Origin of the sequence: Glycomyces sp. NPDC021274 (assembly GCF_040641195.1) — a bacterium.
Lineage (GTDB): Bacteria > Actinomycetota > Actinomycetes > Mycobacteriales > Micromonosporaceae > Glycomyces.
Map to the genome: position 1 here is coordinate 553,168 of NZ_JBFADC010000003.1, position 54,697 is coordinate 607,864.

At 70.3% G+C, this 54,697-nt stretch carries 56 protein-coding genes and 1 riboswitch (1 of these 57 cut by a window edge); of the genes, 34 read left to right on the forward strand and 22 right to left on the reverse strand.

The window, feature by feature from the left end:
* Window positions 1–299 precede the first annotated feature (299 nt).
* The 3 genes from AB0I03_RS10200 (at window position 300) to AB0I03_RS10210 (ending at window position 3,956) form a co-directional block, all read left to right on the forward strand.
* Entirely contained in the window at window positions 300–767 is a 468-nt protein-coding gene (locus AB0I03_RS10200; protein WP_360409559.1) for a CrcB family protein, read from the forward strand.
* Window positions 764–1,126: a CrcB family protein gene (locus AB0I03_RS10205; protein ID WP_360409562.1), complete on the forward strand. Its 363-nt coding sequence runs from the start codon at window positions 764–766 to the stop codon at window positions 1,124–1,126. The genes AB0I03_RS10200 and AB0I03_RS10205 overlap by 4 nt, the downstream gene beginning before the upstream one ends.
* A gap of 352 nt (window positions 1,127–1,478) precedes the next feature.
* Window positions 1,479–3,956, forward strand: a complete 2,478-nt coding sequence (locus tag AB0I03_RS10210; RefSeq protein ID WP_360409565.1) for a S8 family serine peptidase — start codon at window positions 1,479–1,481, stop codon at window positions 3,954–3,956.
* 55 nt (window positions 3,957–4,011) lie between these two features.
* On the opposite strand, the gene AB0I03_RS10215 is transcribed toward AB0I03_RS10210, so the two are convergent.
* The 4 genes from AB0I03_RS10215 to AB0I03_RS10230 are packed head-to-tail and all read right to left on the reverse strand — an operon-like array spanning window position 4,012 to window position 6,817.
* Complete coding sequence (locus AB0I03_RS10215) at window positions 4,012–4,758, reverse strand: hypothetical protein (protein WP_360409568.1); 747 nt, start codon at window positions 4,756–4,758, stop codon at window positions 4,012–4,014.
* On the reverse strand, window positions 4,752–5,729 hold the full coding sequence (locus AB0I03_RS10220) for a hypothetical protein (protein ID WP_360409571.1): 978 nt from the start codon (window positions 5,727–5,729) through the stop codon (window positions 4,752–4,754). Before AB0I03_RS10220 ends, AB0I03_RS10215 begins: the two co-directional genes overlap by 7 nt.
* The gene (locus AB0I03_RS10225; RefSeq protein ID WP_360409574.1) at window positions 5,726–6,463 is read right to left on the reverse strand and encodes a hypothetical protein; all 738 of its coding nucleotides are present in this window, start codon (window positions 6,461–6,463) and stop codon (window positions 5,726–5,728) included. The genes AB0I03_RS10220 and AB0I03_RS10225 overlap by 4 nt, the downstream gene beginning before the upstream one ends.
* Window positions 6,464–6,475: 12 nt before the next feature.
* Entirely contained in the window at window positions 6,476–6,817 is a 342-nt protein-coding gene (locus tag AB0I03_RS10230) for a hypothetical protein (protein WP_360409577.1), read from the reverse strand.
* A gap of 731 nt (window positions 6,818–7,548) precedes the next feature.
* Between AB0I03_RS10230 and AB0I03_RS10235 the strand changes: the two genes are divergently transcribed.
* The 6 genes from AB0I03_RS10235 (at window position 7,549) to AB0I03_RS10260 (ending at window position 11,784) form a co-directional block, all read left to right on the forward strand.
* The gene (locus AB0I03_RS10235) at window positions 7,549–7,959 is read left to right on the forward strand and encodes a hypothetical protein (protein WP_360409580.1); all 411 of its coding nucleotides are present in this window, start codon (window positions 7,549–7,551) and stop codon (window positions 7,957–7,959) included.
* The gene (locus AB0I03_RS10240; RefSeq protein WP_360409583.1) at window positions 7,959–9,647 is read left to right on the forward strand and encodes an alpha/beta hydrolase; all 1,689 of its coding nucleotides are present in this window, start codon (window positions 7,959–7,961) and stop codon (window positions 9,645–9,647) included. The genes AB0I03_RS10235 and AB0I03_RS10240 overlap by 1 nt, the downstream gene beginning before the upstream one ends.
* A gap of 80 nt (window positions 9,648–9,727) precedes the next feature.
* Window positions 9,728–10,321, forward strand: a complete 594-nt coding sequence (locus tag AB0I03_RS10245; RefSeq protein WP_360409586.1) for a hypothetical protein — start codon at window positions 9,728–9,730, stop codon at window positions 10,319–10,321.
* A gap of 7 nt (window positions 10,322–10,328) precedes the next feature.
* A complete protein-coding gene (locus tag AB0I03_RS10250) occupies window positions 10,329–10,460 on the forward strand; it encodes a hypothetical protein (protein ID WP_360409589.1) in 132 nt (43 codons plus the stop codon).
* Entirely contained in the window at window positions 10,457–11,158 is a 702-nt protein-coding gene (locus tag AB0I03_RS10255; RefSeq protein ID WP_360409592.1) for a hypothetical protein, read from the forward strand. Before AB0I03_RS10250 ends, AB0I03_RS10255 begins: the two co-directional genes overlap by 4 nt.
* Window positions 11,155–11,784 (forward strand): hypothetical protein, encoded by a 630-nt coding sequence (locus tag AB0I03_RS10260; protein WP_360409595.1) that lies wholly within the window; start codon window positions 11,155–11,157, stop codon window positions 11,782–11,784. The genes AB0I03_RS10255 and AB0I03_RS10260 overlap by 4 nt, the downstream gene beginning before the upstream one ends.
* 38 nt (window positions 11,785–11,822) lie before the next feature.
* On the opposite strand, the gene AB0I03_RS10265 is transcribed toward AB0I03_RS10260, so the two are convergent.
* A complete protein-coding gene (locus AB0I03_RS10265) occupies window positions 11,823–12,560 on the reverse strand; it encodes a hypothetical protein (protein WP_360409598.1) in 738 nt (245 codons plus the stop codon).
* Between the two features lie 70 nt (window positions 12,561–12,630).
* Window positions 12,631–13,371 (reverse strand): SDR family NAD(P)-dependent oxidoreductase, encoded by a 741-nt coding sequence (locus AB0I03_RS10270; RefSeq protein WP_360409601.1) that lies wholly within the window; start codon window positions 13,369–13,371, stop codon window positions 12,631–12,633.
* A 91-nt stretch (window positions 13,372–13,462) separates the two neighbouring features.
* Window positions 13,463–13,667: riboswitch (cobalamin riboswitch) on the forward strand.
* A gap of 40 nt (window positions 13,668–13,707) precedes the next feature.
* Between AB0I03_RS10270 and metE the strand changes: the two genes are divergently transcribed.
* From metE to rimI, 6 genes are all read left to right on the forward strand, one after another.
* Window positions 13,708–15,951 carry a 5-methyltetrahydropteroyltriglutamate--homocysteine S-methyltransferase gene (metE, locus tag AB0I03_RS10275; protein WP_360409604.1) on the forward strand — a complete coding sequence of 748 codons (2,244 nt, stop codon included), beginning with the start codon at window positions 13,708–13,710 and terminating at the stop codon, window positions 15,949–15,951.
* Window positions 15,952–16,093: 142 nt separating this feature from the next.
* Entirely contained in the window at window positions 16,094–17,281 is a 1,188-nt protein-coding gene (gene alr, locus AB0I03_RS10280) for an alanine racemase (RefSeq protein WP_360409607.1), read from the forward strand.
* Between the two features lie 110 nt (window positions 17,282–17,391).
* Window positions 17,392–18,594 carry an alpha/beta hydrolase gene (locus AB0I03_RS10285; RefSeq protein WP_360409610.1) on the forward strand — a complete coding sequence of 401 codons (1,203 nt, stop codon included), beginning with the start codon at window positions 17,392–17,394 and terminating at the stop codon, window positions 18,592–18,594.
* Between the two features lie 76 nt (window positions 18,595–18,670).
* The gene (gene tsaE / locus AB0I03_RS10290) at window positions 18,671–19,147 is read left to right on the forward strand and encodes a tRNA (adenosine(37)-N6)-threonylcarbamoyltransferase complex ATPase subunit type 1 TsaE (RefSeq protein WP_360409613.1); all 477 of its coding nucleotides are present in this window, start codon (window positions 18,671–18,673) and stop codon (window positions 19,145–19,147) included.
* Window positions 19,144–19,794, forward strand: a complete 651-nt coding sequence (tsaB, locus tag AB0I03_RS10295; RefSeq protein WP_360409616.1) for a tRNA (adenosine(37)-N6)-threonylcarbamoyltransferase complex dimerization subunit type 1 TsaB — start codon at window positions 19,144–19,146, stop codon at window positions 19,792–19,794. Before tsaE ends, tsaB begins: the two co-directional genes overlap by 4 nt.
* 27 nt (window positions 19,795–19,821) lie before the next feature.
* Entirely contained in the window at window positions 19,822–20,280 is a 459-nt protein-coding gene (gene rimI, locus AB0I03_RS10300; protein ID WP_360409619.1) for a ribosomal protein S18-alanine N-acetyltransferase, read from the forward strand.
* Window positions 20,281–20,371: 91 nt separating this feature from the next.
* Here the strand turns inward: rimI and AB0I03_RS10305 are convergent, their stop codons facing one another.
* A complete protein-coding gene (locus tag AB0I03_RS10305) occupies window positions 20,372–21,529 on the reverse strand; it encodes a transposase (RefSeq protein WP_360409622.1) in 1,158 nt (385 codons plus the stop codon).
* 165 nt (window positions 21,530–21,694) lie between these two features.
* Here AB0I03_RS10305 and tsaD point away from each other — a divergent pair, with 165 nt between their 5' ends.
* The gene (gene tsaD, locus AB0I03_RS10310; protein ID WP_360409625.1) at window positions 21,695–22,753 is read left to right on the forward strand and encodes a tRNA (adenosine(37)-N6)-threonylcarbamoyltransferase complex transferase subunit TsaD; all 1,059 of its coding nucleotides are present in this window, start codon (window positions 21,695–21,697) and stop codon (window positions 22,751–22,753) included.
* A 40-nt stretch (window positions 22,754–22,793) separates the two neighbouring features.
* Here tsaD and AB0I03_RS10315 read toward each other — a convergent pair whose 3' ends face one another.
* Complete coding sequence (locus tag AB0I03_RS10315) at window positions 22,794–23,195, reverse strand: hypothetical protein (RefSeq protein ID WP_360409628.1); 402 nt, start codon at window positions 23,193–23,195, stop codon at window positions 22,794–22,796.
* A 215-nt stretch (window positions 23,196–23,410) separates the two neighbouring features.
* Entirely contained in the window at window positions 23,411–23,824 is a 414-nt protein-coding gene (locus tag AB0I03_RS10320; RefSeq protein WP_360409631.1) for a DUF6463 family protein, read from the reverse strand.
* 59 nt (window positions 23,825–23,883) lie between these two features.
* Here AB0I03_RS10320 and AB0I03_RS10325 point away from each other — a divergent pair, with 59 nt between their 5' ends.
* Complete coding sequence (locus AB0I03_RS10325; RefSeq protein WP_360409634.1) at window positions 23,884–24,474, forward strand: TetR/AcrR family transcriptional regulator; 591 nt, start codon at window positions 23,884–23,886, stop codon at window positions 24,472–24,474.
* On the opposite strand, the gene AB0I03_RS10330 is transcribed toward AB0I03_RS10325, so the two are convergent.
* A complete protein-coding gene (locus tag AB0I03_RS10330) occupies window positions 24,467–25,603 on the reverse strand; it encodes a Cmx/CmrA family chloramphenicol efflux MFS transporter (RefSeq protein WP_360409637.1) in 1,137 nt (378 codons plus the stop codon). The two genes, AB0I03_RS10325 and AB0I03_RS10330, sit on opposite strands and share 8 nt — an antisense overlap.
* A gap of 213 nt (window positions 25,604–25,816) precedes the next feature.
* Here AB0I03_RS10330 and AB0I03_RS10335 point away from each other — a divergent pair, with 213 nt between their 5' ends.
* Window positions 25,817–26,389 carry a DUF664 domain-containing protein gene (locus AB0I03_RS10335; RefSeq protein WP_360409640.1) on the forward strand — a complete coding sequence of 191 codons (573 nt, stop codon included), beginning with the start codon at window positions 25,817–25,819 and terminating at the stop codon, window positions 26,387–26,389.
* Window positions 26,390–26,448: 59 nt separating this feature from the next.
* Here the strand turns inward: AB0I03_RS10335 and AB0I03_RS10340 are convergent, their stop codons facing one another.
* Window positions 26,449–27,630, reverse strand: coding sequence for a serine hydrolase domain-containing protein (locus tag AB0I03_RS10340; RefSeq protein ID WP_360409643.1), 1,182 nt, complete (start codon window positions 27,628–27,630; stop codon window positions 26,449–26,451).
* 220 nt (window positions 27,631–27,850) lie between these two features.
* Between AB0I03_RS10340 and AB0I03_RS10345 the strand changes: the two genes are divergently transcribed.
* The 4 genes from AB0I03_RS10345 to AB0I03_RS10360 all read left to right on the forward strand — a co-directional run bounded on the left by AB0I03_RS10345 (window position 27,851) and on the right by AB0I03_RS10360 (window position 31,972).
* Entirely contained in the window at window positions 27,851–28,807 is a 957-nt protein-coding gene (locus tag AB0I03_RS10345) for a phosphotransferase (RefSeq protein WP_360409646.1), read from the forward strand.
* Between the two features lie 68 nt (window positions 28,808–28,875).
* Window positions 28,876–30,339, forward strand: a complete 1,464-nt coding sequence (locus AB0I03_RS10350; RefSeq protein ID WP_360409649.1) for a serine hydrolase domain-containing protein — start codon at window positions 28,876–28,878, stop codon at window positions 30,337–30,339.
* Window positions 30,336–31,322, forward strand: coding sequence for a histidine kinase (locus AB0I03_RS10355; RefSeq protein ID WP_360409652.1), 987 nt, complete (start codon window positions 30,336–30,338; stop codon window positions 31,320–31,322). The genes AB0I03_RS10350 and AB0I03_RS10355 overlap by 4 nt, the downstream gene beginning before the upstream one ends.
* Entirely contained in the window at window positions 31,319–31,972 is a 654-nt protein-coding gene (locus tag AB0I03_RS10360) for a response regulator transcription factor (protein ID WP_360409978.1), read from the forward strand. The genes AB0I03_RS10355 and AB0I03_RS10360 overlap by 4 nt, the downstream gene beginning before the upstream one ends.
* 125 nt (window positions 31,973–32,097) lie before the next feature.
* Here the strand turns inward: AB0I03_RS10360 and AB0I03_RS10365 are convergent, their stop codons facing one another.
* Window positions 32,098–32,949, reverse strand: coding sequence for a phosphotransferase (locus AB0I03_RS10365; protein ID WP_360409655.1), 852 nt, complete (start codon window positions 32,947–32,949; stop codon window positions 32,098–32,100).
* A gap of 246 nt (window positions 32,950–33,195) precedes the next feature.
* Between AB0I03_RS10365 and AB0I03_RS10370 the strand changes: the two genes are divergently transcribed.
* From AB0I03_RS10370 to AB0I03_RS10380, 3 genes are all read left to right on the forward strand, one after another.
* Window positions 33,196–33,894, forward strand: coding sequence for a hypothetical protein (locus AB0I03_RS10370; RefSeq protein WP_360409658.1), 699 nt, complete (start codon window positions 33,196–33,198; stop codon window positions 33,892–33,894).
* A gap of 108 nt (window positions 33,895–34,002) precedes the next feature.
* The gene (locus AB0I03_RS10375) at window positions 34,003–34,512 is read left to right on the forward strand and encodes a hypothetical protein (RefSeq protein ID WP_360409661.1); all 510 of its coding nucleotides are present in this window, start codon (window positions 34,003–34,005) and stop codon (window positions 34,510–34,512) included.
* A gap of 38 nt (window positions 34,513–34,550) precedes the next feature.
* Window positions 34,551–35,474, forward strand: a complete 924-nt coding sequence (locus AB0I03_RS10380) for a phosphotransferase (RefSeq protein ID WP_360409664.1) — start codon at window positions 34,551–34,553, stop codon at window positions 35,472–35,474.
* On the opposite strand, the gene AB0I03_RS10385 is transcribed toward AB0I03_RS10380, so the two are convergent.
* On the reverse strand, window positions 35,471–35,572 hold the full coding sequence (locus AB0I03_RS10385; RefSeq protein ID WP_360409667.1) for a DUF1963 domain-containing protein: 102 nt from the start codon (window positions 35,570–35,572) through the stop codon (window positions 35,471–35,473). The two genes, AB0I03_RS10380 and AB0I03_RS10385, sit on opposite strands and share 4 nt — an antisense overlap.
* Before the next feature lie 102 nt (window positions 35,573–35,674).
* Here AB0I03_RS10385 and AB0I03_RS10390 point away from each other — a divergent pair, with 102 nt between their 5' ends.
* Window positions 35,675–36,706, forward strand: a complete 1,032-nt coding sequence (locus AB0I03_RS10390) for an endonuclease/exonuclease/phosphatase family protein (protein ID WP_360409670.1) — start codon at window positions 35,675–35,677, stop codon at window positions 36,704–36,706.
* A 114-nt stretch (window positions 36,707–36,820) separates the two neighbouring features.
* Entirely contained in the window at window positions 36,821–37,387 is a 567-nt protein-coding gene (locus AB0I03_RS10395; protein WP_360409673.1) for a dihydrofolate reductase family protein, read from the forward strand.
* Between the two features lie 71 nt (window positions 37,388–37,458).
* Here AB0I03_RS10395 and AB0I03_RS10400 read toward each other — a convergent pair whose 3' ends face one another.
* The 3 genes from AB0I03_RS10400 to AB0I03_RS10410 all read right to left on the reverse strand — a co-directional run bounded on the left by AB0I03_RS10400 (window position 37,459) and on the right by AB0I03_RS10410 (window position 40,240).
* Complete coding sequence (locus AB0I03_RS10400) at window positions 37,459–37,995, reverse strand: GNAT family N-acetyltransferase (protein ID WP_360409676.1); 537 nt, start codon at window positions 37,993–37,995, stop codon at window positions 37,459–37,461.
* Between the two features lie 87 nt (window positions 37,996–38,082).
* Window positions 38,083–39,057, reverse strand: a complete 975-nt coding sequence (locus AB0I03_RS10405; protein ID WP_360409679.1) for an LD-carboxypeptidase — start codon at window positions 39,055–39,057, stop codon at window positions 38,083–38,085.
* A gap of 82 nt (window positions 39,058–39,139) precedes the next feature.
* Window positions 39,140–40,240 (reverse strand): hypothetical protein, encoded by a 1,101-nt coding sequence (locus AB0I03_RS10410; protein WP_360409682.1) that lies wholly within the window; start codon window positions 40,238–40,240, stop codon window positions 39,140–39,142.
* 96 nt (window positions 40,241–40,336) lie between these two features.
* Between AB0I03_RS10410 and AB0I03_RS10415 the strand changes: the two genes are divergently transcribed.
* The 5 genes from AB0I03_RS10415 (at window position 40,337) to AB0I03_RS10435 (ending at window position 46,579) form a co-directional block, all read left to right on the forward strand.
* Window positions 40,337–40,930 (forward strand): histidine phosphatase family protein, encoded by a 594-nt coding sequence (locus AB0I03_RS10415; protein ID WP_360409684.1) that lies wholly within the window; start codon window positions 40,337–40,339, stop codon window positions 40,928–40,930.
* A gap of 153 nt (window positions 40,931–41,083) precedes the next feature.
* Entirely contained in the window at window positions 41,084–43,366 is a 2,283-nt protein-coding gene (locus tag AB0I03_RS10420) for a glycoside hydrolase domain-containing protein (RefSeq protein WP_360409687.1), read from the forward strand.
* 44 nt (window positions 43,367–43,410) lie between these two features.
* Window positions 43,411–44,736 (forward strand): glycosyltransferase, encoded by a 1,326-nt coding sequence (locus tag AB0I03_RS10425; protein ID WP_360409981.1) that lies wholly within the window; start codon window positions 43,411–43,413, stop codon window positions 44,734–44,736.
* A 500-nt stretch (window positions 44,737–45,236) separates the two neighbouring features.
* Entirely contained in the window at window positions 45,237–45,779 is a 543-nt protein-coding gene (locus tag AB0I03_RS10430; RefSeq protein ID WP_360409690.1) for a SigE family RNA polymerase sigma factor, read from the forward strand.
* The gene (locus AB0I03_RS10435) at window positions 45,776–46,579 is read left to right on the forward strand and encodes a hypothetical protein (RefSeq protein WP_360409693.1); all 804 of its coding nucleotides are present in this window, start codon (window positions 45,776–45,778) and stop codon (window positions 46,577–46,579) included. The genes AB0I03_RS10430 and AB0I03_RS10435 overlap by 4 nt, the downstream gene beginning before the upstream one ends.
* Before the next feature lie 254 nt (window positions 46,580–46,833).
* Here the strand turns inward: AB0I03_RS10435 and AB0I03_RS10440 are convergent, their stop codons facing one another.
* Window positions 46,834–47,562, reverse strand: a complete 729-nt coding sequence (locus AB0I03_RS10440) for a PIG-L deacetylase family protein (RefSeq protein WP_360409696.1) — start codon at window positions 47,560–47,562, stop codon at window positions 46,834–46,836.
* 18 nt (window positions 47,563–47,580) lie between these two features.
* Window positions 47,581–48,051: a rhodanese-like domain-containing protein gene (locus AB0I03_RS10445; RefSeq protein ID WP_360409699.1), complete on the reverse strand. Its 471-nt coding sequence runs from the start codon at window positions 48,049–48,051 to the stop codon at window positions 47,581–47,583.
* Window positions 48,052–48,300: 249 nt separating this feature from the next.
* Between AB0I03_RS10445 and AB0I03_RS10450 the strand changes: the two genes are divergently transcribed.
* On the forward strand, window positions 48,301–49,137 hold the full coding sequence (locus AB0I03_RS10450) for an aldo/keto reductase (protein ID WP_360409702.1): 837 nt from the start codon (window positions 48,301–48,303) through the stop codon (window positions 49,135–49,137).
* Window positions 49,138–49,308: 171 nt separating this feature from the next.
* Here AB0I03_RS10450 and AB0I03_RS10455 read toward each other — a convergent pair whose 3' ends face one another.
* Window positions 49,309–50,190: a sigma-70 family RNA polymerase sigma factor gene (locus tag AB0I03_RS10455; RefSeq protein ID WP_360409705.1), complete on the reverse strand. Its 882-nt coding sequence runs from the start codon at window positions 50,188–50,190 to the stop codon at window positions 49,309–49,311.
* A gap of 170 nt (window positions 50,191–50,360) precedes the next feature.
* On the opposite strand from AB0I03_RS10455, the gene AB0I03_RS10460 reads away from it, so the two are divergent.
* Entirely contained in the window at window positions 50,361–50,831 is a 471-nt protein-coding gene (locus AB0I03_RS10460; protein WP_360409708.1) for a carboxymuconolactone decarboxylase family protein, read from the forward strand.
* A 114-nt stretch (window positions 50,832–50,945) separates the two neighbouring features.
* Here the strand turns inward: AB0I03_RS10460 and AB0I03_RS10465 are convergent, their stop codons facing one another.
* The 3 genes from AB0I03_RS10465 to AB0I03_RS10475 all read right to left on the reverse strand — a co-directional run.
* Window positions 50,946–52,196, reverse strand: coding sequence for an arginine deiminase (locus AB0I03_RS10465; RefSeq protein ID WP_360409711.1), 1,251 nt, complete (start codon window positions 52,194–52,196; stop codon window positions 50,946–50,948).
* A gap of 31 nt (window positions 52,197–52,227) precedes the next feature.
* Complete coding sequence (locus tag AB0I03_RS10470) at window positions 52,228–53,667, reverse strand: basic amino acid/polyamine antiporter (protein ID WP_360409714.1); 1,440 nt, start codon at window positions 53,665–53,667, stop codon at window positions 52,228–52,230.
* Window positions 53,668–53,783: 116 nt separating this feature from the next.
* On the reverse strand, window positions 53,784–54,697 hold the 3' portion of the coding sequence (locus AB0I03_RS10475) for a sulfotransferase (RefSeq protein ID WP_360409717.1). Its footprint extends 310 nt past the window's final position; only the last 914 of its 1,224 coding nucleotides appear in the window; its start codon lies beyond the right edge, outside the window — the gene reads right to left on this strand; the stop codon is at window positions 53,784–53,786.

Here is a 54,697-nt window from a genome sequence, read left to right on the forward strand (position 1 = left end):
CTGGGCAGACAGCAGGGCGCGGCCCGGCTGCGGGATTACTGGAGAACGCTGGGGTGGCTCGAGGCCAGCGAGAAAAGGGGGTCTTCGGCGAGCCCGCCGGTGAAGAGGTTCTGGCTACGGACAGAGCACAGTGGACACGCGGCAGAAGTCGAGGTGACGCCTGCGTGTCAGGTGCTGGTCAGTGATCGTGTAGCGCATCGTTCACAAGGCTAGCGGCACTCGCATAACGGACGCAAGGATCAGTGAGAGACCGCATACGGCCCGGCCCGCGGGAATATCGCGGCGACTAGATTCAAGCCGTGCCCGACACCAGCCAGCCGCCGCACCGCGAACCCGAGCGCCGCCCGCCCCTGCGCCACGCGCTGCGTTCCGCCTCCGTGCCCGCCCTGGCCGCGGTCGCCGTCGGCGGCGCGATCGGCGCGCTCGCCCGGTACGGCCTCACCGTCGCCTTCCCCGCCTCCCCGGGCACGTTCCCCCTGGCCACGTTCACGGCGAACACGCTCGGCGGCCTGCTCATCGGCGTCCTCATGATCACCGTCACCGAGGTCGCGCCGGGCCTGGGCCGCATCCGCCCGTTCGTCGGCGTCGGCATCCTCGGCGGCTTCACGACCTTCTCCACGTACATCCTCGACATCGGCCGCGCCGCGAACGCCGGCGCAACCGCGCTCGCCGTCGTCTACGCCTTCGCGACGATGGCCGCGGCGCTCCTCGCCGCCGCCCTCGGCATGTTCGCGACCCGCCGCCTCCTCGTCCGGCGCCGCGCATGATCCTGCTCCTCGTGGCCGCCGGCGCCGCCGTCGGCGCGCCCGCCCGCTTCCTGACCGACCTCGTCGTCGCGCACTACGCGGGCCGGTTCCTGCCCTGGGGCACGCTGGTCGTCAACGTGTTCGGGTCCGGCCTGGCCGTGTTCCTCGCCGTCGCCGTGACCGACGCCGACTGGACGGCACTGCTCGTCACCGGCTTCTGCGGCGCGCTCACCACCTATTCGACGCTCTCGTACGAGACGCTGCTGCTCGTCGAGAACGGGCGCTGGCGGCACGCGCTCTGGAACGTCGCCGCGAACCTCGCGGGCGGCCTCGCCGCCGGCCTTCTCGGCTTCGCGCTCGCGCACCTCCTCACCGCCTGACCGGTCCGATCCGGCCGACCGCCCGCTCTTCCACCAGGCCGACCGGGCCGACCGCGCCGAACTCCCGCCGACCCCGCAGGCGATGTCGGACCCCTGCGGCACCCTTGAAACCGGGGGCCCATCTATGCCCGTTTTGAAGGCTGACGCCTGACTCGTCCCTCCGATCCCGACACGCGGCTGCGGCAAATGCGCGGTTCGGACGCCGCCATGCCCCACGATCGAGGTCCTGCCATAGCTGCCGGTCGGGGTCCCGGGCATCCGGTGCGCCCTGACCGGCACGACTCGAAAGGGACCCCTGATGCCGGGCTCGCGCCGCACTGCTCTCCACCGCCTTCGGCCCACCGCGTTCCGCATGCGGACGACCGCCGTCGTCGCCGCGGCCCTCGCGCTGCCACTGCTGGCCTCCTCTTCCATTGCGGCCCAAGCAAACCCGGATGCAGGATCCCCCCGTGTCTGGCTGGTCGAACTGGCCCCCGGCGCGGGCGCGTCCGCGCTCGACGCCGCCGCGCACAACCTGGACTACACGGTCCGGCACGACTTCTCGCGCATCTGGAACGGCGTCTCCGTCGAGACCGACCCGGCCACCGCCCGCCGCCTCGAGCGCCTCGACCTGGTCGAGCAGGTCTGGTCCGACGTCCTCCTCATGGGCCCCGCCCGCGTCGGCGACGAAGCCGTCTCCGAGGAGGCGCAACCCGAACTGGCCCAGGCGATCGAGACCACGCGCGCGGCGGACGCCCACGACCGGGGCATCACCGGCGACGGCGTCAAGGTCGGCATCATCGACACCGGCATCGACTACACCCACCCCGACCTCGGCGGCTGCTTCGGCGACGATTGCCGGGTCGCGTACGGCACCGACTTCGTCGGCGACGAGTTCGACTCCGACGACCCCGCGAACGCCGAGCCCACACCGGACGACGACCCGACCGACTGCGGCGGCCACGGCACCCATGTCGCGGGCATCGTGGGCGCGAACGGGCAGGTCACCGGCGTCGCCCCCGATGTCGAGTTCGGGGCGTACAAGGTGTTCGGCTGCAACGGCTCCACCAGCTCCGAGGTAATCATGCAGGCGCTCGAAGCCGCCCTTGAAGACGGCATGGACGTCGTGAACCTCTCGCTCGGCCAGTCCTTCCAGTGGCCCGGCTACCCGACCGCCGTCGCCGCGGACAAGCTCGTCGAAGAGGGCGTCACGGTCGTCGCCTCGATGGGCAACGACGGCGAAGCGGGCGTCTACTCGGGCTCGGCGCCGAGCCTCGGCTCCGACGTGATCGCCGTGGCCTCCACCGACAACCCGAAGCAGCGCATGGACGCCGCGTACGTCCCGGACCTGGACCGCGGCATCGGCTACCGCAGCATCGACGAGACCCCCGAGCCCGAACCGGGTTCGGCCACCGACCCGCTGGTGTGGCTCGGCCGCGCCTGCCCTGAGGACGCCTCCGAGACGGACGTCGCCGGCAAGGCCGCGCTCATCGTGCGCGGCACCTGCACGTTCAAGGAGAAGTACGCGCGCGCGGTCGCCGAAGGCGCGACGAGCGTCGTCATCTACAACGACCGCTCGGGTCCCTTCGGCGGCAGCGGCATCGAGGACGGACCCGTCCCGGCGCTCGCCGTCACCGACACCGACGGCGCGGACCTGCACGACCTCGCCGCCATCGGCAAGGCCCCGGTCCTGGAGTTCACCGGAGAGACGGTCCTGGTCGACCTCCCGCGCGGCGACTTCGCGTCCTCGTTCACCGCTTACGGGCCCGCCCCGGACCTCTCGTTCAAACCGGACGTGACCGCTCCCGGCGGGGGCATCTGGTCCACGGTCCCGGTGGCCGACGGCTCCTACGCGTCCCTCTCGGGCACGTCGATGTCCTCCCCGCACGTCGCCGGCGCCGCCGCGCTCCTGCTCGACGACGACCCGCGCCTCGAACCGCGCGACGTGCGCACCCGGCTCGCCAACGCCGCCAAGCCGGTCACCTGGGGCGACAACCCCGACCTCGGCGAACTCGAAGCGGCCCACCGCCAGGGCACCGGCGTCATCGACGTGATCGACGCCCTCGACGCCGAGGCCTGCCTCTATCCCACGGGCGTCAACACCGGCGACGGCACGGGCCCGCGCACCTTTGAACTCCAGCTCACCTCGCGCGACCACGAGACCCGCACTTACGAACTCACCCACCGCTCCACGATCGCCACCACCGGCGACACGCGGGCGCCCGGCTTCGTTGCGGCCGAACCGAACGTCACGTTCGAACCGAAGACCCTCGACCTCTACCCGGGCCAGACGGCCACCGTCCAAGTGACCGTCGAACCCAGCGCAGACCTGCCCGAGGGCAGCGTCTTCGGCGGCCGCATCACCGCCCGCCCCGAGACCGGCGAATCACTGACCGCCGCGTACTCCGGCTACCAGGGCGACTACCTGGCGATCCCGGTCCTCGACCACCCCGAGTTCCCCCGCCTCGCCGCGGTCGTCGGCCAGGACACGGAGACCCACCAGTTCGACTACCGCGACATCGAGGAGGGCGAGACCTTCAGCCTCACCGAGGGCCCCGACCTCGCGGCGCTCGTCTACCTGGGCCACCAGGTATCCGCGATGGAGGTCAGCGCCGTGAACACCACCACCGGCGAAGTGCTCGACTGGGAACGCGAGCAGTTCCTCCCGCGCTCCCCCGGCCCCGACGACGCCATGGGCATCCACCTGCAAGACCTCACCGAAGCCCGCCCCGGCGCCCTCGAACCGGGCCAATGGACCCTTCACATCAAGGTCCTCAAAGCCCTAGGCGACGAGGCGAACCCGGCCCACTGGGAGCAGTGGACCTCGCCGGCCTTCACCCTCACCGAATAGCGAACCGCCTGCAGCGCACTCGGGCCGCGATCCCTTCGGATCGCGGCCCGACCGCTCACTCGGTCAATGCGAGGAGCCCGCGGTGCGCCTCCCGCAGCAGCTCCTCGGCCAGGTCGGCGGCGCCGGACGCCCGCAGCTCCCGTTCCTGCTCACTCCAGCCGCCGTCGAGTGCGACGCGCACCTCGACCTTCAGGACGGCGGTGTCCGTCCGGGCCAGTCCCCAGGCCCAGACGCCCGGGTACATGCCGCCGTCCCTGACCGACGAGACCACGACCGCGGCATCGGGCATGTCCTGCAGCCAGATGCCGTCGAGCTGCGCGTCCCCCTGGCCCGGCTGGCCCATCGCGCCCTGCTCGAACTCCTGCACGTACTCCAGATAGGTGCCGTTGAGATAGACGTCGAGCAGCTCGACCGCCTCGTCGACCGATCCCGCCGGCACCGCGGCCACATCGACCACGGCCGGGACGACGCGCGCGATCGCCGCCTCGCCGCCCGCGTCGACGAGCATCTCGGTGAGGCACCCGACCGCGTCGTACTCCAAGTGCTCCACGTAGAGATGACGGTCCTCGTTGCGCTCCACCAGGACCTCCGTCGCGGAGAGGGCGTCGGCGGCCGTGCCGGTGCCCGCCGTCTCGCACCAGTCGGCTTCGAGCACGAGCCCCGCCAACTGATCCGCGCGCTCGTCGGCGGCGGTGACGTCCTCGGGAAGCGCCTCACTCGCGTGCTCAGGGGCGGACGACTGGCATCCGGCGAGGACCACCAGTGCCACCGCCACCACCGGGAACCGCACGCGGTTCACCACCGGCCCTCCGCCAGAAGGTCGCCGGCCCGCTCCTGGTAGCGCTCCACCGCGTCCGAAAAGGCGTGGTAGTCGACTTCGTGGTCGGCGACGAACTGGTCCATGTACTCCCAGAGCACGTCGAACCGCGTCTCGTCGAGGCCGACCTCCTCATTGCAGACCGCGTCCGCGTAAGCCTGCTCGGCCTCCTCAGGGCTGATCGCGGTGGCGTAGACGAACTCGCCCGCCTCCGGATCGGCGTCCCGGAGCCGGAACTGCATCACCGCCAGCTCGGCGTCGATCGGCCGGTCGTAGACATACCCGGCGGACTCCATGCAGACACTCCACTCGACCTGCACATCGAGGACCCGCTCATCCTCCATCGCCGCGGCGACGGGGGCCACTGACGTTGCGGCGTACTCCAAGTCGAGGTAGTCCCTGAGCTCGTCATGCGAGCCGTACAGCTCCCGCACGACCTCCCCGATGCAGCCGCCCTCCGGGTACTCCCGCTCGAACAGCACCTCCTGGTCCGGTTCGGCGCCAGGGAACGTATCGGGCTGCGAGGCGGGGTCGAACAGCAGGTCGGCGTACCCCTCGCCACCGAGGTCGTCGTAGTAGGCGCTGGTCTCCTCCATGTCCCACTGCGGCGTGTTGACCAACTCCGGCTGCCGCCCGAACAGGTAGGAGCGGGAGTACCCGACCTCCTTGGCCTCCTCGACGGAGGGCCGCGGGTTGAACTCCCAGAAGCCGTTGTACTCGTCCTGCGCGGGCGGATCGGTGAAGGCGTGCTCGGTCCAGCCGAGGGACTCCATGCAGGTGCGGTACAGCCGGGCCTGGATCAGCTCGAGCTCGTAGACCTGCTCGAGGTTGTGGAGGTAGGCGGCGCGGAGCCCTTCGACGTCGACCTCCTTCGCGTCATCGGAACATCCGGCGGACAGTGCGACGCCGACAGCGGCCGCCACGGCGGCCAGGAACTTCACTCGTGGTTGCTTCATCGCCTTGCAATCAGGTCGGACTGGGCACCGGTACCGCAGTGCAGGGAGAGTGCTGACTCGTTCGGGTCGAACATGCCGCCCCCGATCTCGTCGAGCCATTCGGGAGTGGCGGCCCCTGGCGTGCAAGGGCTCCAGTCGGTCGGGGAGAGGACGGCGGTCGCGTTGAGCCAGGCCAGGTAGTCGTCCACGTAGAGCCGCTGGCAGTCGATGGCGAGCGACACCCCGGTCCCGTCGTCGAAGGTGTCGTACCCGCCGTCCTCAAGCAGGCCGAGCGCGATGGTCGGCGCTCCCCCGGCCGGGTCGAGGCGCAGGGCGTAGCCGAGGACGCGATGCCCGTACCCGGACCCGACGCTCGCCATGCAGGAGCGGACGCCGTCCAAGACCGTCCAGGCCGCCTCGGCGTCCGGCCCGGCTTCGATCGCCTCCACTTGGAGCGCGGCGCCTTCCTCGAATTGCGCGGCGGTCAGGGGCGCGTGCACGGACACGTCCTCAGCGAGTTCCACCGGGTCCGGTTCGATCACCCCGCTCATCGTCCCGGGGTAGCCCCGCACGGGCCGGTCGACGCCGTCCCCGACGTCGAACCCCGTGGTCCGCGGCCGAAGCTCGCGGACCACGAGGTCCCAGTGGTCGTCAGACGGTTCCGTTTCAGTGCACGCGGCCGTTGCGATCAGCATGAGCAGTGCCGACGCGATCGCGATCAGATGGCGTGGACGGAAGGCGGCTTTGTCTGACATTGGTTGTCGCCGTTACACGTACGAGTAACCGCTGCCGATGGGGGTCGTGTGGTAGCCCTTGGTCATGCCGCTCGAAGTGCAGGACCCGGAGTGCTGTCCGCCGTTGCTGCACTTCAGGGTCGAGCCGGTGTAGCCCGCGGCCCCGTAGCCGAACCCGCACGAACCCGAGTACGGCCCGGTCGTGATCTTCGTGGAAGTGGAGCTCCCGGCGGTGGTGCAGCCACCCTTGGACCAGGCCACCGCCCCGGCTTCGGCGGGCGCGGCCACCGCGAGGCCGAGGCCCGCGGCGACGATGAAGGACCCGACGAGTGCGGCGCCTCTTCGGGCGAATTGACGGACTTTGGGTGAGGTCATGATGACTCCTGTCTGCATCGAGATGATGCGATGAGGGATGGTGGGAGCGATCGCATTCACGAATGTAGTGTTCCGGCCACGACATGTCAACAAGCCTGAACTTAAATATCCCGATGCCTTGAGAACACAATGGACATATATTCTGTAAACCTCCATAGGTCTCTGCAGTCCACTCTCACCACTCTGCACATCACGGCTGAAGCGCGCGGTCCGGAGCGCGGCTGCGCTCCGGACCGCACGCAAAGACGCACCTCAGCAGGGCAATCGCCCCGGTCCTGCCTCACAGATCACGGCCCGGCCGCTCCCACTCACCCATCGCATTCCCGGGTGCTGCCGTCCCACACGCCTGCCACTCTGTCCACAATCACCTCACGAGCCGCTTGAGCACCGGCTCGAATCGGAGCAGGCGCCCCTCCACCCAGGCGGCGACGATGAACTGCAATCGGTTCATAACACCGCCACCTCCCCGAACGCCCGGTGCGCATCGAACGCCCGCTCCCACCGGCCGATGTAAGGCGACACACGTGCCTGCATCCCTTCAGCCGCAGCCGCACCGTGCCAGCGCATCGAGTGATCCGCGTACCCCAGGTGACCCACCAAGTCGGTACAGTGAGCGACGGTCCCAAATACCTCCTTTCCCCACGGAGAAGACAAATGACACCGCATCCCTGGTCGTGCCCGCTTCCTTGTCCGGCAACTAACGTCCGCGTCATCGAAGTGAAGCGGCTGCAATGAGCAGCGGCTTCAACCTCGACCCCGACGAAGTCGACAAGGTCGCGACCAACATCTTCGCCCTGTCCGAGGATCTTTACGGATCCATGAAGAAAGTCGTCGACAGCGCCGACGGCTTGAGCGGCGCGGTCGATACCGCCGCGTTTATCGGTGTGTCCGAGGTGATTGAGGCCGTGAGCAAGTGGAATGACGAGCTGGTCCCGAAGCACCGCTTCGAGATCGAGGAGTTCGCCGGCTATCTGGTCGTCGCTGTGCGAGACACGGTGGAACTGGACGGCTACGTGTCCTCCGCCTTCGACGCCTATGCGGCAGAGTTCCCCCGCACCGAGGGCGTCCCGGCCCCTGAGCTTCCCGCTCGCGATCCGGCCGACGCGGTGCCTTCAGCGCACGGCCCCGACATCGCGGTGTGATGCCGATGCCGATTTCATATCAAGCCCTCATCGAAGCCGACATCGATGCGCTGCAAGCGGTTGGCGAAGCCTGGCTCCAGGTCTCGAAGGACTTGGAAGAGCACCTGGCGACGCTCGACGACTACCGCACCGGCGACCTTAAAGCAGACAACTGGGACGGCGACTCAGCTGAAGCGGGCCGCACCCGAATCAAGGAGTTCGCCGCCGACCTCGACGAACGAGCCGCCCAAGCCCGCCGCGTGGCAGCCGCCGTCGAAGACGCCTGTTCCGGATTCCGCACCAGCCAGAACGGTATGACCATGCTGGCAGGGATGATCGACAAGGAGCAAGCAAGTCTCAGTGCTGACGGCACGGTCGTGCCCAACACGGCGAAGGGCACAGCCGCAGTCGATTACGCCTCTGGTATGCAGTCACAGGTCAATGCGCACCTTGAGGATGCGACTGCAGCGGACGAGGCGTTGAAGGCTGCCGTCGCACTGTATGCGGAGACGCTAAGCACCGCCGAGGAAGCCGTGCTTGACCAGCTCGCAGCCGAAGAGGTCGGGGCGCTGCAGGACCTTATCGACGACGGCGCCTCCCCCGAAGAAGTCAACGAGTGGTGGAACTCGTTGAGCGGCGAAGAGCAGATCGCAATGCTCGAAAACCACCCCGAACTGTTGGGCGGCCTCGACGGTGTCCCCACCGACACCCGTGACTACGCGAACAGGGAACTGCTCGAAGCCGAGCTTGACCGCTTCAGCCCAACGCTCGACGCGGATATCGTCGCGCTGCAGGCTGAGATCGATCAGTTCAACGACGGAGCGAAATTCCTCAACAGCTCGTACGACGCAATGACCGATGAGCTCGAACGGCTCGAAGCCGAACGCGACCGCCGCGACGGACTGAACAGCCTTCAGGACGCGATCAGAGAGCAGGCCGCTACCGGGCAGGACTTCTATCTGCTGGGCTATGACTCCGCTGGCGACGGCAAAGCGATCGTCTCCGTCGGCAACCCCGACACTGCAGACAACACCGCCGTCTACGTTCCCGGAACAGGAGCCGATTTGAGCGGTGCGAGCGGCGGTCTGCTGGACCGCGCCGAGACCATGGCCCTGGACGCCGGCGATATTCCTGGGAGCGGAGAGACGGCCGTCGTGATGTGGCTGGGCTACGACGCACCCGACAACCCCGCCCTGGACTCCCCTCGCATGTCCTACGCCGAGGATGCCTCGGCACCGCTGTCTTCGTTCATGAGCGGCCTGGAATCCACCAACGCCGATCCCGATGGCACGAATACGACGGTGGTGGGACATTCGTATGGGACGACGGTTATCGGCCAATCAGCCAGTGAACACGGCCTCGCAACCGACAACATCGTCGCCGTGGCCAGCCCCGGTATGGTCGTGGAGAATGCCAGTGAACTCGGCATCGACCCGGACAATTTCTACGCGACCGTCGCACCGGGCGACATGATCAACCCCGTTGCCGAGACCGGCGCGCTGGGGCCTGACCCGACTGATGGCGGCGTCAACTTCGACATCGGAGCGGGAACTTTCGTGGATTGGCATGGTTTTGGAGGGAACACCTTCACCAGCGACAACATGGAGGGCAATGCCAAAGAAATCCACAGCAACTACTGGGACGAAGGCAATCCTGCCAGAGAAAACTTGGCGCTCATCTTCACCGGGAACGGGGACCAGGCCTCATGAAAATTCGAAATCCTTGGCACAAAATCGTCGTCGCAGGTGTCGCCGCCTTGACTGCACTCACTATCGGAGGATGCTCGTCTATGTCGTCAGACCTTCCCGAACTTGAGTTCAATCTCGATGAGGCTTTCCTTCGGATGGACGAAGCCATCGGCGAGACCATCGCGAGGTTGCCGGATTTCCCTGGCTTCTATGAACGCCGCACCCTGCAGCTCAAGTGTGCGGAGGAAGGACGCGAGTCCTACGAGATCAGTTACACGCTCCCTGAAGCGACGATCGGCTCTGAACTGGTGACCATGGACTATTTCGAGGTCCTCAAGGAGCACTGGCCAGCGATTGGCTACGAAATCCATGCAGAAAGGAAGTACCCCGACGGAAATCCGAAGGCTCTGGAAGCCACTCGGTCTGACGGTGTCAACGTCTGGTACTCCAACATGCTCGGTCAGATCGTGATTCACGCCCAGGTTGCATGCGTCCGAGCTGAAGGCAGCCCTGTGTGCGGGCCGCCGCTCGGAGGAGTCCTGCCGGAGAACGACAACCACAAGCACTGCCAGCTGGTCACTCCAGAGGAGACGGAAAGCGCTGACGCGATCGCGCCGTTCAAGGACGGCCAGGCAATGCTGCGCCCCTTCGAGCAGCCGGGACGCGAGCCCGAGGGTTTTGATGGCCAGCTTTGAGCGGTCGATGTACGACCACATTCTCCACATCTTCACCGACGACAACCGCTCGGTCTTCCTCATGGACATCGTCCACCCCGATGACCCCGCTCTGCGAACCGAGATTGACGCCGCCACCGCGAGCGTGACCCTGCTATGAAGGCATTGCTCCGATGCATTGCGTTGGTGCCCTTGGCGTTCGTGTCCGGCGTTGCCTGCGCAACAGAGCCGGAGCTCGACGACGACTACGCGACCTACGAAGTGTCGTCGGACCCCATCCCCCTGACCCCGATTCCGGGGGCCGACATCACCGCATGGACCGAGGCGATCGAGGGGCTCGGCATCGGGGAATGGTCGAGTTCGGGAGACCTCATCATGGACGCCTATGAGCCGGCTCGGGCTGAACCGGCCGAAGATCCCCGCGTCGATGAAGACCGGTTCTCATGGACACTGCAAGGAACGGCCTCCTCCGAAACCGCAGACCTCATCTTTACGGCCAAGGCGGTCACCGATCCCGACGGCGGCGTGTTGAGCATGTACTGCGAGGTCGCTTCCGATGTCTACGCGGCGGACGCGCCTGGAGGACCGGTCTTGTTCCCGTTCAACGAGATCCGAGACCTGCTGCAGGGTTGCATGTCCGGGTCGGGAGGCAGCTCGATCGGTTCAGGTGCACTGTCGACTTGGATAGATGAGCAGATGAACGCCGCCGAAGCCGCGTACGTCACCGCTGAGGGCGGCCGCTTCCAATCCTCGAACATGGTCGACGCCGCGAACTCCCTGGTGTGGTTCGACAGCACCGACCGTCAAACGTCCGTGTCGATCTTCGTCGATCCGCGCGCCGACGCAGGGGATTCATGACCGATCAGGATGCGCCGCTCGCCCAGAGGCCGGCTCGTTGGCCCGTCTACGTGGTCGTGAGCGTATTGGTATTGGTGAGCGGATGCTGCGGCGCGTACCGCTGGTTCATCTACGACATCGAAGAACGACCGCCCATGCTCACCGCCGAATATGAATCGGACAAAGCGCTCCTCGTCGCCGAGGATCTGGCAGGCCGACTCATTTCCGATCTTCCAGTGGACGACAACGGCTTTTCGGCGTTCGACAGCCGGTCATGGGCCACCGAAACCTGCACTTCGGGTTGGGACGGGCACCTTGTCTGGAACGGCTTCGTGTCGGTTTCGGTCAGCTACGACCACGACATCAACGATGACGACCTGGCCCGGCGGGTCGAAGACGCCCAGATCATCGCGGACGAGCTTGAGAGCCTGGGCTTGGAACCGACCCAGGAGCAGCACGGGCAAGGGGTCGTCTCGGTCCGCGCTGACCGCGACGACGGCCTTTCGATCCTGTACACCTCGGACGGTGGCCTGCGCATCGCCACAGACTGCGTCGTCCAGGGCAGCGAAGCCGTCTACACGCCGCCGCACGTGAGGATCTCGCCGGCGGACGACCACCAGGACCTCGAATGGCCCCGGTCCGAGTGAGTGCCGCTGCGGTGCTTGGGGCCCAGTCCCGCGGAGGGCTAGGAGAGACTCGCTTCGCAAAGGATCACATAGTGGTCGGGATCGATGTCGCCTGAAGCCAGCAGGTTGGCGGCGAGCTGGCGGCATTGCGCCCGGAACCGGGCGTCGGGATGAGCGGCGGCGCGTTCGGCGGCAAGCCGACAGGTCAATGAGGCATCGACGACCGCGATCGGCCAGCCGTGCGTGCGCACCTGGTCGGCGAACCAGACGTTGAACTTCCTGACCGTCTCCCTGGCTTGGAGGAGGTGCCCGCAGGCACCGGTTTGGACAGGTTGGGCACAACACGGGCGACCGCTCACGGCAGCGGCGGTCAGACCGCTCAGGGCGCGGGCGACCGACCCGTACCGGGCAGGGTCGGTCTCACCTGGAAGTTGGAACGGACGCTCTTGGAACAAGATCGCGAGCTCGAGCGCGTAGGCCACCGGCCGGGCGTCCGCGCGTCGTGACCCGCGACCGCTTCTGCGGATACGAGCGGCTGAGACTGAACGGTGGGTCTCGGTGCGCAGCGTTTCCCAAGAGCCGATGAGCTCCCAGCCCCAGTCGCTCACCGGCTCGCCCATGCGGACGACGGTGCCTAGCCGAGGCGCGTCAACGGGCTCGTGGAGGAATTCACCGTCGAGCGGATCGGGGACCGCAGCGATCCCGATGGTGAAACTGGCGTCGAGGTCGGCCGGGCTGCGGTCGAAACGGTGGTCCAGTACCGCCCACGCCCAGTCGGGGATCTCCGCGCTCTGCATCGTGCGTGCCCTTCTCGCGGCGAGAACACGGCCCGGCGGTGCAACGCCCGGGCCGATTCATGTTGTGCTGCTATTGGTTGCGGCGGTGGACCTGTTGGGCTCCGGTTTGGTCGCGGGGCATGATCGTGATCTGGTCGACGTTGACGTGGGCGGGGCGGGTGGCGACCCAGGTGATGGTTTCGGCGATGTCGTCGGCGGTGAGGGGGGTCATGCCGGCGTAGACGGCGTCGGCGCGTTCCTTGTCGCCTTCGAAGCGCACCAGGCTGAACTCGGTCTCGACCATGCCCGGGTCGATCTCGCAGACGCGGACCGGTTGGCCGAGGAGCTCGAGGCGGAGGACGCGGGTGACGGCCGCTTCGGCGTGCTTGGCCGCGTTGTAGCCACCTCCGCCCGGGTACGGCTGGTGGGCGGCGATCGAGCCGATCACGACGACTTGGCCGTTGCCGGAATCGATCAGCTTCGGCAGAAGCGCCTTGGTGATCCGGATGGTGCCGAGGACGTTCACGTCGTACATCCGCTGCCACAGTTCGAGGTCTGCCGTGGCGATCGATTCGAGGCCGAGGGCCCCGCCTGCGTTGTTCACCAGCAGGTCGCAGCGTTCGACCTGCTCGGCGAAGGACGAGACCGAGGCTTCGTCAGTGACGTCGAGCACGATCGCCCGGCCCCCGCACTCCGCTGCGACCTCGGCGAGCCGGTCGGCCCGTCGGGCGCCCAGGACGACGTCGAACCCGGCCTTGGCGAGGGCTTTCGCGGCGGCGGCCCCGATGCCGCTGCTGGCTCCCGTGACTACTGCTACAGGTCTGGTGCTCATGGGGCCCGAGCCTACCCATTCGGGGCAGGAACCGCGCCACGCTCGTCCCACAGTGCGGCCTCGTTCGGAGCACAAGTCGGTGCGCGGCCGTACCATCGGTTCCGACGCTGGTTCCGGAGCGGTGCACACCGCCCCGGCTAAGAGGGAATCTGGTGCGAATCCAGGGCTGCCCCGCAGCGGTGAGAGGGAACGAAACCCGCCATGAGCACTGGGCCCCATCAGGTCTGGGAAGCGGCGGGGACTAGGAGTACAAGCGCCCTCGAGTCCGAATACCTGCCCGCGTACCGCGCGCGACCGCGCGCGGTCCCGTTGTCGCAAGTTCGAGGGAACTGACACATGAACACAACTGCCAGCGTGCCCGCGAAACCGCAGGCCACCGCACTCGGCTACCCGCGCATCGGACCGAAGCGCGAGCTCAAGCGCGCGCTCGAGGCCTACTGGTCCGGGCGGCTCGACGCCGCCGGGCTCGAGGCCGCCGCCGCCTCCGTCCGCTCCGGGATGCTCGACGACCTCGCCGTGCTCGACACGGTCCCCACCGGGACGTTCTCGCTCTACGACCACGTGCTCGACGCGATCGTGGCGGTGGACGCGCTCGCGCCGCGCCACCGTCGTGAGGGCGAGCTCGCCTCGTACTTCGCGGCCGCGCGGGGTGATGCCGCGGCCGTGCCGCTCGAGATGACCAAATGGTTCGACACGAACTACCACTACCTGGTGCCGGAGATCGGGCCCCAGACCGCGTTCACGGCCAAGCCCGAGAAGGCAGTGGCCGAATTCCTTGAAGCAAAGGGGCGCGGCCTGGACGCCCGCCCGGTGCTGCTCGGCCCGGTCTCGTTCCTGCTGCTCGCCAAGCCGAGCGAGGACGCGCCCGCCGGTTTCGCGGCGTTCGACCGGCTCGACGACCTCGTCGAGGTGTACGTCGAACTCCTTGCGGCCCTGCGCGACGCGGGGGCCGAGGTCGTCCAGCTCGATGAGCCGGCGCTCTGCGCCGACCGGTCCGAGAGCGAACTCGCGGCCGTCAGCGCCACGTACCAGCGGCTCACCTCCGACACAGCGATCGTCGTCGCGGGAGGCTACGGGCCGTTCGGGGAGGCGCTGCCGGTGCTGCTGGACGCGGGCACGGCAGGTGTCGCGCTGGACCTCGTGTGTGGCCGCAGTGACCTGGAAACTCTTGAGGCACTGGATGTTTCACGTGAAACATATTTGCTCGCGGGAGTCGTCGACGGCCGCAACATCTGGCGCACCGACCTCGCCCAGGCCGGTGCCGACATTGCACGGCTGCAACGCATCAGCGACCGCGTCGGGGTCTCCTCCTCGTCGTCGCTGCTGCACGTCCCGGTCGACCTGGACGCCGAGACCGACCTTCCGGAGGCGCTGACCGAACGTCTCGCGTTCGCACGTCAGAAGCTCCGCGAGATCACCACGCTTGCGGATCCGGCGGGTTCGCGTGCGGCGCGGCCCCAGGCTCCGAATGCCTGGCGCGATGACTCGGTGCGCGCGCGGCTCGCCGCGCTCGAACCCGATGCCGACCGGCGCGTTCCCTACAGCGAACGCCAAGCGGCCCAAGCTGAACGCCTGCCGCTCCCGCTGCTGCCGACCACGACCATAGGCTCGTTCCCGCAGACCGCCGAGCTGCGCAACGCCCGCGCCGCGCACCGCCGCGGCCTGATGATCGACGCCGATTACAAGGCCCGCATGAAGGCCGAGGTCGCCGCCGTCATCGCCGAGCAGGAGAAGCTCGGACTGGACGTGCTCGTCCACGGCGAGCCGGAACGCAACGACATGGTGCAGTACTTCGCGGAGCAGCTCACAGGCTTCGCGACCACCGCCGCGGGCTGGGTCCAGTCCTACGGTTCGCGCTGCGTCCGACCGCCGGTGCTCTACGGGGACGTCACGCGGACGGCCCCGATGACCGTCGAGTGGACCTCGTACGCCCAATCGCTCACCGAGAAGCCCGTCAAGGGCATGCTCACCGGGCCCGTGACCATCCTGGCCTGGTCGTTCGTGCGCGACGACCAGCCGTTGTCCGAGACGGCCGATCAGGTCGCGCTCGCGCTGCGCGACGAGGTGGCCGACCTCGAAGCGGCCGGGACGATGATCATTCAGGTCGACGAGCCCGCGCTGCGCGAGCTCCTGCCCGTGCGCGCGGCTTCCCGTGCGGCGTACCGGGACTGGGCGACGCGCTCGTTCCGGCTCGCCACTGCGGGCGTGCGTCCGGAGACCGCGATCCACACGCATCTCTGCTACTCGGAGTTCGGCGAGGTCATCGACGCGATCGCCGCGCTGGACGCCGATGTGACCTCGATCGAGGCGTCGCGGTCGAAGATGGAGGTCCTCGCCGACCTCGACCGCGCGAACTACCGCAGCGCGGTCGGGCCGGGCGTGTGGGACATCCACTCGCCGCGCGTGCCGGCCGCCGACGACATGGCCGAAGCGCTGCGCCTCGCGGTCGCGGCGCTCGGCCCGGAGCGGGTGTGGGCGAACCCGGACTGCGGCTTGAAGACCCGCCGCTACGAGGAGGTCCGGCCGTCGCTGGAAGGCCTCGTCGCCGCGGCCCGGACGGTGCGCGAGCAGCTCGCGTAAGGCCCTGCCTCGCCCCGGATCCTATAGGATATATCCTGCAGGATTCGGGGCGAGGCGTAGATCCTATAGGATATATAGTGCACGATTCGGGGCAGAGCGCTGCTGTCCGGGACCCCGGCGGCGGGCACGTACCCTTGCATATGTGGCGATCGACAACTTCCGCGTCCTGACCGAGCCCGAGTTCGGCACCATGTCCGGCCTCGCGAAAGCGAGTGCCGACTGGCGGCGCCTGGCGCACAACGTCGAGGCGCTGGCGGCCGTGGCCGGGGTGCCGATGATGGCGATGGTGAAGGCCGACGGGTATGGGCACGGCATGGTCCCCACCGGGCGGATCGCGATCGAAGCCGGGGCGGCGGCGCTCGGCGTCGTGACCCTCAGGGAGGCATGGCAGCTCAAGCGCCTGCCGGACCTCGCGGACACGACCGTGATGGCGTTCTTCTTCGCCCCCGATCAACCCGGCCTGGCCGAAGTGGTCGGTGCCGGGATCGAGCTCGGGGTGTCCTCGCTGGCGCAGCTCGACGCGGTCGCCGCGGCGGCCGACCGGGCCGGGGTTCCGGCGCGCGTCCACCTCAAGGGCGACACCGGGATGTCCCGCGGCGGCGTGGCCGAGCACGAGTGGGCGTTCGTCGCCGAGGCCGCGGCGAAGCACCAGGCGGCGGGTTCGCTGGTCGTCGTGGGCGCATGGAGCCATATGGCCTGCGCCGACGAGATCGGGCACCCGGCGAACGCCGAGCAGAAGGCGGCGTTCGAGCGGTTCCTCGAAACGGTGGCCGCGTCGGGCCTGGAACCCGAGGTGCGGCACCTCGCGAACTCGGCGGCGCTCATCGCCGACCCTGAGACGCGGTATGACATGGTGCGCCCCGGTATCGCCCTGTACGGCTACAACCCGGTGCCGCAGTTCGCGGTCGACCTGCGGCCGGTGATCGAGGTCCGCTCCGTCGTGATGTCGGTCAAGCGGGTCCCGGCCGGTTCGGGGATCTCCTACGGGCACACGGTGCACCTGGAGCGGGACACGAACGTGGCGCTCGTGCCGCTCGGGTACGCCGACGGCGTCCCGCGGGCCGCTTCCGGCAAGGCCGAGGTGTACCTGGCGGGCAAGCGCCGCCGGGTGCTGGGCCGGATCTGCATGGACCAGTTCATGGTCGACTGCGGCGACGACCCGGTGAAGCCCGGCGAACCGGTGGTGCTCATCGGCGCGGGCGCGCAGCATCCCGACGCGGACGACTGGTCGGCGTGGGCGGGGACGATCCCCAATGACGTGCTGACGGGAATCGGGTCGCGGGTGCCTCGGTTGTGGAACCGGGGCATTGCGCCCCGCGACGGCACCTGAGCACGGAACGCCGTGTCTGCTGCAGTGCGGCGGTGCGACCGGCGACGTGACTCGGTGTTCGGAGGGCTGATGTTCGGAGGGCTTGGTGTTCGAGGGCATTGCGAGGCCGCATGAGTGAGAAGCAGTCCCGTCGGAGGCGCGGCCTGGCGGTCGCCGGCGGCGTGACCGGCGGCGTCGCGTTCGGCGCCGCCCTGGCGTGGGGCATCCCCCGGTACTTGGCACGGCGCACGCGGGCGTCGTCGGTGGACCCGTACGCGCACGAGCCGTTTGAGCTCCCGACGCAGCGCTCGGTGTTCACCGTGGAGTCGCGCGGCGGCGTCCCGATCCACGTGGAGACGGCCGGCCCCGAGAACGCCGACCTGACGGTGGTGTTCGTGCACGGCTACATGCAGGACATGGGGACGTTCTACTTCCAGCGCAAGGCCGTCGCAGAGGCCAACCGGGGCGGCGTGTCGCTGCGGGCGGTCCTGTACGACCAGCCGGGGCACGGCCGGTCCGGCCCGCTGCCCCGTACGGAGTACAGCATCGAGGACCTGGCGGAGGTGCTGCAGGACGTGCTCGCCGCGGTGGCCCCGCGCGGGCCCCTCGTGCTGGTCGGGCATTCCATGGGCGGCATGACGATCCAGGTGTACGCGCGCCTTTATGAGGCCGACTTCCGCGAGCGCGTGAAGGGCGTGGCGTTCTTCTCCAGCAGCGCCGCGGGACTCGACACCGTGGAGACGAAGCCGATGCGCGCGCTGCGGCGGCTGCGGCGCACGGTGCTGCCGATGCTGCAGCAGGTCGCGGGCTGGACGCCGGACCTGATCGACCGGTCGCGGCTGCTCGCCGGCGACCTGGGGTGGCTGCTCACCCGCAAGGCCGCGTTCGGGCACATCGACCCGCCCGCGTCCCTGGTCACCCTGGTCGAGCGGATGAACCGGCGGACCTCGATGCAGAGCATCGTCGGTTACGCGCGCGCTATTCTCGATCACGACGAGACGGCGACGCTGCCGCTGTTCGCGGGGCTTCCGGCGCTGGTCGTGGTCGGTGACGAGGACCTGCTGACGCCGCCGGAGCATTCGCGGCGGCTGGCGGCGGCGCTCGGGGGGTCGCGATTCGCGCTCATAGCCGAGGCGGCTCATTCACCGCAGCTGGAGTACCCTGGTGAGATCTCACAACTCTTGTTGGAGATGATCGACAAAGTCGTGGCTGAGATCGGCCGGGGTTCCGCAGTGTCAGCCGCACCGGAGACGACGCCGCTCGAGCGCGATCCGGGGCGGCACCGCAGGTGGTCGCCGTTCTCCCGCCACCACGGGCCCCGTCTCGAACCGTGACGCGGCCCGAGCAGTAAGACCCGGCGCCGCGCCGACACGACGCGGCCCCACCGACACGCACTTGGAGGAGTGAAACGTGAGGCTCCAGCTCCAGACGGCCGACGACACCCACGAGTTCGGGCTGCGCTTGGCCGCGGTCCTTCGCGCGGGCGACCTCGTGATCCTCACCGGCCCCCTGGGGGCCGGCAAGACCGCCCTCACGCAGGGCGTCGGCGCCGGTCTCGGCGTTGAAGGGCGGGTCACCAGCCCCACCTTCGTGATCGCCCGCTCGCACCGCGCGGGCACTGCGGGCGTCCCGCTGGTGCACGTCGACGCGTACCGCCTGGAGACCCTCGACGAGCTCGACGACCTCGACCTCGACACTGATGTGGACGCGGCGGTCACCGTCGTCGAATGGGGCGCCGGCCTGGCCGAGCGCCTCGCCGAGTCGCACCTGGAGATCGCGATCGAACGGCGGGCCGACGAGGTCCGCGAGGTCGTGCTGCACGGCCGCGGCGGCGACTGGGCCGAGCGCCTGGCTTCGCTGGAGTCCCCCGTGGGCGCGGCCGCATGAGGGTCCTCGCACTCGACACGTCCACTGCCGCAGTGCAGGCCGCGCTCGTCGACCTCGACGACGACGAGCTGTTCCTGACCGCGTTCCGCCGCGAGGTGGACGCACGCGGGCATGTGGAGAAGCTCGCCCCGTTCATCGAAGGCTGCCTGGCCGACGCCGGGCGCACCGTCAAGGACGTCGACGCGGTCGTCTCCGGAGTCGGCCCCGGGCCGTTCACCGGCCTGCGCGTCGGCATGGTCACCGCCGCCGCGTTCGCCGACGGCGCGGGCATCCCCGTCTACGGCGTCTGCTCGCTCGACGGCATCGGCGCCAACACGAGGGGCCGCGCGCTCGCGGCCACGGACGCGCGCCGCAAGGAGATCTACTGGGCCGTCTACGAGGACGGCGTGCGCGAGGGCGAACCGCAGGTGTGCAAACCGAGCGAGCTGCCCGACACCCGCGCCGACTACGCGATCGGCGAGGGCGCGAGCAAGTACGCCGACGAGCTCCCGATGGACGCCGAGGCCACCGCGATCTACCCTGACCTGGTGAAACTCGTCGAACTCGCCGCCCCGCGCCTGCTCGCGGGCGCGCCGAGCGAGCAGCTCACCCCGCTGTACCTGCGCCGCCCGGACGCGCAGCCCGCGAGGCCCGCGCCGTCGGCCTGACCGCGCCGCGTGGTACAGCTTGATGCGATGAACGACTTGCGGATCGACCGGCTGCGCTGGTGGCACCTGCCCGCCGTCGCCGAGATGGAGACGGTGATCTTCGAGGCCGAGGCCTGGAGCGAGGGCCTGCTGTGGACCGAGCTCTCGGCCGGGAACGACTACCGCGCGGTCTTCGACGGCGAGCGGATCCTCGGCTACGCGGGCACCGCGCTCAACGGCGATGAGCTGTGGCTCAACAACATCGCCGTCGCCGCCGAGGCCCGCCGCCGGGGTGTGGCGCGGATGCTCATGGACGATCTCATCGCCAGGGGCCGGGCGCACGGGGTGAAGGCGGTGTACCTGGAGGTCGCCGTCGACAACGTCCCGGCCCAGCGCCTGTACGACGGGTACGGTTTCGTCGGGCTCGGCGTGCGCAAGAACTACTACCAGCACACCGGCACGGATGCCGCGGTGATGAGGATGGACCTGTCAAATTCTCGGCCTTGACATATCGAGCTCGTCGCCCGATCTGCTGAGGCGTTGATTGCAAGTGGAGCACGACTGGCTGTCGTGTTGATCCCCTGCGTCCGGTACGGCGTTAGACCGTACTGGGGCGTTTGACCGCGCCCCGCTGCCACGCGGCTTCGCCTCGGTGGGCGATGTTGCGGGAGCCGTTGAGGTCCGCATGGAGCACGATCCCGCAGGACCGGCACGCGAACCTTGCTTGATCCACCCTGTTCGAGCGGTGGGTGTGCCAGCACTCCGAGCACTGGCGCGAGGTGTTGCGCGGGTCGACGTAGACCAGCGGGACACCTGCCCGTCGTGCCTTGTACTCGACGAAGGCGCCGAGTTGGGCGAAGGCCCAGGAGGAGAGTCGCGCCCGCTGGTCTTTCTTGGCCGTAACCCTCTGCCGGATGCCCTTGAGGTCTTCCAGGGCGATCCCGCGCGAGGTGCGTTCAGCGGTCGCGACGATCTGCTTGGCGATGATGTGGTTGGTGTCGGCCGCGTGCCGGGATTCACGGCGGCGGATCGCCTTCAAGCGGCGCTTGGCGGCCTTCGTCTGCTTCTGCTGCAGCTTGGCCCGCAGGTCGCGCTGCCGTTTGCGGTACCGGTTCAGGCGGCGTCCGGCGAGGATCCGGCCGTCGCTGGTGGTGGCGATGTTGACGATTCCCAGGTCTACGCCGAGGAACTCTTCCGGCTCGAACGTCTCGGGCTCGTCCACCTCAACGGTGGCGATCAGGAAGAACATGCCGTCGCGCATCACCAGGTCGGATTCGCCTTTGCGGGACGCCAACAGTTGCAGCGCTTCGGGCGAGCACACGAAGGGGATGCCCTTCAGCCTGCCCGCCACGGTCCAGATGCTGATGGTTTGTGCGTCGAGGTTCCAGGTCAGGATGCGGTCATCGAAGGGCTGAGCCGCGTTCTCGCGGAAGAGGATCGGCTTGGACTCGGCTCTCGTCCGGCGCTTGGACCCTTCGGGGCCGAGGTTCCCGGCCTTGAGGTTGCCCCTGAGCGTGGCGTAGGCATCGCAGACTTTCTTGACCGTGCGCACCGCCGCCTGCGCTCCGAGATCGAAGTCGGCCTTGACCCGGTGGTAGACCGCATCCTGCAACACGTTGCGCCGCTTCAAACCCTTGGTGAAAGCCACCGCCGAAGCGGCGTTCGCGGCCCGATTGCAGGCACGCAGGGTCGCCGCCAAAGCGTCCGCGTCGTACGCGGAGCTCGGACACAACTTCACCTGCGTTACGATCTTCACGCAAACGAGCCTAGTAGGCTCGAGTGGGACAGGTCGACTCGGGGCGACCGCGGGGGATTCAGGCGAACTACCATCCGTCTGATGGCGAAGCAACGCATCCTGCCTGCTCCCCAGTTGTCCAATTTCCCCCGTCCCATGGGGCGGGGCTCCCTTGGAGAAGATCAGTTGAAGAACGAACCCGTGGTGATGGGCATCGAGACCTCGTGCGACGAGACCGGTGTCGGGATCGTGCGCGGCCACGAGCTGCTGGCGGACGCCGTGGCCTCGTCGGTCGACGAGCACGCCCGCTTCGGCGGGGTCGTGCCCGAGGTCGCCAGCCGGGCGCACCTGGAGGCGATGGTCCCCACCGTGCAGCGGGCCCTGGACGACGCCGGGCTCACCCTGAGCGACCTCGACGGCATCGCCGTCACCGCCGGTCCGGGCCTCGCCGGGGCGCTCATGGTCGGTGTGGGCGCGGCGAAGGCCTACTCGCTCGCCACGGGCGTCCCCCTCTACGGCGTCAACCACTTGAGCGCGCACATCGCGGTCGACACCCTGGAGAACGGCCCGATCCCGGAGCCGGCGATCGGCCTGCTCGTCTCGGGCGGCCACTCCTCGATCATGATGGTCGAGGACCTCGCCGGGAAGGTCACCCAGCTGGGCGCGAGCATCGACGACGCCGCCGGTGAAGCGTTCGACAAGGTCGCGCGCCTGCTCGGCCTGCCCTTCCCCGGCGGGCCCTACATCGACAAGGCCGCCAAGGAGGGCGACCGGGCGTTCGTGCGCTTCCCGCGCGGCCTCACCGCCGCGAAGGACATGGAGCGCCACCGCTACGACTTCTCCTTCTCCGGCTTGAAGACCGCCGTGGCGCGCTGGATCGAGGCCCAGCGGGCGGAGGGCAACAACGTGCCGGTGAACGATGTGGCCGCCGCGTTCCAGGAGGCGGTCTGCGACGTGCTCACCCAGAAGGCGATCCTCGCGGCGAAGGAGCACGGCGTCGACACGATCCTCCTCGGCGGCGGCGTCGCCGCGAACTCGCGCCTGCGCACCCTCGCGGTCGAACGCGCCGAAGACGCCGGCATCACGCTGCGCTACCCGCGCCCGAAGCTGTGCACCGACAACGGCGCGATGGTCGCCGCCCTCGGCTCGCACCTCGTGTCGGCCGGTGTCGCGCCGTCCGTGATCGACTTCCCCGCGAACTCCTCGATGGACGTCGAGGTCGTCAGCCTCGCCAACCGGCTCTAGCGGCCGGGCCGCAGCGGCCCGCCCCCGCACCTTCGCAGGCTCAGAGCGAGGTGATGCGGAGGATCGCGGTTCCCGCCGTGAAGTCGAGCAGCTCCACGATGAGCACGCCCGGCTCGGCCTCGGGGACCGGCGGGCGCTCGTCGCCGACGAACCCGCCGTAGCAGCCGGTCTGGACGCCGTTCTCGGTCAGGAACGCCACGCAGTAGCCGCCGGAGATCCCCGCGGAGGTGGAGCCGCCGCCGCGTTCGGTGGAGATGTCGACGCCATCCTCGATGACGGCCGTGACCTGCAACGTGAAGCCGTCGAGCTCGAGGTCGACCGGTTCGCTCACGGCCACTTCGCAACTGCCGTCGCCGCAGGCGGCGTAATCGGTGCCGTCCGCGGCGGTCGGCTGCTCGGGGGTCGGACTCGGCTCGGGCTCGGTCGCCTCGGCGGTGGTCACTGCGCCGGAGGACTCCGGAGGGGCTCGAGGGTCCCGGTCTCGCCGGCGCAGCCGGCCGCGAGCAGGAGGAGCACAGCGGGGGCGAGGAGCCGCGAGGCGGTTGAGGCGTCCATGGACCCATGCTAAGCGCGGCGGCGCGGGACCGGTCCCTTCGATCGGTCCCCATCATGCGCAAGGAGGTTCGCCGGCTCCGATCGGCGAGAAGGGGGCCGGGCTCACCGGCTCGCCTCGAGCGGGACGGCCGGGCGCTGCTCGCGGTTCGCGCGGCGGACGCCGACGAGGTAGAGAACCGACCCGGCCACGCCCAGCACCCACGGCGAGAGCAGCAGGACCGCCATGTTGACCACGGTCCAGACGAGCAGGATCCAGCCGAGGAACGCGGGCGGGACGAGGCCGCGCCGGAGCGTCCACAGGACCGTGAGGCCGAGGACGAGCAGCGGGACGCCGAAGCTGGCGAGGCTGAACCAGTACGCGGCCATTGCGGCGGTCATGTCGGCGAACCCGCCTTCGGACCGCCACAGTCCGCCGCTGAACCACGAGGCGAAGTGCTTCGCGGCGAACAACCCGAGGCTGAGGGCGGTGTGCACGCCGCCGAGGACGACGAAGAACCATCCGGCCGTTTTGATCATGACGACTCCTAATTACGGAACTAGCAGTTTCAATACTCTTGGTTCCGTATCCTAGGTCCATGCCGGAAGCGAAGCAACCCGTGGGCCGCCCCCGCGACAGCCAGATAGATCACGCCATCGCCGCCGCGACCCGGGCCCTCCTGACCGAGCGCGGGTACGCGAAGCTCACGGTGGACGCCGTCGCGTCCCGGGCCGGGATCGGCAAGGCCGCGATCTACCGGCGGTTCGCGACCAAGCAGGAGATGATCTTCGCGGCCACCGTGCACGACATGGAGGAGCAGCCGCCGCCCGACTCGGGCTCCCTGCGCGGCGACCTGCAGGCCATCGGCGAGGTCATCGCCGGGCAGCTCTCGACCGCGCCTCCCGATGTGCTGCACGGACTCCTGGCCGACATCCACGGCGACACCGCGCTCGGGGCCCGCTTCGCCGGGACGTTCATCGAACGGGAGCGGTTCGTGATCGACACCGTCCTCGCGCGCGCCCTCGAACGCGGCGAACTGAAGGCGACGCCGGACGCCGCGATCGTCCACGCCCTGCTGCTCGGCCCGATCTTCTACTGGCTGCTCATCCTCATCGGCGACCGCGGCCAACTGCCCGACCTGGTGCGGACCGCGGTCGCCGCGGTCGCCGACACGCTGACCGCTACCTGAGCACCGTGAACACGCGCCGCCCCGGCACCGCGATCAACAGCGCGGCGGCGACGAGGACCGCGGCGGCCCACAGCGGGCCCGCCGGGCCGACGCCCAGCGCGAACGCGGCGAGGACGGGACCGGCCGCGGCGCCCACGTTGAGGGCGGCGGTGGCGTAGGAGCCGGCCATCGTCGGCGCGTCCGCCGCTTCGTGGAGGACGCGGGCGATGAGGGTGCTGCCGACCGCGAACGCCAACGCGCCCTGCGTGAATGCGAGTGCGAGCAGCGCCGCGGGGTGTGCGGCCAGGAGGCCGAGGGCGCACCAGCCGAGGAGCAGGAGCGGGCCTGCGACGGCGACGACCCGGCCGGGGCGGTGGTCCGAGAGGCGACCGGCGACGGTGACGCCGGTGAACGATCCGGCACCGAAGAGCACGAGCACCACGGGGACCCACAGTGCGCCGAGCCCGGCGGTCTCGGTGACCACGGGCGCGATGTAGGTGAACGCGCCGAACGTCGCGGCGTTCACGAGCGCGCCCAGGCCCATGACGAGCAGCAGGCGGGGCCGGCGCAGTGCGGCCAGCTCGGTGCGCAGGCCGTGGGTCTCGCGGGTGTCGGGAAGCCCGCGGAGGAGACCGAGCGCGGCGGGCACGCACAGGAGCGCCACGGCCCAGAAGGTCGCGCGCCAGTCGAGCAGCGCGCCGAGGAGTGCACCGCCGGGGACGCCCGCGATCGTGGCGATCGTGGTGCCGCCCAAGAGCACGGCGAGCGCGCGGCCTTTCCGGTCGGGCGCGACGAGCGCGGCGGCCGCCGTGAGGGCGACGGCCAGGAACCCGGCGTTGGCGAGCGCCGCGACGACGCGGGTGGCGAGGAGGACCGCGAAGTGATCGGTGACCGCGCCGATGACGTGCGCGGCCAGGAACAGGCCGAGGAACGCGAGAAGCGTCGCGCGCGGAGGCCGGCGGCGGGCGAGGGCGGCGGTGAGCGGCGCGCCGACGACCATGCCGGCGGCGAACGCGGTGGTGAGCAGGCCCGCGGTGGCGACGCTGACGCCGAGGTCGGCGGCGAGGTCCGGCAGGAGGCCGGCGAGCATGAATTCGGACGTGCCCATGGCGAAGACGGCCAGGGCGAGCAGATAGACGGGCAGTGGCATCGGATGGCTCCGTGGTGTCGAGCGTTCGGTGGGGACGTCTCGTCACCGTGGCCAGCGGCCCCGGGTCATGCGAATTTCAGGGGGCTGGCGGGTGACCGGCAGCCCCTGCCGTGTCCGATTCCGGATGCACCATGTGCGCGACCCTATGCGGGCGGGCGGGGCGGGCGCAACGCATTTGGCCCGGATGTCGGGGGGCCGGTCTACGGTGGCGGCATGAGCGAGCACGACTACTGGTGGGAGCCGCCGCTGGCGGGGACCGAGGAGGCGCACCTGGTCGGGGCGTTGGACCGGCTGCGGACGACGTTCCGCTGGAAGGCCGACGACCTGGACGCGGACGGGTTGAGCGCGCGGATCGGGGCGTCGGCGCTCACGCTGGGCGGGTTGCTGAAGCACCTTGCGCGCGTTGAGGATGTGACGTTCAACTGGAAGCTGCGGGGGCGGGCGCCGGGCCCGGACTGGGACGAGAGCCTGCTCGACGACACCGACCACTGGGAGTTCACGTCGGCGGCCGAGGACTCGCCGGAGTTCCTGTACGGGTTGTGGGACGGGGCGGTGGCGCGTTCGCGCGAGCGGCTCGCGTCGATCCTGGAGGAGGGCGGTCTCGATCAGCCCGCGCATCTCGAGTGGCCGGGGCGCGGCCATCTGAGCGTGCGCCGGGTCGTGTTCGACCTGGTGGAGGAGTACGGCCGCCACACCGGCCACGCCGATCTGCTGCGGGAGGCCGTCGACGGCCGGGTGGGCGAGGACCCGCCGTCGGGCTGGCGCCCGGTGAGCGGCGGCGGCTAGAGAGCAACGGGAGTTCGGCCGCTCCGGAGGGTTCGCCTCCGGAGCGGCCGTCCCTGCGGTCAGTTCGATTCGCAGAGTGCGTGTTCGAGGAGGTCGTTCGTGCGGAGGTTCTGGGCGACGCCGGACTCGAGGGAGTCGCGCAGCTGGGTCGAGCTGAAGACCGTCGCACTGTGCTCGCCGTCGGCGGTGGTCGCGGCGCGGGTCATGGCGCCGAGGACGTCGCCGCCGGCGAGCCACAGGCCCTCGCCGCAGTCGTCGAAGCCGAGCTGGAAGATCCCGAGGCCGTAGGCGGCGCCGCCGGGCGCGATCAGGTCGTAGCCTTCGCCGGTCACCGGCACCGTCCGCTGCATCTCGCGCAGTTGGGCGTCGCCGATGAGGTCGCCGCCGATGAGGGCGCGCATGAAGCGGTCGATGTCGGCGGTGGTGGAGATCAGCCCGCCCGAGGCGTCGTGGTCGATGTACTCGGTGACGTCCACGAGGTCGCCGCCGGGCTCGAAGCGCTGGTAGAGGTTGGCGCGGGGTTCGGCCGTCTTCGCGGTGAAGCCGGCCCAGAAGGTGTCGTGCAGGTCCAGGGGGAGGACGATCCGGTCGTGGACGGCCTTGGCCCAGTGGTGGCCGGTCGCCTCCTCGATGACCATGCCGAGCAGGATGTAGTTGGGGTTGGAGTAGTGCCACTGCTCTCCGGGCTCACCGACCGGCCCGGCCGCGAGTGCGGCCTGGACGGTCTCCACCGGGTCGGCGATGACGAAGCGGGTCCGCTGGAAGTGGGCCTCGGTACCCAAGTCGGGGGCGTCGGCGTAGTCGGGCAGGCCGCTGGTGTGCTGGAGCAGCTGGCGGATCGTGATCTCGCCGCCGTCGATGCCTTCGGCCTGGACGACGCCGGGCAGCCAGTCCTCGGCGGTGTCGTCGAGGGAGAGCACGCCCTCGCCCGCGAGTTGGAGGACGACGGTGGCGACGAACGTCTTGGTGACGCTGCCGATCCGCATCAGGCCCTCGTCGTCGACCGGCGCTGCCGTCTCGATGTCGGCGACGCCGCTGGTGACGGCGCGCGTGTCGCCGTCGTCGCCGGTGACGCGGGCTTGGACGCCGGTGACGCCGAGGGCGACGATGCGGTCGGCGTCGGCTTGGAGCCGGTCCCGGCCGGGGCGCTCCTCTGCCGAGGCGTGCCAGGCGTAGGCGAACGAGGCCGCCGCGACTGCCCCCGCCGTGACGGCGGCCAGTGCGATGCGTTTGCGGTGCATGGTGTTTCCATTCGAGGTGGTGTCCGTGGCGGCCTCCTCCGAGGCCGCCCTGTACCGCCATCGTCGCGGGCGCGGCACCGCCCGCGCCTCGGTCGCGAGGCGGGATTCCGCCGCCGCCGCTCGGCTGAACGACCGACCCCACGGCGATGGCGTCCGCGACCGTTCCGCGAGCAGCACTTAACGAGTTGATCGCGGGCCGCTCCTGCGGAAGGCTGGCGGCATGAGCGACAACCCGGCCTGGCCGAACGGCGAGCTCCGGCTCGACCTGCCCGTCTTCCTGGCCCGCTTCGGCCTCGAAGCCCGCGGTGCAGCCCAGCCGTTGCCGGGCGGTGAGGACAACATCAACGCGCGGGTCGCCACGGACCGCGGCGACGTGGTCGTGCGCGAGTACGTGCGCTCCGATCCGGCGAAGGCCGGGGCCGAGCTCGCGCTCGTCGCGCACCTCGCGGGCGGCGGCTTCCCGACGCCCGCGCCGTTCACCGCCGACAACGGGGAGCCGTTCGCGCTGGTCGCGGGGAAGCCGATCGCGGTGTTCCCCTTCGCCTCCGGTGAGGTGCCACCCGCGATGACGCCCGACCTCGCCGAGCAGTCCGGGGCCCTGCTGGCCCGGATGCACACGGCCACGGCAGGTTGGGCCGATGCGCGCATCCTGGTCACCGACCGCATCGGCGTCCTCGAGACCGCGGCCTCCAGCGATGTCGCGCTCCACGGCGCCGACAAGTGGCGCAAGGAGGTCCGCGACTTCCTCGACGGGAACGCCGAGGCCCTGGCGCTCCTCGGCGAGCAGCCCGCCGGACCGCTCCACCACGACCTCCACCGCCAGAACCTCCTGGTCGAGGACGGCCGGGTCACCGCCGTGCTCGACTTCGACGAGCTCAACCGCGGGCCGCTGATCCTCGACCTCGCCAGGGTGCTGCAATACGCGTCGCTGGAGCAGCCGGACCGGCGGCTTCCCGCCGCCATCGCCGAGGCCGCCCTCGCCGGCTACCAGCGGGTCCGGCCCCTGTCCGCGACCGAACTGGCGCTCCTCCCGGTCGCCTTCGACCTGGCCGGAATCGTCGACGCGGCCGGATTCATCATGTGGGCGGCCCCGCACCTCGGGGTCGAGCACGTCGAGGAGTGCCACAGCCGGCTCGGATTCCTCGCGAACCGGGACGCGCTGCGCCACCACCCCTGACTTTCGGCAGGGGTGGTTCCGGAAATTCGGCAGCGGTCAGAGGTCTGGAAAATCCATAGCCTCGATATATGCACCCGATCGAACCGAGACACCCCGCCAGACCACTCCTCGCCAAGGCCGCCGCCGCCACCGCGATCGCCCTGGCCGCCTTCACCTTCAGCACCCCAGCCGCGTCCGCCGCGCCCGCGGCCGAGCTCACCCCCGAGGCCGTCGACGCGTACATGACCGACCTCCACGAGGCCTCCGGCGTGCCCGGCCTCTCGGTCGTCGTGACCCGAGGCGACGCGATCGTCCACGCCGCCGGGTACGGGCACGACTCGGACGGCGACGAGATCACCGCGGACAGCCCGTTCCGCGTCGCCTCGGTCTCGAAGTCCTTCACCGCCATGGCCGTCATGATCCTCGCCGAGGAGGGCGCGATCGCCCTCGACGAGCCGGTCGTAGACCAGCTCCCGGGCTTCGATATGGCCGACGAGCGGGTCGACCAGGTCACGGTCCGCCAGCTCCTGAACCAGACCTCCGGGTTCTCCGACACCACGATCGACGTCGTAGAACTCCAGGACGCGACCTCCCTTGAGGACTACGTCGCCCGCCTCGCCGACGACGCCCTCGCGAGTGACCCCGGCACCGACTGGGAGTACGCCAACCCCAACTTCAACGTCGCCGCGCGCCTCGTCGAGGTCGCGAGCGGGCAGACCTTCGCCGCGTTCATGGACGAGCGCGTGTTCACGCCGCTCGGCATGGAGCACAGCGCCACCCGGGACGAGGCGGTCGACCCCGGGCTCGGCTACAACAACCTCTTCGGCCTGTGGATGCCCCGCGGCGGCGCCGTGGACGGCATGCTCGACGACTCCGGTTCGGGCGGGATCATCACCAGCGCCGCCGACATGGGCCGGTGGCTCATCACCCAGAACGGCGAAGGCGCGCAACTCGTCTCCGAAGCGGGCCTGGCCGCGATGCACGCGCCTTCGGCGGTCCACGACTACGGGATGGGCTGGGGCGTCGAACCCGACGGCACGCTCGTGCACTCCGGGAACCTCATGACCTACAACGCGGTCGAATGGATCGACCCTGAAAGCGGCTACGGCATCGCGGTCCTCACCAACGGCGCCGGCATGGCCGACGTGACCTACACGGCGATGGAAGCCCTGGCCGCCATGGCGAACGGCGAGGAACCCGACGAGCCGAAGGGCGACGCGCTTGCACAGATCGCGCTCGCGGCGCTCACTGCCGCCGCGATCGCCCTCGGCGTCGTCGGCGTGGTCCGCTCCCGCCGCTGGGCCGGGAAGCGCCGGGGACGACCGGCCTGGCGCGTCGCGCTCCGCTGCATCCCGGTCCTGCTGCCCGCGGTGCTGTTCCTGTCCTACCCGGCCCTGGTCTCGCTCATCTCGAACGGCCGCACGGTCACCTGGCCGTCAGTCTGGTACTTCGCGCTGCCGCTCACGCTCGCACTGCTCGTCGCGGCACTTGCCGGGACGGCCACGGCGGTCGCCCGTCTGATCCGGCTCCGATCGGTAGGCTCGGCCGCATGAGGAACGGGGCGCTGCTGGCGGTCATCGCGCTGGCCGGACTGGTCGACGGCGTGGCGACGTTCGCGCTGCCGGTGTCGCGGCAGGCGCTCCTCGTCCTGGTGGCCGTCGCGGCGTACCTCCACGGCTGGCGGCTGACCGTGCGCTACGGCTGGTGGATCCTGGGGGCGGTCGCGGGGCTGGGCGGCCTGCTCGGGATCGCCACCGAACGGGACCCGTTCACGATCCTGCTCACGTTCGGCTCCTTCGTGGTGCTGCCCTGGCTGATCGGGCGCTTCCGCCGCCAGCAGGCCGATCTGATCGCCGCCGCCGCGGACCGCCTCACCCGGCTCGAACGCGAACGCGAACTCGTCGCGGGCCGCGCCCGGGCCCAGGAGCGGGCCCGGATCGCGACCGACATGCACGACTCGCTCGGCCACGAACTCGCCTTGATAGCGCTCCGCGCGGGCGGCCTGGAACTCTCCCCCGACCTCTCGGACGAGAGCCGCGAAGCGGCGGCTGCCTTGCGGCGCAACGCGGTCGACGCCACGGACCGGCTCCGGCAGACCATCGGCATCCTCCGTGACGGTCCGGCCCCGGAGTCCCCGCTCGACGAATCGATCGAAGCCCTGGTCGATCGCGCGGCCGAAGCCGGCATGCGCCTCACCCTGGAGTCCGACGCGGTCCCGCTGCCGCCGCTGGCGGCGAAGACCGTGCACCGGGTGGTCCAGGAAGCGCTGACGAACGCCGCCCGGTACGCGCCGGGCGCGGAGGTGCGGGTCGCCGTCGCAGTGACCGGCGGGATCGCCCACGTGTCGGTCCGCAACAGCGGCAGGCACGTCGCGGTCCCCTCGGGCAAGGGCAGCGGACTGGTCGGCCTGGAGCAGCGGGTCCGGCTCCTGGGCGGAACCTTCAGCGCCGGACCGGTCGAGGGCGGCTTCGCAGTGGAGGCCCGAGTGCCGCTGGACAACAACAGGATCGATGTGGCATGGCAGGGGAACCGATGATCCGCGTACTGCTCGCCGACGACGAGGCGATGATCCGGGCCGGCGTCGCGGCCATCCTCGCCACCGACCCCGGCATCGAGGTCGTGGCCGAGGCGGGCGACGGCGCCGAAGCCGTGGAACTCGCCCGCGCGCACCGGCCCGACGTGGCGCTGCTCGACATCCGCATGCCGAAGCTGGACGGCCTGGCCGCCGCCGCCGAACTCCGCAGGGTCACGCCCGAGGTCGCGGTCGTCATGCTCACCACCTTCGACGAGGACGCCTATGTCGCCCAAGCGCTCTCGCAGGGGGCGAGCGGCTTCATGCTCAAGGCCGCCGACCCGCGCGAACTCATCATCGGCGTCAAAGCGGTCGCCGACGGCGCGGCCTACCTCTCACCGAGGATCGCACAGCGGGTGATCGCGAAGCTGAACAACGGCGGCCTCGACCGGGTGGCCCCGGCGCGGGCACGCATCGACGCACTCACCCCGAGAGAACGAGACGTCCTGGCGCTCATCGGGAAAGGAGAATCCAACCACGACATCGCCAAGCAGCTGCACCTCTCCGAAGGGACGGTGAAGAACCATGTGAGCACGATCCTCACCCGCCTCGAGGCCAAGAACCGCGTTCAAGCGGCGATCACCGCCTACGAAGCAGGCCTGGTCAACGACTAGGGCCTGTCCTGTGGATCAGGGAGCGGGCGAATGGGCCGGATAACGACCGGTCTGATGCACAGGACAAGCCCTAGCCACCAGGCGCGGTCGGCGGCTCCGCGCGCCGGGTGCCGCAAGGCGACCGGTTAACCGGCCTCCGCCAAGATGTTCGCGATCATCCGGTGGCCCTGCGCTTCGTAGTCCTCGGCGCCGACCAGGTGCGCCCAGCACGCCGTGCCGATCGCGGCCCGCGCGCGCTGGCGGAACCAACGGTCGGGCTCGCGCGGGTCCGTGCCGTACCCGGACAGGAACGCCGCCTCCGAGCCGGGATGCCACACGAACTCCTGGGTGGCGAGACGCTCGAAGTCCTCGGCCGCCGGGCGCAGCTCGGCGCGGCCGAAGTCGATCACGCGCAGCAGTCCGTTGTCCTGCAGCCAGTTCCGCGTCTGCCAGTCGCCGTGCGTGGGCACCAGGACGGCCGAGGGCGCCGGCCAGGAGCGGACCAGGGCCCGCAACCGGTCGGCGGTCTCCGGTTCGACCCGGTGCGGGCCGTCGAGCCGCGCCAGCGCCTTCACGTTCATGCGCGCCTCATAGCCGGGGTCCTCGACGGCCGACTGGTCGTGGAACGCGCGCAGCAGCTCGCCCGCCTGCACGTAGAGGTCCAGATCCGCGGCAGCGGCGGTGTCCCGGACCAGGGTGCCGGGGAGGTACTCGGTGACGAGGAGTTTCGCGGCGGCATCGTCGTAGAGCATCCGTGCGGCCCTGCCGATCCGCGTCCACGGCCCGGTCCATTCGCGGTGCGCGCGGATCTCCCGCTCGATGTGGTGGTCGCCGGGGCCGCCCGCCTTGGCCACGACGAGCCGTGTTCCTGCCTTCGCCCGCAGGACCGTGGTCGCAACCAGGTCCCAGCTCATGTCGGCCTCGACGACGAGGCCCGGAAGCCAGGTGCCGAGCAGTTCACGCTGGCGCGGGTCGAGGGAGTCGAGTGGGTCGCTCATCGATGCGAGTGTAAGGCGTGCACGGGTTCGGACGTGGTGCCGCAGAGGCACGCGCCGCGCCGGCGAAGACCGCCGAGCCCGCTGCGCCGGCTCGGCTGCGGCCGCCGGGGTCGGACTGTACGGGGAACGCTTGGAACGCACCGGACGCGACGGTCCGGCAGGGGTCCGGCGGTGCGTGCGACAGTAGAGCCGGGGCGGAAGCCGCAGTCCCGCGGCTTCGACCGCTGCGACCAGCCGGGAGGTTCCTTGTCCATCATCCAACCCGACCGTCCGGGCCTGCGGGCGGACTACGACCGCCAATGGGACGAAGGCCGGGCCGCCTTCGCCGACGGCACGTTCCGCGTCGATCCCGTTCCCCGCGATGGCGATCCGCGCTTCGGGCTCAGTCTCGTCGTGCGCGCTGAAGGCGCGTTCGCCGATCGGGTCGCGGCCGAGTCGGCGGTGATCGCGTCGCTGTGCCGGGGCGCGCATCTGAATTACGTGCCTCGGGATCTGCACATGACCGTGCGCAGCGTCGAGGGCTTCCAGGACGCCGTGCCGCAGCACCAGGTCGACCACTACCTGGGGCAGTTCAAGCAGGCGGCTTCGGGTCTGGGCCCGATCGCGGCCCGCTTCGAAGGGCTCGGCGGCTCGCTGGGCGGCCTCTACGTTCGCGGCTACCCGAACGCGGCCCTCCTGGAACTGCGGCGTCGCCTCCGCGATGCCCGCGTTCCCTTCGGCAACCTCGGCCCCGCCGGGGGCGACGGCGACCGCTTCCGCGACAACGCCCACGTCTCACTGCTGGTTCCGCGCGAACCGACTCCTGAACCGGAAGTCGCCGACTACATCGACGCCCGCACCGCCGTCGATTTCGGGACCATCACCGCTACCGAGGTCTCCCTCGTCGTCTGGCGTCCGGATCTGCGCGCGGCGAACATCGAGGAGATCGAGCGCATCACCTGGTGAACGGGGAACCCGATGGTGCTCGGCACGGGCCGGGTGTCGCACTGCGCTGCTAGCATCGCCGGGTTCGCGCAAGACGCCGTGCGAAGCCGGCCGACGCCAGGAGGACCCGTGAGCGACGCCTACTCGCCCGTACCGGAACTGAACCTGCTCAAGGCGTTCGCCGATCGGGTCGGCCGGGTCTACTACTCGGACGGGTTCGAACTGCACGAGTACGGCGCGGACGTCGGCCTCGGCACCTGGTCGGAGGAGCCTGAGTTCCTGAGCCGATTCATCCCGTTCGCCTGCGCCAACGGCTCCGGCTCCAGTTACGCGTTCTGGCGGTGCGATGACCGGGCCGACCTGGCCGGCCTGCCCATCGCGTTCATCGGCGACGAGGGCGACCTCTACATCGTGGCGCGCAACCTCCTGGAGCTGTTCCAGCTCCTCGCCATCGATGACGAAGCCCTGCAACCGGAGTTCGTCGAGGAGCACAGCGAGGCCCACGAGGAGTACCTCGCCTGGCTCGAGGAGACCTTCGGCCTCCGGCCGCCGGAGGACATCGACGCGCTCCGCACGGCGGCGAAGGAGGACGACGACCGGTTCCAGTCGTGGCTCGCCCAGATGGGCATCGGCCAATGAAGTTGCGGCGGCACCGGATCCGGCCCTAGCCTGCGGTGATGTGGAAACCGATGATCGACGCCGCACTCGTGCGGGAGCAGGTCGCCGCCCTGATCGGCCCGGTCAGCGCGTGGGAGTCCATCACCGAGGGCGAGAACTCGCAGGCCTACAACGCCGTCGCCGGCGGCCGTGCGCTCGTCGTCCGCGTGAACCTCCGCCGGCAAGGCTTCGATCTGGACGCGTGGGCGGGCGGACTCCAACTCGGTGAGGGCGTCGCAGTGCCCGAGGTGGTCGCCGTCGCCGCGATCGGCAACGCATGGTGCTGTGCGAGCACGCGGCTGCCCGGGACCAGGCTCTGCGACCTCGACATGCCAGCGGCCGTCGCCGCGGCCCCGGCCGTCGCCGAAGCGCTGCAGCGCATCAGCGACACTCCGCTCGCCGGTGCCACCGGCTACGGCGGCGTCGACCCCGCAACGGGCAACGGCCGCAGCCCTTCCTGGGCCGGCGCGGTCGCCTGGGGCGTACCTGACGCCTGGCCCGTACTCGACGGGACGGAACGGCAGTTCATGGAGGACCTGTCGGCGGCGACGCTCACGGAGGCCGCGGCGCTGCCCGACTTCGCGCAACTCGTGCACGGCGACTACAGCGCGGACAACCTGATCGTCGCCGAGGACGGCACGATCGGTGTGATCGACTGGGAAGGCGCGATGATCGGCGACCCGCTCTGGGACACGGCCTACCAGCTGTTCTGGAGCCGCGCCTGGCCGATCATGCGCCCGCAGGCGCGCGCGGCCGCGGCAGCGGACTGCACTCCTGAAGCCCTGCAACGCCTGCGCTGCTACATGCTCGTCACCGGGCTGCGGTCGGCGTCGTTCTACCTCACCGGTGCACGCGGCCCCGAACTCGACCTGATGATCGCCCAGCTCCGGGCGATCCCCGACGCGCCCGAGACCATCGATGACCTGCTGCCGCAGGCGGATTAGTGGCAGCTCCATGAGAACTCGACCCGGTCGAAGCGGCGGGCCGCCAGGTCGTCGCGGCTGATCACCCATTCGGCGCTGCCGCAGTCGCCCCAGCCCATCCACGACGGCTGCGACGGGCTTCTCGATGGTCTTCTTCATGACGATCGGGTCGGCGTCTTCGCTGAAAAGGTTATTGCACGGCGGCACTAAGCTTCCGGCCCATGAGCGACGCCACCGTGATCCTGCAGGCCGCCGACGGCGAGGAGGCCCCCGCGAAGCGGCGGCCCTGGTACCGGTGGCGGTGGCTGCGGGTCCTGTCGTGGCTCGGGACCGCCGGCGTCGTCACGTACGGCGCGGTCCGCCTCCTCGGCCTCGAAAGCGGGTTCCTGCTGGTCACGACCGTCGCGTTCGTGCCCTACTTCGTGGTCGCCGCGCTCGTCGGCGCCGGGCTGCAAATGGTCGTCCGGCACTGGCTCGCCGCGGGCGCCACCGCGGCCATGGCGGTCGCGCTCGCGATCGTGCTGGTGCCCAGGGCCGTCGCCGACGACCAGCCCGCCGCGGGCGGCGCCGAGCTCACCGTGATGTCCGTGAACCTGTACGTGGGCAACGCGAACTTCGACTACATCATGGAGCTGGTCGAGGAGCACCAGCCCGACCTGCTCAGCGTCCAGGAGCTGACCCCCGGCTCCCCCGACGCGTTCACCGAGCGCGGCCTCGACGAGCTCATGCCCTACGCGATCCTCGAACCGGACGACCTCGCGATCGGGACCGGCCTGTACTCGCGGTACCCGCTCGAGCGCATCGAGACCGTCGGGCGCGACGCCATCTTCTACCAGATCGCCGCCGAGGTCGACGTGCCCGAAGGCACCGACATCCGCTTCATGGCCGCCCACCCCGCCGCGCCCGCCTCCGCCGAACGGATCCCCTTGTGGGAAGAGGACTTCGAGCAGCTGCCGCGCCCTGACGGCGGCCTGCCGTGGGTGCTCGCCGGGGACTTCAACGCCACCCTCGACCACGAGAACATGCGCGAACTGCTCGACTCCGGGTACACCGACGCCGCCGAGGCCGCCGGTGAAGGGCTCGACGCCACCTGGCAGCCGACCGAGGGCTACCTCAACGGCCTCATCACGATCCCGGCCGTCACCCTCGACCACGTCATCGCCGAGGAGGGCATCGAAGTGCTCGACTGGGAGGTCCTCGACAAGGCGGGCAGCGACCACGCCCCCGTGGTGGCCCGCCTGCGCCTCCCGTAAAGCGCGGCTCCCCTGACGCCCTGAAGGATTTTTCGCGCTTGCGATGAATCCCGGCGGGCCGCCTCGTCATAGTGGGTGGAAGCAACAAGCGTTCACTAGCGAAAGGCCGGCAGCATGCGCCAGCTCATCATCACCGCGTTCGTGTCCCTCGACGGGGTCATGGAAGCCCCCGGCGGCGAGGCCGGCTACCGCAACACCGGCTGGACCTTCAAGGACATCGAGTTCCTGCCCGAGGCCTACGAGCTCAAGGAACGCGAGCAGGAGGAGGCCGGGGCGCTGCTGCTGGGCCGCAGGTCGTACGAGGCGTTCGCGCCCGTGTGGCCGAAGATGGTCGACGAGTTCGCCGGCTACAACGCGAAGCCCCGGTACGTGGTGTCCACGACCCTGAAGGAGCAGGACGAGCGCTGGCCCGCCACGATCCTCCGCTCGCTCGACGACGTCGCCGCCCTGAAGGAGACCGAAGGCGGGCCCCTCTCGGTGCACGGCAGCGCCACCCTCGGGAAGAGCCTCGCCGACGCCGGGCTCGTCGACCGCTACCACCTGCTGGTCTTCCCCAAGCTCCTCGGCGCGGGCAAGCGCCTGTTCAGCGAGACCGACAAGGACGCCCAGCTCCTGAACCTCGTCGAGCACGAGGTGTACAAGAACGGCATCCAGAAGCAGGTCTTCGACGTCGTCAAGTAGCCGTCGAGCAGCCGCTGCAAGGCGTCGCGCATCGGGCCGGAAGCGATTCCGGCCCGCAATGCTGCGCGCCGTCAGTCGATCTGATGGTCCTTCGGGAGCGTCAGGCGCGCGCAGGGCAGGGCGGCGCCGCTGATCTCCTCGGTGCGGCGCTCGCCGTCGGGGACGAAGCCGTACCGCGTGTAGAAGCGGCGGCTCGCCGCGTTGCCCTCGAGCTCCCACACCCGGATCGGCAGGAGCCCCTGCTCGGTGAGCCAGCGTTCGCCCTCGCGCAGGAGGGCCCGGCCGGCGCCGCGGCCCCAGTGGTCGGGGTGGACGTAGATCTGGCGCACGTCGCCGGGGACGCCGGGTCCGGCGTCCTCCACGGTCGCTTCGGTTCGGTCCCAGGTGAAGACGGCGAAGCCGATGACGTAGGGGCCCTTCTCGGCCACGAGGGTGAGTTCGAGGTCGGGATGCTCGGCGAGGTGGCGCACGTAGCGTTCGGAGGCCTCTTCGGGGAGCCCTGCGAGCACTGCGGCGTCGACCAGGCCGGCGTAGGCCGCGCGCCATGCGGCGGTGCGGATTTGAACCATCTCATCGGCGTCTGCGGGGGTTGCCGTTCGGATCCTCATGTCTACCAACCGTGCCCGAAGGTCCACAAGAAAGCAACCATTGACGCGCGGTGAATTGCCGGAGCAACCCGTCTGTGCAAGAAGTGTCTAGTCGACGGGTGGCTCCAGGAGCCGCAGGGTGCGCGCCGTGGCGTCGACCGCTGCCAGGGTGCCGATCGGCAGGGGCAGGTTCGGACCGGTGTGTCCGAAGTCGACACCCGCGAGGACCGGGAAGTCGTAGTCGCCCAAGACGTCGAGTACGACGTCCTTCACCGAGATCGGCCCGAACGGGCTCTGTGGCGGGAGGTCGACGTCGAGGGGGATGCCGACGACCATCGCGCCGACCCGGTCGAAGACGCCCTCCATGCGCAGCACGTGGAGCTGGTTCCAGACGTGGCCGAGGTTGCGGCCCACGTCCTCCCAGAAGAAGAGCGCGCCGTCCCAGGTGGCGGGGTCGAGCGCGTACGGGGAGGCCTGGACGTTGATGAGCCGGTCGAGCAGGCCGCCGACGAGCCGGCCTGTCGCGCGGCCGGGCTTCCATGTCTCCCAAGTGTTGTCGGCCGGGAGGTCGGTTTCGGCGAGCTCGCCGGTGAGGAGACCGCGGACGAGTTCGCGGATCTCGACGTGGCGCTCCTCGGTGCGCGGCGGGTTGCCGGTGATGCCGGGCGCGAAGTCGGCGTGCATGCCGACCAGGCCGGTCTGCGAGTGGATCGCCAAGTGGAGCGCGGTGATGTCGCTGAAGCCGAGGAGCGGCTTGGGGTCGCGGCGGATCGCGTCGTAGTCGATGCGGTCGAGGTACGCGGAAGTGGCGTTCCCGCCGGTGAACGCGGCGATCGCCCGCACTTCGGGGTCGTTCAGGAGCGCGTTGAGCTCGGCGGCCTGGGCCTCGGGCGGGGCGGCCCGCCAGAACCGGTGCCCGCCGGACTCGACGAGCGGCGTGACGCGCACCTTGAAGCCCATCGCCGCGAACACGCCTTTGGCGGCGTCGAGCCGGTCGCGCCGGTCGGGGCTGCACGGCCCTGACAGGGCCGCGATCGCGACGGTGTCGCCGGGCTGTAGCCGCTTGGGACGCAAGGGTTCCATGTGATCGCCTTCCGGGGACGGGAGCGGGGCCGCTCACAGCCTACGGCTGGGGCGACCCCGCTGCAACGCCTGAGTGCAAGCGTTATCTGACGACGAGTGCGGGCTCCGGCGCCTCCACTGCGCCCTTAAGGACCGGGACCGCGCGGCGCGCCTTGCGCACCGTGAGGGCGATCCCGGCGGCCGCGACGAGGATCGACGCCGCGAAGCCCGCGAGCGTCGCCGCGTCAGGTGCGATGAACGACTGGCCGCGCACGGCCTGCACCACCGTCGTGGCGAAGATCCCCAGGTAGCCGAGCGAAAGCCAGCGGACGATCGCGGCGCGGACGCGCTCGTCGCGCATCCAGGCACGGCGGGCGGCCACGAACCCGAGGAGCATCGCGACACCGATGAGGACCTGAATGCCGTGAAGGCCGATGAAGTGCGGGACGCGCATGTCGCCGCCGGTGGTGGACCAACCGGTGAGGAACATGCCGTTGCCGTCGAGGTCGCCGACGCCGTGGCCGGCGTTGAGCACGACCTCGTCCCCGTTGGCGTCCACGGCGGTGCGCTCGCCCTGGCCGCCGACGGTGACGATGAAGAACGCGGCGAACATGCCGAGGCTCGACAGCAGCAGGCCCCAGCGGACGACCGCCGTGACGGCCCTGTCGCCGATGCGCTGGAACAGCACGATCACGGCGATCACCAGGTTGGCCAGGAACATGACCGGCACGAACTGGAACGCGAGCTGCACGACCTGGTTGAACGGGTCCTCGGAGGTGTTGAAGTGGCTGTAGGTGCCCGCGGCGGCGGCCGCGCAGATCACGCCGACCTCGGCCGCGCTGATCACGGCGAAGAGGGTGCCGAAGGCCCAGCCGGTGCGGCGCAGCTTCGTCATGTGGGAGAGCAGCCAGGCCAGGCTCAGGCAGTAGGCGAAGAAGGAGAAACCGAACTTGAAGGCCTTGAGCCACACGCTCTCGCCTTGGATGGTGCGGTCGTCGAACGGGATCGCGAGGAGAGACGCGAGGGCGATGACCCCGCACGCGATGCCGAGGACGAGGAGCGGCCGGTGCCAGCGGCGGCCGCCGTCGGTGAGGGCGAGACCGGACGCGGCGGCCTTCTCGGTGACGCCGGTGACGACGCTGTCGGCGGCGGAACGGCGGTGGCGGGCGGCGCGGGTCGGGGCGGCCTGCGGGGTCTGGTTCATGCATAGGACGCTATTGCGATTCGCGTTGCGGCACATTGCCGTTGACCGCCCAATAAAGGGTGGGGCCTGCCTTACCCTCGGCGCTACGCTGCGGCGATGGGAATCGTGTACGTGGTGCAGCACGGCGAGAAGGAGCGGGCGCCGGGCGATCCGGGCCTGACGGTGCGCGGCCGGGAGCAGGCGGCGCTGGCGGCCGAGTGGTTGCGGGACAGGACGTTGCAGGACGGCGGCTTGCGGGCGGTGTACGCGAGTCCGCTGCTGCGGGCGCGGCAGACCGCCGAGGCGGTGGGGGCGGCGGCGGGCCTGCCGGTGCGCATCGACCCGCGGGTGGCGGAGCGGATGAACTGGGACGGGAGCGTGCCGCTCGAGCGGTTCGCGGAGGACTGGGCGCGCGCGAGCGCGGACCGGGACTTCGTTCCGGTCGTGGGGGACTCCTCGCGGGCGGCCGGGGCGCGGTTCCAGGAGTTCCTGGTTGCACGCGAATCGGACGGGCCGGTCGCGGTGGCCTGCCACGGCGGGGTGACGGTGGATCTGCTGCGGACCCTGGTCGGGGACGCGGCCGTGCCTGAAGCGCTGCTAGCGGATGGTGTGCCCTCTGGGGCGATCACGATCATCGAGGACCTGCGGCCGGTGCTGATCGCCGGGACGGCGCATCTCGCGGGACTGGAGACGGGCCACCGGCCCGGGTGAGGACCGTTCCACCGACCCGTCCCGGCGAATGGCGATCCACGGGGCTCACGGAGTGTCCACTCCGATCATGTTTCGCCTCCCGCAGCAGGGAACGCTAGACGAAGTGCGCGTGAACGCTTGCGCGTTCATCCGGCCGTAACGAAGATGTGACGCATGAGCTCTAACCTCAGTCGCATATTGGACTCAGTGGATCCGTTCATCGGCACCGAACCGGCCGATCTGCCCGCGGCGCAGGGCCTGGCCGCCAGTTGGTGGTGGCCGAAGGCCCAGGTCGGGAATACGCACCCGGGTGCCTGCCATCCGCTCGGGATGGTCTCGGCCTGCGCCTGTTCCGGCGCCTACCCCACCGGCTACGGCCGCTACGGCATGTCCACCGAGGGCGCCCCCGCCCCGCTCTACGACGACTACCTCGCGAGCGGCTTCACCCACTTCCAGCAGTCCGGCACGGGCGCGATCCGCAAGTACTACAACTACTTCCGCGTCACGCCGATGATCGAGCCGCTCGACGCCCTCGGCACCCGCTGGAAGCTCCAGGACGAGTCCGCCGAGCCCGGCTACTACGCCGCGACCCTCGAGAACGGCATCCACTGCGAGCTCACCGTCGGCGAGAAGACCGCCGTGCACCGGTACACCTTCCCCGAGGCGTCCTCGGCCCGCGTCGTCCTCGACTTCTCCTACGGCGGCTTGGCGATCGAGCACGGCACCACCGTGCCGCTGCGGGCCGGCCTCGAGAGCCTCGGCCAGGGCTGCGCGCAGGGGACCGTGGTCATGGAGGGCATCCCGCTCTCGGTCTACATCGACTCGGACACGCCCAAGTCGTGGCGCCAGCTCGTCTGGTACGACCGCCGCCGCGTCGACGGCGGCACCCGCCTCGACTTCGACTACATCCGCCGCACCACGCTGCGCCCCTTCGGCCTCATGTTCATGGGCCCGGCCCGCGCGGGCACCACGGTCGAGATCCGCATGGGCTTCTCCATGCGCGGCACCGGCCAGGCCCGCACCAACCTCGAGCAGTGCCTGCCCGGCGGCTTCGAGCACGGCTTCGACCGCGTCCGCGAGCAGACCAGTGACGCCTGGAACGGGTACGCGTCGCAGGTCGAAGTGGACGGCGGCACCCCCGAGCGGCGCACCGTGTTCGCCACGAGCTTCTACCACTCGCTCATCAAGCCGTGCTTCGCCGAGGACGAGAGCCCGTTCTGGCCTTCCAAGGGCCCCTTCGTGTTCGACATCGCGACGATGTGGGACATGTACAAGACCCAGTTCCCGCTGCTCACCGCCCTCGACCCGGTCAAGGGCGCGGCGATGCTCGAATCGCTCGTGCGCATCGCCGAGGAGGAGGGGAACCTCCCGATCGGCTACCGGATGGCCCGCGGCTCCGACCGGTTCTTCCGCCAGGCCTCGGCCCTCGCCCACACCGTGCTCGCCGACGGCTACCAGCTGGGCCTCGAAGGCCTGGAATGGGATTGGGCGCTCGTCCACATGCAGGACGACCTGCGGCGCGGCTACGGCGAGGACTTCGCCGACCGCGGCATCGTGCACCCGGTGAGCCACACGCTCGACCTCGCCGCCGGGTACTGGTGCACGGCGATCGTCGCCCGCGGCCTCGGCGACCACCGGCTCGCTGACGAGCTCGAGGCGAAGTCCCAGGCCTGGACGAACGCGTTCGGCGGCGACGGGCTCCTGCGCGACTCGAGCTTCTACGAGGGCGGGCGCTGGAACTACTCGTTCCGGCTCCTGCACGACATGGCCGCCCGCATCAAGCTCGCGGGCGGCGACAAGGAGTTCACGCAGATCCTCGACCGGTTCTTCGGGTTCGGCGCCGCGCCCGTGACGCAGCTCGGCGTGCCGCCGTTCGGCCCCGAGTTCGCGATCGGCCAGGACCTCAACCGCTTCGAGGGCCTCAACAACGAACCGGACATGGAGGCCCCCTGGGCCTACCACTACGCCGGGCGCCCCGACCGGACCGCCGAGATCGTGCACGCCGCGCTCTCCTACCAGTTCGGGACCGGCCGCGGCGGCCTCCCGGGCAACGACGACTCCGGGGCGCTCTCGTCCTGGTACGTGTGGGCCTCACTGGGGCTCTTCCCGGTCGCGGGCCAGAACCTGTTCCTGGTCAACGCCCCCGCGTTCGGGGGCGCGAGCCTCCAGTTCGGCGGCAACGACTTCGAGCTCGTGACCACCGGCCACGTCGAGACCGGCATCGGCGAGGACGCCGCCGGGTCCTCGGCGCAGTACGTGCAGTCGGCGCGCTTCAACGGCAAGCCGCTGGACCACGGGTTCCTCACCGGCAACCAGCTGCACGGCGGCGGGCGGCTGGAGATCGAGCTCGGACCCGAACCTTCCGACTGGGCGACGAAGACGCGCCCGCCGTCCGCCTCCGACCGGCCCGATCCCGATCGGGGCGGCGGGGCCCGACTCCAGGAGTTCTTACCGTGACCCAGCAGCCCCGCGGCCCGCAGCACGGCCGGACCGATCAGCACCTGCGCGACGGCGACCGCTTCGTACCGGACGGGCGCCCGCAGCGGCGCCTGGTCATCGTGGTCCGCGCCGACCCGGTCATCTGCGGCCACGCCACCGAGGCGCGCGGCCTCGCCGAGGTCGCGCTCACCCGCGGTTTCGACGACGTGCGCATCGTGACGTGGCCGATCGAGGCGCTGCAGGCGGCGGGGCTGCCGCTCAAACCGCTCGACGAACTCCTGCCGTACTCGCCGGGGATCACCGTGGAGCGGCCAGGGCCCGTGGGCGACTACCGGGTCCCCACCGGCCGGCACCTGCTCGGCCTGGCCGGGCGGCTGTTCGAGCTGTTCACCGACGGGGTGCCGACAGTGTGCATGTCGATGTACCTGACGCCCCACGCGAACGCGGTCGCCGAGGCGCTGCGGTCGGTGCGCGCCTCGGGGCTGGACGCGGACGTCACGACGATCGCCGAGGCCGTGGGCTCGGACATCACGAACGTGGTGCGCTCATGCATCAGTGAAGGCGCCGTGGGGGCGGCGGCCTCGCTGTTCACGGCGTACCTCGCGCACGACCGGGTCGTGGCCGTCTCCTCGTATACCCGCGACCTCATCCTCGAGTCGGCCGCGCAGGTCGACCTGGCGTGCGGGACCCGGTTCGCGGAGGAGGTGACCGCGCGCGTGGAGGTCTCCTACCCGGCGGTGGACGCGGGCGCGTACCTCGACCTCGATCCGTCCGCAGTGGACACTGCGCTGGCGGCGCGGGGCCTGGTGCGGGACGGCTACCTGCTCTTCCTCTCCCGGGTGGCCGCCGCGAAGGGCGCGGACGACCTCATCGCCGCCTACCGGGCGTCCGCGGCGTCCCGCACGCACCGCCTCGTCATCGCCGGGAACGGCCCCGCGCACGCCGAGACGCGGGCCCTCGCGGGCGACGACCCGCGCATCCTCTTCCTCACCGACGTACCGGACGAGGAGAAGCCGCTGCTCATGAACGGCTGCGCCGCTTACGCTCTGCCGTCGAAGCCGCGCCCGGAGTTCGTCGAGACCTTCGGCATCGCGCTCGTCGAGAAGATGCTCGCGGGCGGCGGGCCCGTGATCACCACCCGTACCGGCGGTATCCCGGAAGCGGTGGGGGACACCGCGATCGAGGTCCCGCACTCGGACCCGGCGGCGCTCGCGGCCGCGATCGACCGGGCGCTCGCCATGAGCCCGGCCGAGCGGGAGGCCGCGGCCGAACGGGCGCGCGAGTACGCGATGCGCTTCGACCGCACCGCGGTCTTCGACAACCTCTTCGCCGGACTCCTCGACGACCCGGCGGCCCTCCCGGTCGACGCCCACGTCACCATCAGCTGAGCCCCAGCCTCTGACCTCCGCTAACACCGCCGCGCTCGAAGCTGCGCAAAAAATCTTCGGATCAAGGGCAACCTTCGGAGCGGCCGCGGCAACTACATGACGGTGCGGCAACCCGGCTCCGTCGCACCCACCAACACAACCAGGGGAGGGCCCACCGCCCTCGCCGAACAGCAAGGAACGCAGTGCCCGAGCGGCGATCGCGGCAGCGGTCGCCGCCACGGCACGTCCCGCCCGCTCAGGCGGACTCCCGCCGTTCGGCTTCCCGACGACCGGACCAGCCGCGATCGGCGCGGCATGATCCACCTTTCCCGGCCGCCCGCGGCTGGGGGAAAGGCCCTTCCTGCCATGGACGGTGCTTTCCACAACCGGACAGGGCGCGAGCACCGGGGGTGCTCGCGCCCCCCGGCCTGCCGGTCGCCGCTGCTGAAGGCAAGGGCCCCATGGTGAAATTGCTAGACTCTCCGCCTCCCCGAATTCGACCCGCCACCGGAGGCCCCCCGTTGGACGTCCCCGCTCAGCTGGAGGAAGACGCGTTCCGCGCCTTCTTCGAGCGGCACCACGCCGAGCTGGCGCGCTTCGCGTGGCTGCTCATCGGCGAGAGCGGGGCGGCCGAGGACATCGCGGCGGACGCGATGCTCGCGGTGTGGCGGCAATGGGACCAGGCCCGGCGGGCCCGATCGCAGATCGCCTACGCGCGCGGCATCGTCGCCAACCTCGCCAAGACCCGCATCCGCGCCGCCGTGCGCGAGCGGCGCCGCAACACGCTGTTCTGGCAGCGGCCCGGCGAGACGCACGACGGGCCCGACTCGGCCGCGGTCGTTGACGTGCGCGAAGCGCTGAAGCGGCTGCCGCTGCGGCGGCGCGCCTGCGTGGTGCTGCGGCACTCGCTGGAACTCACCGAACGCGAGACCGCCGACGCGCTCGGCATCTCGATCGGCACGGTCAAGAGCCAGACTTCGAAGGGCCTGGCCGAACTGCGGCGCATCCTCGGACCCCAGGAGGGATCGGCCTGGGCTTCGATGAGGAAAGGGGAGCAGCGGTGAACGACGATGTGAACGACCGGCTCCGGGTGACCGCCGAGGAGTACGAACCGGACCGCGACCGGATGTGGACGCGCGTCTCGGAGGGCATGCGCGAGCCCCGGGCGCGCGCCGAACCGGTGCGCACCGGCTGGCGGGTGCCGCAGCTGGGCTTGGCGACGGGGGCGGCGCTGGCGCTCATCGGCGCGATCGTGTTCTTCGGGCAGTTCCTGGGCTTCGGCCCGGTGGTCGGCCCGAGTCCTGAACCTCCTGCGGCCGGCCCCGGTACCCGGTCCGCTGAGGCGACGGACCCCGTGAGCAGCGGCGACGCCACGACGGGCGGGGAGACGAGCGCGGACGAGGGCGGCGGCGAGCCCGACGGCGAGGCGTCCGAGGACGATCCGCCGGAAGGCGAGTCGAGCCCGGAGGGGGGCGAGGCCCCCTCATGGCTGTGGACGGACGGGTCGGTCGACCCGAACAGCAACGACTACTGGTCGCAGGCGACCCTCACGCTCAGGAACGACGAGCCGCTGGCCGAGCTGAGTGTGGAGTTGCGGGTGGCCGAGGGCGCGGGTGTCGAGTCCTCGGACTCGTGGACGACCGGCGACAGCTGGTTCGCCGAGGCGGAGGTGTCCAAGGAGGACGGCTTCCTGGTGTACCGCTGGACCCTGCAGGAGGGCAAGGTGCTCCCGGCCGGCGAATACCAGCTCGCGGGCCAGTTCAACCACGGCGAGGGCGGGCGCAGCGCGGACGGCGACTCGTACTCGTTCGAGGCCGAGACCGAGGGCGGCGAGACCGGCGCGGCCGAAGGCGACTTCAAATGACCCCCGCGCCGCCGCATTGATCGACTCCGCCGCGCGAGACTGACGCGGCGACCCCAGAGCGAGAGCGGGGACCGGGCCGATGGCCCGGTCCCCGCTCCGGGAATGTGAAACGGGTGCGGTACCGAAATATCCGCATAAATCCCCCTTAAGGGACCCCTGGCGCAAAAGTACTCCCCTGCTACGACAGGAAACGCCGGGACGTCCGATGCCGACCATCAATCCGGCTGAAAGAACTCGGACACGCCGAGCGGTTGTCAGAAATTGATCAGCTCGAACGTCGTCGCGTACCGGGTGCCGAAGCGCTCGCCGGCGCCTGCGGCGAAGTCGGTGAGGAAGCCGCGCACGTACGTCTCCGGGTCCTCGTCCGTGAGCGCCGAGATGTAGGCGCGGTGCTCCAGGAGCGAGGCGATGCCGGCCTCCATCGTGTCGGTCACGTCGACCGCGTGCGTCGACTCCGGCGACGCGGCCAGCGCCACCCACCGCACCCCGCCCCACGGTTCGAGGCCCTCGTCGGCGAGTTCGGGGAAGATCCAGCGGTTGCCCGCGTCGTTGGCGGCGTCGAGCACCGATTCGGCGACGGCCCGGTGGTCGGCGCTGTTCCAGTTCCCGGGCATGAAGTGGTCGCGCCGGTTGAGGGTGATGACGAGTTCGGGACGGTGGCGCCGGATCGCGGCGGCGAGGTCGCGGCGGAGGGCGATGCCGGATTCGATGACGCCGTCGGGGTGGTCGAGGAATTCGACGGAGGAGACGCCGACGACGGCGGCGGAGGCGCGCTGCTCGGCGTCGCGCACGGGGGCGCATTCCTCGGGCGGCATGGTGTCGATGCCGGCTTCGCCGCGGCTGACCATGAGGTAGGCGACCTCGCGGCCGCCGCCGGTCCAGCGGGCGACGGCCGCGGCGGCGCCGTACTCCATGTCGTCGGGGTGGGCCACGATGGCCAGTGCCTTGGTCCAGTCCTCTGGCATGGCTTGGAGTTCGCTCATGCGTCGATTATGGCGGGTTCAGCAGTCGCAGGAGACGCCGCTCGAGGGGACCGTGAGCGGGTCCGGCTTGCCGCGTTCGACGCCGGCGTCGGTGGCGACCGGGAGGCCTTCGCGCACCCAGTACTCGAAGCCGCCCATCATGTATTTGACCTGGTAGCCGAGGGTCGCGAACGCGGCGGCGGCGCGGTAGGCGCCGTTGCAGCCGGGGCCCCAGCAGTAGACGACGACGGGCCGGGCGGGGTCGACGAGTCCGGCGGCGCGGGCGGGGATGTCGTCGGTCGGCAGGTGCACGGCGCCGGGGACGCGGCCCTGGAACCAGGCGGCGTCGCCGCGGGTGTCGACGAGGGTGAACCCGGGGTCGTCGCTCTCGTTGGCGGCGTAGACGTCCGAGACGTCGGTGCTGTAGGCGAGGAGGCCGGTGAAGTACGCGAGGGCGTCGGCGGGGGAGGCCGGGGGGACGCGCAGGACGGCGTTCGGTGTCGTTTCCATACCCCGGAATCTATGTGCCGGTACAAAGATTCGAGTATTTGGCACAATGTTGATCATGATCTGGGAACGCCGCGGCCGTGCGGGTGTTTCGCCCGGTTCAGCGGGTACTCGAGCGGCGGTAGCGTAGATCCCGGTGCCCCCTCGCGACCGCGCACCTTACGACAGCGCATCTTGCAGCAGCGTGGCCTCACGGCAGCGCGCCGTACCGGCGCCGCCCCGGCGGCGCCTCCGACCAGAGAGGCTTCTTCCATGCCAACCACCGCACCGACCGTCGAACTCGCGCACGGCGCGAACATGCCGCTCCTCGGCCTGGGCACGTGGCCGATGGACGACGCCGAGGCCGAACGCGTGGTCGCCGAGGCGATCGGCCTCGGCTACCGGCTGGTCGACACGGCCGAGAACTACCGGAACGAACGCGGCGTCGGCCTGGGGCTCAAGGCTTCCGGCGTTCCCCGCGAAGAGCTGTTCGTGACCACGAAGTTCAACAAGGAGTGGCACGGCGTCGAGCTGGCCGCCGAAGCCTGCGAGCGCGGCCTCGACCGCCTCGGGCTCGACTACCTCGACCTGCTGCTCATCCACTGGCCGAACCCGCAGCACGGCAAGTACATCGAGGCCTGGCAGGGCCTGGTGCGGCTGCTGGAGTCCGGCCGGGTCAAGGCGATCGGCACGTCGAACTTCAAACCATCCCATCTGGACCGCATCATAGAGGCCACGGGCGTCATCCCGGACGTGAACCAGATCCAGTTGAGCCCCTTGACGACCCGCCTCGAAACGCGGGCGTACCACAAGGAGCGCGGGATCGTGACGCAGTCGTGGTCGCCGATCGGCGGCGAGGGCGGCGAGGTGCGCAATGAGCCGAAGGTGCTGCAGCTGGCCGAGCAGTACGGCAAGACGCCCGTGCAGGTGATCCTGCGATGGCACCTGGACTCGGGGCTCGCGGTGGTGCCGAAGTCGAGCGACCCGGAGCGCCTGGCGCAGAACCTCGACGTGTTCGACTTCAAGCTGGAGCCGGAGGACGTGATGGCGCTGGCGGCCCTGGACCAGGGCGAGGCGGCAGCGGCGGACTCGGACGCGTTCGGTCACTAGCCGAGCGAGGTCCGGCCCCCGGAGTCGGGTGTGTCGCGGCCTTAGGCCCCCGATAACAAGGGTGGCTCGGGGGTACGACAGTGGTTGCTCGGGGGTACGACACTGTTCGCTGCGCGGGCCGCCGATCCTGAACCGGATCGGCGGCCCGCGCCTTCGCTCTGTCCCCGCCGCCTACGTGTCGAGCAGTGTGAGTGCCATGCCGCGCACACGGTCCGGGTCGGTGACGCCCTCCATCGCGATGATCCGGTCGCCTTCGACGGTGAACACGAGCACCCGCGTCGGGAAGCCGGGCATCGAGGAGATGACGCCGATCTTGCCGTCGGCGAGTACGAGCTGCGCGCCGGTCGCCATGGCCGCGAAGGTCATCGCGCCGCCGGCGATCTGGGCCGCGCCGCGGATGATCTGGCCGACGGCGGCCGCGTCGGTCCGCAGTGTGACCTCGGGGTCGAGGACCGACACGAGCGCCGTGAAGTCGCCGCCGCGCGCCGCCGCGAGGAACGCCTCCACGACCGTGCGCTGTTTCGAGACCTCTTGGCGCTGCGGCATACCGGTCCCCCGCACGCGGGCCCGGGCGCGGCTCGCGAGTTTGCGGGCGGCGGCCGGATTGCGGTCGACGATCTGGGCGATGTCGTCGAAGGGGACGCCGAACATGTCGTGGAGGACGAACGCGAGCCGCTCGGCGGGTTCGAGGGTCTCCAGGACCACCAGCAGCGCGAGGCTCACCGAGTCGGCCATGACCGCGGCCGACTCCGGGTCCGCCTCCACGTCAGCGGGCCCGGGGAGGGCGACCGGCTCGGGCGCGTGGTCCGGCATCGGCTGCTCGGCGCGGGACTTGCGCCGCCGCAGCTGGTCGAGGCAGACGCGGCCGACCACCGTGGTGAGCCAGCCGCTGAGGTTCTCGATGCGCGCGGAGTCGCTGGCGGCCAAGCGGAACCAGGCCTCCTGCACCGCGTCCTCGGCCTCGCCGGAGGAGCCGAGCATCCGGAACGCCACGGCCTCCAGTCGGGGCCGGTCGGCCTCGAACCGTTCCGCGAGCCACTGGTCGTCGTTCATCTCGCTCCTCCTTCGACGGGGTTGTCGACCTTATGACGTGCGCGGGCCCGCAAACGTGACCGTCCCGCCTCCCGCCGCACTCCTCGCGTGATCCAAGCCACATGTGGTCACGCGGCGGCGCAACGCTCCGTCATGCCGGTACATCGAACGAACCGTGAAGGAGCCCCGCCATGGAAGCCCGCATCGACTACTACGCCAACCCCGTCGCCGCGAAGTTCGCCAAGCAGATCAACGCCGCCGGCAGGGCCCTCAGCGGCGTCTCGCTGCCCGAGGGCATCCCGAACCTGGTGCTGATCCGCGCCAGCCAGATCAACGGCTGCGGCGTCTGCCTCGACATGCACACCAAGGACGCCGCCCACGAAGGCGAGACGCCGGTCCGCCTCGCCATGGTCGCCGCGTGGCGGGAGGCCACGGTCTTCACCGAGGCCGAGAAGGCGGCGCTCGCGCTCACCGAGGCCGGCACCCGCCTCGCCGACGGCGAAGGGGTGCGCGACGACATCTGGGACGACGCCCGCAAGCACTTCGACGACGACCAGCTCGTCGCCCTCGTCTCGACCATCGCGCTCATCAACGCCTACAACCGGATGAACGCCATCACCCGCACCCCCGCCGGCTCCTACGAGCCCGGCCAATGGGGTTAGCACCCGAGCCACCCCGGAACACCCGAAGGGCGCGGCCGCGTCGCGGCCGCGCCCCGAGCCGGGTTCGGCGATCGACTGCGGTTCCATAAGACAGCGCTGCCGAACGACACCGCCTCAGAAATCGACAGGGTCGCGGATGATCGGGCAGGTCATGCAGTGCCCGCCGCCCCTGCCGCGCCCGAGTTCGGCACCGACGATCGGGATGACCTCGATCCCGGCGTCCCGCAGCAGCGTGTTCGTCTGCGTGTTCCGGTCGTACGTCATCACCACGCCCGGTTCGAGCGCCACCGCGTTGTTCCCCGAGTCCCACTGCTGCCGCTCGGAGGCGTACACGTCGCCGCCCGTGGCGATGACCCGCAGCCGCGGCAGGCCCAGCGCCTCGGCCACCACATCGGTGAACGCCGCCGAACCGTGGTCCTCCAACTCGAGCCCAGGCGATCGGTCGCTGGGCCGCAGGGAGAACGTGTGCACCGCGTCCATGATCTTCGGGTACAGCGTGACCACGTCCCGGTCCGCGAACGTGAACACCGTGTCCAGGTGCATGGCCGCGCGCAGCTTCGGCATGCCCGCCACCACCACCCGCTCGGCCGCGCCCTGGTCGAAGAGGGCCTTCGCGACCTGCGTGATCGCCTGCCGGGAGGTGCGCTCGCTCATGCCCATGAGCACCACGCCGTTCCCCACCGGCATGATGTCGCCGCCCTCGAACGTCGCCTGCCCCCACGACTCGTCGGGGTCGCCCCACCACACCCGGGAGCCCTTGAACTCCGGGTGGAACGTGTACACCGCCTTCATCAGCAGCGTCTCGTCGTGGCGCGCAGGCCAGTACAGCGGGTTCAGGGTCAGCCCGCCGTAGAGCCAGCACGTGGTGTCCCTGGTGTACAGCGTGTTCGGCAGGGGCGGCATGAGGTACTCGCGCGCGCCGGTCGACTCCCGCGCCAGGCCCACATAACCCGGCCGCAGGTCCTGCGGCAGGTCGTGCGTGGACATCCCGCCGATGAGGTACTCGGCGAGGTCCGCCGGCCCCAGCGACTCCAGGTACTCGCGGGTCGGCTCGATGAGGCCCAGGCCGACCTCGTTCGCGGTGATCTTGCGGTCGAGCAGCCACCCGCGGGCCTCCTTGCCCGCCATGGTCTGCGACAGGAGGTCGTGCAGCTCCACCACCTCGACGCCCCTGGCGCGCATGTTGTCGACGAACTCGGCGTGGTCGCGCCGGGCGTTCTCGACCCACATGACGTCGTCGAACAGCAGGCCCGCCGCGTTCGTCGGCGTCAGGCGGCGGTGCGCGAGCCCCGGCGCGCACACCAGGACCTTGCGGAGCCTCCCGACCTCGGAATGGACGCCGTAGGACTGGACTCGGTCGTTCATCGCGTTCCCCCAGATTCAGATGCGCGGTCGTTCAAATGCTGAGCCGGCCCGCGGCGAGCGCCACGACGCCGATCACCGCCCCGGCGATCGAGACCGCCAAGAGCACGGCCTCCCCCGGGCTGAACAGGCGCCGGCCCTGCTCGCGGCGGGCCATGACGAACAGGATCGTCGCGGGGGCGTAGATGATGAAGGAGACGAGGACGAACTTCAGGCCCGCCGCGAACAGCAGGAACGCCGTGTACAGGACGGCGAGGACCGCCACGGTCGTCTCTGTGCGGCCGCCGCGCGCCGTCGACCCGTCGCGCCCCGCGGCGACCTTGACCGCGAACACGGCCGCGAGCAGGAACGGGATGAGCGTCAGCGCACTCGTGAGGTCGAGCGCGAAGTTGAACGCGTCGTCCGAGAAGTAGGTGACGACCAGGACGAGCTGGCTGAGCGCGGTCGTGAGCACGAGCGCCGGAACGGGCACGTCCGCCTTCGTCGCCCGGCCGAGGAACCGCGGCATGTCCTTGTCCTTCGCGGCCACGAACAGCACCTCGGCCGCCATGAGCGTCCACGCCAGGTACGCGCCCAGCACCGAGACGATCAGGCCGATCGAGACGAACACCATCCCCCAGGTGCCGACCTGGGCCTCCAGGACCCCGGCCATCGACGGTTGCCGCAGCTCCGCGATCTCCGCCATCGGCATGACGCCGTACGACACGATCGTGACCGACGCGAAGATCGCGAACACCGAGAGGAACCCGGTGATCGTGGCCCGCCCGACGTCGGCGCGGCGCTTCGCGTGCCGGGAGTAGACGCTCGCGCCCTCCACCCCGAGGAACACGAACACCGTCACCAGCATGGTGCTCCGCACCTGGTCGAACAGCGACCCCGCATAGTCGGCCCCGCCGAAGTTCTCGGCGAACACGCCCGGGTCGAACAGGAACAGCAGGAGGAGCACGAACACGCAGATGGGAATCACCTTGGCGACCGTGACGACCCGGTTGATCGCCGCGGCCTCCTTCACGCCCTGCTTGATGAGCAGGAAGAACCCCCACAGGCCCGCGGAGGAGAGCACGATCGCGAGCACCGTGTCGCCTTCGCCGAGCGCGGGCACGAGCGCGCCCGCCGTCGACATGATGAGCACCCAGTAGGTCACGTTGCCCACGCAGGCGCTGGCCCAGTAGCCGAACGCGGAGAAGAAGCCGGGGTACTCGCCGAATCCGGCCTTCGCATAGGCGTAGACGCCCGCGTCCAGGTCGGGGCGGCGGTTCGCGAGGTTCTGGAAGACGAACGCGAGCATGAGCATGCCCGTGCCGGCGACGGCCCAGGAGATGAGGGCGCCCGCGACACCGGTCTCCTGCGCGAACCTGGACGGCAGCGAGAACACGCCGGCGCCGACCATGGATCCGACGACCATCGAGGTCAGCGTCCAGAAGGCGAGCTTGGCCGCGCGCGGCGCCGCCACCTCGTTCACGGGCTGGGCCATGGTGTCCTCGCAGGTCACGCCATTGAGGCCCGTTAGGGCACTGGAGCCCTGAATATAACGCCGGGCGCCGGGCGCGAGCCGGGATTCGGCGAACCCTCCCCGCCCGGCGGCCCGGCTCAGTACCGCTTCGGCAGTGCGGGCAGGTTCGCCACCAGGGTCGTGTAGTCGCCGAACGCCGCCTCGACTCCCGACTGCGAGAGCCCGTACCGCGAGAGCGTGTACTCGTGCTTGCGCCGCCGCGTCGGCAGGTCCAGCAGGTACTCCAGGTTCTCGGCCTCCGCCTGGCCCCAGGGCAGGCCGAGGCGGTGGAACAGGGGCGGCACCTGGTTGCGGGCGTCGCCGGCGAGGTGCGGGTAGCCGACGTCGACGACGTTCTCGCTCGCCAGGCGGATCCGCGACGCACGCGCCGAGGCGATCGCCTCCGTCAGCATCGAAAGGCAGGTCTCGCCGAGCACCTCGGGATCGAGGCGGCGCTGGTACACCGACCACCCGACCTCCACAAGAGAGCAGTACGAGCCCATCACGGTCACCGGGTCGCGATGCGTCCACACCACTTTCGCGTCAGGGAAGACCTTCACCAGCGCGTCGAGCGACCACAGATGGCACGGGCTCTTCAGCACCCACCGCTTCCGCTCCTGCCCGAACTGCAGGATCTGCAGCGCCTGCTTGAAGTACCGGTAGTCCTCGGTGTAGTCGCGCTCCGCGCACCACTCCCGGTAGCGCTTCAACGGCCCGGTCATGTTCCACAGGAAACTGTGAAACGGCAGCAGGAACACGCACTCCTCGGGCCGGAGCGCGTCCATGAGGTGGATGTCGGGGAAGACCGGCACGGCCTTGTTCATCGAGGCGACCCACTGCTGGGTCGCGGCGATCGACGCCTCCCGCGCGGCCTGGTCGGCGTCGCCGGGCATCGTGTCGAACAGCTCCCAGAACAGCGGCGCCCGGTTCCCGGCCGGACCGGCGAGCAGGTTGTGCGCCAACGTGGTCGCCGTGCGAGGCAGGCCGGTCACGACGATCGGCGCGGTGATCG

Excerpts from the sequence above, each read along its gene's own strand:
- AB0I03_RS10205 (WP_360409562.1), top strand. The coding sequence starts at position 764 with ATGATCCTGCTCCTCGTGGCCGCCGGCGCCGCCGTCGGCGCGCCCGCC.
- AB0I03_RS10210 (WP_360409565.1), top strand. The coding sequence starts at position 1,479 with ATGCGGACGACCGCCGTCGTCGCCGCGGCCCTCGCGCTGCCACTGCTG.
- AB0I03_RS10220 (WP_360409571.1), bottom strand. The coding sequence starts at position 5,729 with ATGAAGCAACCACGAGTGAAGTTCCTGGCCGCCGTGGCGGCCGCTGTC.
- AB0I03_RS10225 (WP_360409574.1), bottom strand. The coding sequence starts at position 6,463 with ATGTCAGACAAAGCCGCCTTCCGTCCACGCCATCTGATCGCGATCGCG.
- AB0I03_RS10230 (WP_360409577.1), bottom strand. The coding sequence starts at position 6,817 with ATGACCTCACCCAAAGTCCGTCAATTCGCCCGAAGAGGCGCCGCACTC.
- AB0I03_RS10235 (WP_360409580.1), top strand. The coding sequence starts at position 7,549 with ATGAGCAGCGGCTTCAACCTCGACCCCGACGAAGTCGACAAGGTCGCG.
- AB0I03_RS10240 (WP_360409583.1), top strand. The coding sequence starts at position 7,959 with ATGCCGATGCCGATTTCATATCAAGCCCTCATCGAAGCCGACATCGAT.
- AB0I03_RS10245 (WP_360409586.1), top strand. The coding sequence starts at position 9,728 with ATGTCGTCAGACCTTCCCGAACTTGAGTTCAATCTCGATGAGGCTTTC.
- AB0I03_RS10250 (WP_360409589.1), top strand. The coding sequence starts at position 10,329 with ATGTACGACCACATTCTCCACATCTTCACCGACGACAACCGCTCGGTC.
- AB0I03_RS10255 (WP_360409592.1), top strand. The coding sequence starts at position 10,457 with ATGAAGGCATTGCTCCGATGCATTGCGTTGGTGCCCTTGGCGTTCGTG.
- AB0I03_RS10260 (WP_360409595.1), top strand. The coding sequence starts at position 11,155 with ATGACCGATCAGGATGCGCCGCTCGCCCAGAGGCCGGCTCGTTGGCCC.
- AB0I03_RS10265 (WP_360409598.1), bottom strand. The coding sequence starts at position 12,560 with ATGCAGAGCGCGGAGATCCCCGACTGGGCGTGGGCGGTACTGGACCAC.
- AB0I03_RS10270 (WP_360409601.1), bottom strand. The coding sequence starts at position 13,371 with ATGAGCACCAGACCTGTAGCAGTAGTCACGGGAGCCAGCAGCGGCATC.
- metE (WP_360409604.1), top strand. The coding sequence starts at position 13,708 with ATGAACACAACTGCCAGCGTGCCCGCGAAACCGCAGGCCACCGCACTC.
- AB0I03_RS10285 (WP_360409610.1), top strand. The coding sequence starts at position 17,392 with ATGAGTGAGAAGCAGTCCCGTCGGAGGCGCGGCCTGGCGGTCGCCGGC.
- tsaB (WP_360409616.1), top strand. The coding sequence starts at position 19,144 with ATGAGGGTCCTCGCACTCGACACGTCCACTGCCGCAGTGCAGGCCGCG.
- rimI (WP_360409619.1), top strand. The coding sequence starts at position 19,822 with ATGAACGACTTGCGGATCGACCGGCTGCGCTGGTGGCACCTGCCCGCC.
- AB0I03_RS10320 (WP_360409631.1), bottom strand. The coding sequence starts at position 23,824 with ATGATCAAAACGGCCGGATGGTTCTTCGTCGTCCTCGGCGGCGTGCAC.
- AB0I03_RS10325 (WP_360409634.1), top strand. The coding sequence starts at position 23,884 with ATGCCGGAAGCGAAGCAACCCGTGGGCCGCCCCCGCGACAGCCAGATA.
- AB0I03_RS10330 (WP_360409637.1), bottom strand. The coding sequence starts at position 25,603 with ATGCCACTGCCCGTCTATCTGCTCGCCCTGGCCGTCTTCGCCATGGGC.
- AB0I03_RS10335 (WP_360409640.1), top strand. The coding sequence starts at position 25,817 with ATGAGCGAGCACGACTACTGGTGGGAGCCGCCGCTGGCGGGGACCGAG.
- AB0I03_RS10340 (WP_360409643.1), bottom strand. The coding sequence starts at position 27,630 with ATGCACCGCAAACGCATCGCACTGGCCGCCGTCACGGCGGGGGCAGTC.
- AB0I03_RS10345 (WP_360409646.1), top strand. The coding sequence starts at position 27,851 with ATGAGCGACAACCCGGCCTGGCCGAACGGCGAGCTCCGGCTCGACCTG.
- AB0I03_RS10350 (WP_360409649.1), top strand. The coding sequence starts at position 28,876 with ATGCACCCGATCGAACCGAGACACCCCGCCAGACCACTCCTCGCCAAG.
- AB0I03_RS10355 (WP_360409652.1), top strand. The coding sequence starts at position 30,336 with ATGAGGAACGGGGCGCTGCTGGCGGTCATCGCGCTGGCCGGACTGGTC.
- AB0I03_RS10360 (WP_360409978.1), top strand. The coding sequence starts at position 31,319 with ATGATCCGCGTACTGCTCGCCGACGACGAGGCGATGATCCGGGCCGGC.
- AB0I03_RS10365 (WP_360409655.1), bottom strand. The coding sequence starts at position 32,949 with ATGAGCGACCCACTCGACTCCCTCGACCCGCGCCAGCGTGAACTGCTC.
- AB0I03_RS10380 (WP_360409664.1), top strand. The coding sequence starts at position 34,551 with ATGTGGAAACCGATGATCGACGCCGCACTCGTGCGGGAGCAGGTCGCC.
- AB0I03_RS10385 (WP_360409667.1), bottom strand. The coding sequence starts at position 35,572 with ATGGGCTGGGGCGACTGCGGCAGCGCCGAATGGGTGATCAGCCGCGAC.
- AB0I03_RS10390 (WP_360409670.1), top strand. The coding sequence starts at position 35,675 with ATGAGCGACGCCACCGTGATCCTGCAGGCCGCCGACGGCGAGGAGGCC.
- AB0I03_RS10395 (WP_360409673.1), top strand. The coding sequence starts at position 36,821 with ATGCGCCAGCTCATCATCACCGCGTTCGTGTCCCTCGACGGGGTCATG.
- AB0I03_RS10400 (WP_360409676.1), bottom strand. The coding sequence starts at position 37,995 with ATGAGGATCCGAACGGCAACCCCCGCAGACGCCGATGAGATGGTTCAA.
- AB0I03_RS10405 (WP_360409679.1), bottom strand. The coding sequence starts at position 39,057 with ATGGAACCCTTGCGTCCCAAGCGGCTACAGCCCGGCGACACCGTCGCG.
- AB0I03_RS10410 (WP_360409682.1), bottom strand. The coding sequence starts at position 40,240 with ATGAACCAGACCCCGCAGGCCGCCCCGACCCGCGCCGCCCGCCACCGC.
- AB0I03_RS10415 (WP_360409684.1), top strand. The coding sequence starts at position 40,337 with ATGGGAATCGTGTACGTGGTGCAGCACGGCGAGAAGGAGCGGGCGCCG.
- AB0I03_RS10420 (WP_360409687.1), top strand. The coding sequence starts at position 41,084 with ATGAGCTCTAACCTCAGTCGCATATTGGACTCAGTGGATCCGTTCATC.
- AB0I03_RS10440 (WP_360409696.1), bottom strand. The coding sequence starts at position 47,562 with ATGAGCGAACTCCAAGCCATGCCAGAGGACTGGACCAAGGCACTGGCC.
- AB0I03_RS10445 (WP_360409699.1), bottom strand. The coding sequence starts at position 48,051 with ATGGAAACGACACCGAACGCCGTCCTGCGCGTCCCCCCGGCCTCCCCC.
- AB0I03_RS10450 (WP_360409702.1), top strand. The coding sequence starts at position 48,301 with ATGCCAACCACCGCACCGACCGTCGAACTCGCGCACGGCGCGAACATG.
- AB0I03_RS10455 (WP_360409705.1), bottom strand. The coding sequence starts at position 50,190 with ATGAACGACGACCAGTGGCTCGCGGAACGGTTCGAGGCCGACCGGCCC.
- AB0I03_RS10460 (WP_360409708.1), top strand. The coding sequence starts at position 50,361 with ATGGAAGCCCGCATCGACTACTACGCCAACCCCGTCGCCGCGAAGTTC.
- AB0I03_RS10465 (WP_360409711.1), bottom strand. The coding sequence starts at position 52,196 with ATGAACGACCGAGTCCAGTCCTACGGCGTCCATTCCGAGGTCGGGAGG.
- AB0I03_RS10470 (WP_360409714.1), bottom strand. The coding sequence starts at position 53,667 with ATGGCCCAGCCCGTGAACGAGGTGGCGGCGCCGCGCGCGGCCAAGCTC.